Source organism: Streptomyces sp. NPDC007983, assembly GCF_042958345.1.
Classification (GTDB): Bacteria; Actinomycetota; Actinomycetes; order Streptomycetales; family Streptomycetaceae; genus Streptomyces.
On the sequence record NZ_JBIBJI010000027.1, the window covers coordinates 1 to 57,671 of the forward strand.

The window sequence follows — 57,671 nt, forward strand, 5'->3', positions numbered from 1 at the left end:
CGCCTGGGCGTTCCGCAGGTCACGCTGCTGTCGGAGGTTTCGGTCGAGGACGGCACGGTCAAGGGCCGCCGGGACGGTGACACGGCGACCGAGCAGCTGGAGGCGTCGCTTCCGGCGGTGGTGTCGGTGACCGACCAGTCGGGTGAGGCCCGCTACCCGTCCTTCAAGGGCATCATGGCGGCCAAGAAGAAGCCGGTGACCTCCTGGGATCTGTCCGACCTCGACATCGAGGCCGAGGAGGTGGGCCTTGAGGGCGCCTGGACCGCGGTCGACGGCGCCGAGGAGCGCCCGGCCCGCACGGCGGGCACGATCGTCAAGGACGAGGGTGAGGGCGGCAAGCAGCTCGCCGCATTCCTCGCGGAGCGCAAGTTCGTCTGATTGCGCAGCCCGGCGGGTCGGACGTTCACCCCGAGCCGCCTCACCGCCCCGACCCCCTCGCATTCGCAGGAGAGAAGAAGTCCCATGGCTGAAGTCCTTGTCTATGTCGACCACGTGGACGGTGCCGTCCGCAAGCCCACCCTGGAGCTGCTGACGCTGGCCCGCCGGGTCGGCGAGCCTGTCGCGGTGGCTTTGGGTGCCGGTGCCGCGGACACCGCCGCCACCCTCGCCGAGTACGGCGCGGTGCGGGTGCTGACCGCTGACGCGCCGGAGTTCGCCGACTACCTCGTCGTACCGAAGGTGGACGCGCTCCAGGCCGCGTACCAGGCCGTGAACCCGGCCGCCGTGCTGGTTCCGTCCTCCGCGGAGGGCAAGGAGATCGCGGCCCGGCTCGCGGTCCGTATCGGCTCGGGCATCATCACCGACGCCGTCGACCTGGAGGCCGGCGTGGAGGGTCCGGTGGCGACGCAGTCGGTGTTCGCGGCCGCGTACACCACCAAGTCCCGGGTCACCAGGGGCACGCCGGTCATCACCGTCAAGCCGAACTCGGCCGCGCCGGAGGCGGCTCCGGCCGCGGGTGCCGCCGAGAGGCTGGAGGTGTCCTTCTCCGGGACCGCCACCGGCACCAAGGTCGTCTCCCGTGCCGCGCGGGAGTCGACGGGGCGTCCGGACCTGACCGAGGCCGCGATCGTCGTCTCGGGTGGCCGGGGTGTCGGCGGGGCGGAGAACTTCCCCGTCGTCGAGGCCCTCGCCGACTCGCTCGGTGCCGCGGTCGGCGCCTCGCGCGCCGCGGTGGACGCGGGCTGGTACCCGCACACCAACCAGGTGGGCCAGACGGGTAAGACCGTGTCCCCGCAGCTGTACATCGCGGCCGGTATCTCGGGTGCGATCCAGCACCGGGCCGGTATGCAGACCTCGAAGACCATCGTGGCCGTCAACAAGGACGCCGAGGCCCCGATCTTCGACCTGGTCGACTACGGCGTGGTCGGCGACCTCTTCGAGGTCGTCCCGCAGCTCACCGAGGAGATCAGGACCCGCAAGGGCTGACGCCGGATGTGGCGGTCGGGCGTGACGCGTCTGACAGTGACGGCGGGGGAGCCGGACCGTCTTCGGTCCGATGCCTGTCCGCCCGTTCATCCTTCCCGTCCATGAATGCGTTCGTGTCGCCTCGTCGGCGGCCGTCTGGAGGACGTTTTGTCTGCTCCCGCCCCCGCTGAGTCCCTGTACCGGCCGAAGCGGCCGGTCCGGTTGGTCACGGCTTCGAGCCTCTTCGACGGGCACGACGCGGCGATCAACATCATGCGCCGCATCCTGCAGTCCCAGGGGGCCGAGGTGGTGCACCTCGGGCACAACCGCTCGGTCGACGAGGTGGTGACGGCGGCGCTGGAGGAGGACGTCCAGGGCGTGGCCGTGAGCTCCTACCAGGGCGGGCACATCGAGTACTTCGAGTACCTGGTGGAGTTGCTCCGCGGGCGTGGCGCCGGACACGTGAAGGTCTTCGGGGGAGGCGGCGGGGTCATCGTCGCGGAGGAGATCGCACGACTGGCCCGTGCCGGGGTGCGGATCTTCTCTCCGGAGGACGGTCAACGCCTCGGCCTGGCCAAGATGATCAACTCGATCGTCGAGGCGTGTGACACCGCCCTGTGGGATGCGGCCCCGGCCGCGCTGGACAAGGTGCTGGCAGGGGAGAGGCCGGCGCTGGCCCGGCTGCTCACCGGCCTGGAGGCCGGTGCGGTGGCCGACCCCGAACTGCGCCTCTTGCGTGAAGCCGCGGCGTCCCGTCGTATACCGGTCCTCGGTATCACCGGCACCGGAGGCTCGGGGAAGTCCTCGCTGACCGACGAGCTGGTGCGCCGGCTGCGCACCGACCAGGAGGGCAGGCTCAAGGTGGCGGTGCTGGCGGTCGACCCGACCCGGCGGCGCGGTGGCGGAGCCCTGCTGGGCGACCGGATCCGCATGAACTGCCTGGATGGCGACACGGTCTTCTTCCGCTCGCTCGCCACCCGCGCCGGACGCGAGGTTCCCGAGGGCCTGGCGGATGCCATTGCGGCCTGTCAGGCGGCCGGTTTCGACCTGGTGATCGTGGAGACGCCGGGCATCGGGCAGGGGGACGCCGCGATCGTCCCGTACGTGGATGTGTCGCTGTACGTGATGACGCCGGAGTTCGGCGCGGCCTCCCAACTGGAGAAGATCGACATGCTCGACTTCGCCGACGTGGTGGCCATCAACAAGTTCGAGCGGCGCGGAGCCAAGGACGCGCTCCGTGATGTGGGCCGGCAACTGGTCCGCAACCGCGAGGCGTTCGGGCAGCGGCCGGAGGACATGCCGGTCTTCGGAACCAGCGCGTCGACCTTCCACGACGACGGGGTCACCGCGCTCTACCAGCATCTGCGGGACCTGTTCGCCGAACGCGGCCTGCCGGTGGCGCCCGGAGCGCTTCCCGAGGTGGCGGTGCGCCACTCCAGCGGCGCCACCCAGATCGTGCCCCCGTCCCGGGTGCGCTACTTGGCGGAGATCGCCGACACGGTGCGCGGCTACCACCAGCGGACCGGCATCCTGGCCGGGCAGGCACGCCGGATCCAGCAACTGGCGGCCGTACGCGACGAGCTCGCGGCGGCCGGCGCGAACACCGGCGACGTCGAGAAGCTGCTCCAGGACGCGGAGGACGTCTTCGCGCCGGAAGCACGCAGGTCGCTGGCCGACTGGGCGCAGACCGTAGGCGACTATTCCGGCGACGAACTCGTCGTGACCGTACGCGACCGTGAGCTGCGCACCGCCCTGGTCCGCGAGTCGCTGTCCGGCAACCGCATCCCCCGGGTGGCGCTGCCGCGCTACACCGACCATGGGGAGCTGCTGCGGTTCCTGCGCTCCGAGAACCTCCCGGGGTTCTTCCCGTTCGCCGCCGGGGTGTTCCCGTTCAAGCGGGAGGGCGAGGACCCGGCGCGGATGTTCGCCGGTGAGGGTGATCCGTTCCGTACCAACCGGCGCTTCCACTACCTGTCCGAGGACAGCGAGGCCACCCGGCTGTCCACGGCCTTCGACTCGGTCACCCTCTACGGCCGCGATCCCGACCCGCGTCCCGACATCTACGGCAAGGTGGGCACCTCGGGTGTGTCGGTGGCAACCCTGGAGGACATGAAGGCGCTGTACGACGGCTTCGACCTGACCTCGCCCACCACGTCGGTATCCATGACGATCAACGGGCCGGCCCCGACCATCCTCGCCTTCTTCCTCAACACCGCGATCGACCAGCAGCTCGACGCCTACGTCGCCGAACACGAACACGAGCCGACCGCCGAGGAGGCGGAGCGGATCCGGGGGCATGTGCTGCGCAGTGTCCGGGGCACGGTGCAGGCCGACATCCTCAAGGAGGACCAGGGCCAGAACACCTGCCTGTTCTCCACCGAGTTCAGCCTGCGGATGATGGCCGACATCCAGGAGTGGTTCATCGAGAAGGGGGTGCGCAACTTCTACTCGGTGTCCATCTCCGGGTACCACATCGCCGAGGCCGGGGCCAACCCGATCAGCCAGCTCGCCTTCACCCTCGCCAATGGCTTCACCTACGTCGAGGCCTACCTCGCCCGTGGGATGCGCATCGACGACTTCGCCCCCAACCTGTCGTTCTTCTTCTCCAACGGCATGGACCCGGAGTACTCCGTGCTCGGCCGGGTGGCCCGCCGCATCTGGGCGGTGACCCTGCGGGACCGTTACGGCGCCGGCGAACGGGGCCAGAAGCTGAAGTACCACGTGCAGACCTCCGGACGCTCCCTGCACGCCCAGGAGATGGACTTCAACGACATCCGCACCACCCTGCAGGCGCTGATCGCCATCTATGACAACTGCAACAGCCTGCACACCAACGCCTACGACGAGGCCGTCACCACTCCCACCGAGGACTCGGTGCGCCGGGCGCTGGCCATCCAGTTGATCATCAACCGGGAGTGGGGCCTGGCGATGAACGAGAACCCGCTACAGGGCTCTTTCGTCATCGACGAGCTCACGGACCTGGTGGAGGAGGCCGTGCTGAGCGAGTTCGAGCGGATCAGCGAGCGCGGGGGTGTGCTCGGGGCCATGGAGACCGGCTACCAGCGCGGCCGCATCCAGGACGAGTCCATGCTGTACGAGCAGCGCAAGCACGACGGCACCCTGCCCGTCATCGGCGTCAACACCTTCCGCCACCCGGACGCCGACACCGAACAGGCCCAGGTGGCCGTGGAGCTGGCGCGTGCCACCGAGGACGAGAAGCAGTCCCAGTTGAAGCGCGTCCACGACTTCCAGGCCCGCCACCGCGACCGGGCACCCGCCGCCCTGGCCGCCCTCAAGGAAGCCGCCACCAGCGGCCGCAACGTCTTCGCGGCGCTGATGGACGCCGCCCGGGTCTGCTCCCTGCAGCAGATCACCGAGGCCTTCTTCGAGGTCGGCGGGGAATACCGGCGCAACGTCTGACCGCGGACACACCCGACCCGACCATCCCGACCACCCGGACTCCGGAGCGCACCGTGACCGAAGCCTTCATCGTCGACGCCGTCCGCACCCCCGTGGGCCGCCGCAAGGGCGCGCTGAGCGGCGTGCATCCCGCGGACCTCGGAGCGCACGTACTGCGTGCGCTCATCGACCGGACCGGTATCGATCCCGGCTCCGTGGACGACGTGTACTTCGGCTGCGTGAGCCAGATCGGCGCGCAGACCGCCAACGTCGCCCGCACCTCCTGGCTGGCCGGCGGTCTGCCCCAGCACGTGCCGGGCACGACCATCGACCGGCAGTGCGGCTCGTCCCAGCAGGCCGTGCACTTCGCGGCCCAGGCCGTGATGTCCGGCTCCGCCGATCTCGTCGTGGCGGGCGGGGTCGAGGCGATGAGCCTGGTGCCCATCGGCAGCCCGGCCACGCTCGGCGAGCGCGAGGGCATGGGTGTCCCGTACGACGGGGAAGGCTGGCGCAGCCACTTCGGTGATCAGGAGATCTCCCAGTTCCGCGGGGCGGAGCTGATCGCGGAGAAGTGGGGCATCTCCCGGCAGGACATGGAGCGCTACGCACTGGCCAGTCACCGGCGGGCCCTGGCGGCCCAGGCGGGCGGGGCCTTCGCGGACGAGATCGTGCCGGCGTTCGGCCTGGAGGCCGACGAGGGGCCCCGCGCGGACACCTCGCCGGAGAAGATGGCGGGGCTGAAGCCCCTCACCGCGGGCGGCCGGCTGACCGCCGCGGTGTCCAGCCAGATCTCCGACGGGGCCGCCGCCCTGCTGGTCGCCTCCGAGGACGCGGTGCGCCGGCTCGGGCTGGCACCGCTGGCACGGGTGCACACCATGGCCGTCGTCGGTTCCGACCCCGTCCTCATGCTCACCGGGCCCATCCCCGCCACCGAGAAGATCCTGGACCGATCGGGAGTGCCGCTCGACCGGATCGACCTGGTGGAGATCAACGAGGCGTTCGCACCGGTGGTGCAGGCGTGGCTCGCGGAGACCGGCGCCGACCCGGAACGCACCAACGCCTTCGGCGGCGCGATCGCCCTCGGCCATCCCTTGGGTGCCACCGGCGCCCGCCTGATGACAACGCTGGTCCACCAGCTCTGCCGGACCGGCGGCCGCTACGGGCTGCAGACCATGTGCGAGGGGGGTGGCATGGCCAACGCGACCGTGGTGGAACGCGTGTGATCCGTGGCGGGCTTCTTGCACCTCGCACAGTCGAAGCGAGATAATGTATCAAAGATATGCGCCAAGGGGCGGGGAGGGATCGATCGCGGATCTTTGATATTGTCAACAGCCTCGCGGGACACGTCGCGAACCATGGATGAGGGAGCGGGATGGCGCGGCCAAACCTCCAGGATGAAGTCGCACGCTGGGTCCGCCGGGCGATCTTTGCCGGAGAGCTCAAGCCCGGGGAGCGCATCAACCAGGATGAACTCGCCGAGCGGCTCGAGCTGAGTAGGCTGCCCATTCGCGAGGCCATGATCGCCCTTGAGCGGGAAGGTCTCATCAAGACCATTCCGCGGCGCGGATCCTTCGTCTGGGACTTCCGCCGTCAGGACATCCTCGATCAGTACGAGGTCTACGCGATGGTCTCCGGGCTGGCGACCGAGCGGGCGGCGGCCAATCTCTCCAAGGAGGAGGTCGCCTCACTGCGTGCCGCGGTGGACGAGATGGCCTCTCACAAGGACCCGGCCCAACGGGAAGCCGCCAACGACCACTTCCATGCCATCATCAACCGGGCCAGCCGGTCTCCCCGGCTGATGTGGCTGCTCGGGCTCCTGGCGAGCAGCGTTCCGGTCGGGTTCCACGACTCCGGATGGGAGATCGCGGTGCGCGACCACCTCACGATCATCGAACACCTCGAGCGTGGTGACGCCGAGGCCGCCGCCGAGGCCATGCGGGGTCACATCCGCCGCACGGGCACGCACGCGGTGAGTTTTCTGCCTCTTCCGGACGACGCCGACGGCGACGACCCTGCTGAGCTGCCCGCGGGCTGACCGGCCAGGGCGAACCGGCCGATCGGTCGCCACCATGAATCAGCGAGGGGTCCGCTCACGGCCGCGTTCACGGCGTTGAGCCGCGGGCCCCTGGCCCGGGCCGCGTAGCGGCCGCTGCCCTGCTCCATACCGAGCACACGCCCCAGCCGTCCGGTATGGGGCGTTTTCGTGTCTCGAATGTGTCGCGCCGTTCGAGCTTGCACACCTCTTGACCGCCCATCTCGCGCCGGTATCTAATGAGGCTCATCCTGATCTTTTATCAGAAATATTTGAAGGAGTGAGCCGTCTTGATGCTCCCAGGCACACGCTGGGGCGCGCGGGGGGCCGCGTCTCAACGACTCTCACACTTCCGTCCCGTCGTGATCGCCCTCGTGATGGGGCTCGCACTGACCGCATGCGGTTCCGGGAAGGCCTCGCCGCACTGGAAACTGTCCGACCGGACGGGACCCAAGGGTGACGCGACGTGGCAGAAGCTCGTCCGGAACGCGAAGGCGGAAGGCGAGGTGGTCATCTACACCGCCCACGCCGAGGACACCATGAGCCAACTGGCGGCGGCCTTCAAAAAGAAGTACGGCATCAAGGTGCGCGTTTTCCGGGCCGCCGACAGCGATCTCGAACCCAAGCTCGACGCCGAGGCCAAGACCGGAAACCGTATCGCCGACATGGTCGGTATGACCGATGAGAACTACCTCCAGAAGAAGGCCGCGAGCGGCACGTTCGTCGATCCGCAGGGGCCGGCACTCGATTCCCCCGGGTTCGACCGGAAGGCGAACACTCTCGCTCCCCATGTGCTGCGATCGATGACGACCACGATGAGCTACGCGTGGAACACCGAGCGCTGGAGCAAGGGCCTCAAAGGCTTCCGCGACCTGCTCGACCCGAAACTGCGCGGCGGCAAGATCGGCATACTGGCTCCGTTCACGCCGGCGGTCATGGACTTCTACACCTATCTGGAGAAACGATACGGCGCGGATTTCCTCGATAAGCTCGCCCAGCAGAAGCCACGCATCTACCAGGCGGGCGCCGCGATGTCCGAAGGGCTGGCGTCCGGCGAGATCTACGCGGCCACCCAGGTCGCCCAGGCCGCGCTCTACCAGGCCAAGGACTCCGGTGCTCCGGTCAACGGCGGCCTTGCGCGTCCGGCATGGGCGGCGCCGTTCTACGAAGGCGTCCTGAAGGGCGCCAAGCATCCGCACGCCGCACAACTGCTGATGAACTACATCTTCACGCCGGCGGGCCAGGAGATCATCGCGAACCACACGGCATCCGTGCTCCCCGGAATCCCCGGGGTCGCGACGACCGCCGACAAGACGACCACGGGTGGCGTGATGAGCGCGAGCCCGGAGCAGTTCAGGGCCTTCGTCGACAAGTTCAACAAGATGTTCCGGTAGCCGGTCCGGGACCGAGCCGTCATGGCGGTGACGTTCCCACCTGTCGGCCTGCTCAAGACCGCACCGCCTGCTCATCGCCGAGAGGAAAGACATGTCCCACGTGTCGGTCAGCGGACTCACCCGTCGCTTCGACGGGAACCCACCCACGGTCGCGGTCGCGGACCTCGATCTCGAGATCGAGGACGGCGAATTCCTGGTTCTGCTGGGCCCGAGTGGCTGTGGGAAAACCACGACGCTCCGTTGTCTCGCCGGCCTGGAGAGCCCCGGGGCGGGAACGATCCGGCTGGGTGACTCAGTCGTCTTCGATCACGCGAGCAAAATCGATCTCCCGCCCAACAGGCGTTTCATCGGGATGGTGTTCCAGTCGTATGCCCTGTGGCCGCATATGACCGTGCGCGAGAACATCGGTTATCCCCTCAAGGCGAGGAAGATGAAAGAGGCTCTCGCGTCCGGCCGGGTCGAGGAGACCGCCGGACTGGTCGACTGCAAGGATCTGCTCGACCGCTATCCGTCCCAGCTCAGCGGCGGCCAGCAGCAGCGCGTGGCGCTGTCGCGAGGGCTCGTCGCACGGCCCGACCTGGTGCTCTTCGACGAACCGCTGAGCAACCTCGACGCCCGGTTGCGTGACCAGGTACGGGCAGAACTCCACGAACTGCACCAGCGCAAGCCGTTCACCGCCGTGTTCGTCACGCACGACCAGAGCGAGGCCCTCGCTCTCGGGGACCGGATGGCCATCATGCGATCCGGGGCGATCGAGCAACTGGGCTCTCCCCGGGACGTGTTCGAGGCCCCCGCCACGGAATACGTCGCGGCGTTCACCGGCATGTCGAACCGGATCGTCGCCCACTTCGCCGACGGCGTCTGGAAGTCGGGCACGGACGAGATCCTCGGCGCGATGCTCCGGCCGTCACATGCCGCGAGCGACGCCGTGGTACGGGTGCGCCCGGACGACGCGCGCCTGGCCACCGGGCCCGACTCGTTGGCCCCTCATGAGGCGGGCCTTGCGGCCGTCGTCGCGAATGTCGAGTTCGGCGGCAGGCATCTCGATGTGACGGTCGAGACCGGCGGCGGCCTCCGGCTGAGCGTACGGGCCGACATCCGCCGGCCCGACGACTTCCTCGGCGTACTGGGGCGCGGGGACCGGGTCGTCTTCGCCTTCGACACCGAGGCCGCCCGGTACTTCGACGCCACCGAGGGCGCCCGCCACCTTGCCGAGCCGGCTTCCGTCGGGGTGATCGCATGATGAGGAGGCCGTCCACCGCTCCGACCGTGCCTGACGTCCTTCGCGCGGCACCCGGACGACTCGGGCTGACCGCGCTCGCGGTCGTGATCGGATATCTGGTCGTCGCGCCTTTGGTGAGCCTCCAGATCAGGGCGTTCAGCGACGGAGCACAGGGCTACCGGCAGGCCTTCTCGGCCCATGGCATCGGCCGTGCCGTCCTCAACACGGTCTGGCTCGCCGTCGGGTCCGTCGCGCTGGCACTCGTGGCCGGCACCGTGCTGGCATGGGCCGCCGGCAGGCTGCCCCGGAAGCTGCGGTTCCTGCGGATCTTCCCGATGCTCCCCCTGGTCCTTCCCGCGGTGGCATCGGTGGTGGGCTGGTCCTTCCTGGCGTCGCCCAGCGCCGGCTACCTGAACACCGTGCTGCGCCTCCTGCCTTTCTGGTCCGGCCGGTCCGAGGGCCCGCTCGACGTGACCTCGATCGAATGGATCATCTTCATCACCGGCGTCTCCCTCAGCGCCTTCGTCTACGTGTTCGTCTCGTCCGGACTGCGGAACATCGGTGAGGACCTCCAGGAGGCGGCCCGGGCGAGCGGGGCCGGGCGGCTGAAGGTGTTCTTCACCGTCACGCTTCCGCTGCTGCGTCCCTCCCTGGTCTACGCGGCCGGAGTCGTGCTGCTGCTGAGTCTCGGGCAGCTCACGGCGCCTCTGCTGCTGGGGACCAGTTCCGGGGTGGAGGTTCTCACCACCGAGATGTACCGGCATGTCTCGCAGACCCCCGTGGAATACGGCCCGGCCGCCGCACTCGGCTCGCCGCTGCTCATCGCCGGGATCCTCGTCGTCCTGGCACAGAAGCGGCTGCTGGGCGGCGAGTCGCGGTTCGTCACGCACACCGGGAAGGGCATGCGCACCCCGGGAGGGTCGTCGGCCCTCTCCGTCGTCGTCATCGTGCTCTACGCCGCGGTCTCGAGTGTGCTGCCGATCTGCGCCCTGGCCTTCGTCGCGCTGTCGCCGTACTGGACGGGAAGGCTGTCCTTCGCCAGGCTGTCGCTGGAGAACTTCAACGAGCTGTTCGCACAGCCGGAGGCGGCGTCGGCGATCGTCAACAGTGTCACCTACGCGGTGGCGGCCATGGCGATCACTCTGCCCCTCGGGTTCGCGGTGGCGTGCGTGCTGATCCGCGGACAGCGTTACCGGGTGATCCGCGTCGTCCTCGACTTCCTGGTGTCGATGCCGCTCGGGATACCTGCGGTGATCTTCGGTGCCGGTTTCCTGATCACCTACACCTCGCGCCCCTTCGTGCTGTACGGGACGCCGTGGGTGATGATCCTCGCCTACGTCACCCTGATGATCCCGTTCGCCACCCGGATGCAGCTCTCCACCCTCCTCGCACTGGGGCGCGGGTACATCGAGGCCGCCCGGGCGAGCGGGGCCGGTCTCGTCCGGACCTACGCGACCATCGTGCTGCCGCTCGTGCGCTCGAGCCTGGCCGGGTCGGCGGCCTTGCTGTTCGTGTTGCTGACCCATGAGTTCACGGCCTCGCTCCTCGTGCGGTCCTCGACCACCCGGGTCATGGGCACGCTGCTGTACGACTACTGGAACAACGGCAGCTATCCGATGGTGGCGGCCGTCGCCCTGGTGATGACCGCCGTGACGGCCGCCGGTGTCAGCCTGGCGATGCTACTCGGCGGCTCCGACACGCTGAGCAAGATGTGATGGCCCGTGAGGTGAACGGAGTAGCCATGTTGTTCCACGAAGCGACCGCGCGGGCGCTGTCCGAGCACGGCGTCACCACCGTGTTCGGGGTGCTGGGCGACGCCAACCTCTATGCGATGGACGCCTTTCAGCGCCAAGCGGGAGGGACCTTCGTCTCGATGGCGAACGAGGCCGGCGCCGTCCTCGCGGCGAACGGGTACGCGCGGACATCGGGCCATCTCGGTGTCGCCACCGTCACCCACGGCCCCGCGCTGACCAACACGGTGACCGCGCTGGTGGAGAGCGTCAGGGACCGCACACCGATCCTGCTGATCGCGGGGGACACCGCGGTCGCGGACCGGGAGAACTTCCAGAACATCTCCCAGCGGGACGTGGTGATGCCGACCGGCGCCGGTTTCGAACAGGTCCGCACCCCGCGGACGATCGCCGAGGACCTGACGACGGCGATCCGCCGGGCGCTCCTGGAGCGCCGTCCCGTGGTGCTCAACATGCCGGTGGACTTCCAGTGGGAGCAGGTGACGTACGCGCCGCTTTCCCCCACGTGGCCGGCTGCGCAGGCCGTGCGGCCGGATCCGGAGGTGATGGACCGGGCCGTGGGCATCGTGGCGTCCGCCGAGCGCCCCGTCGTCCTGGCCGGGCAGGGGGCCGTGACGCCCGATGCGCGCACGGCGCTGCTGCGCCTGGCGAGCCGGATCGGGGCGCCGGTCGCGACGACGCTGCGTGCGCGCGACCTCTTCCGGGGCGAGCCGTACGAACTCGGGATCTTCGGGACGCTCTCCGATCAGAGCGCCTTGGACACCATCACGCGGAGCGACTGCGTCGTGGCGTTCGGGGCGTCGCTGAACAAGTGGACGACGGTCGAAGGCTCGTTGCTGAAAGGCAAGAAGCTCGTCCACGTCGATGTCGACCTCCTCGCGCCGACGCGGCACTCGGCCGTGCAGGTGGAAGTCGTCGGCGATGCCACGGCGGTGGCCGACGCTTTGGTCGCGTGGCTCGACGAGGCCGAGGTCAAGCCCACGGGATTCGCCTCACCGAAGCTCGCCGAGCAACTGGCCGGCCGGACGCGTCATGGGTTCCCGGACCGTGGCACGGACTCCACGGTGGACCTGCGCACCGCGCTCATGCGGCTGGAGTCGACGTTCCCGGAGGAGCGCACGCTCGTCCTCGACGGCGGGCGGTTCATCCACCATGCCTTGAGGATCCTGCGGGTGCCGGAACCCCGCGCGTACGTGCACACCGTCAACTTCGGTTCCATCGGGCTGGGCATGGGAAACGCCGTCGGGGCCGCTTTCGGTATGCCCGGGCGGCCGACGCTGCTGGTGACCGGAGATGGTGGCTTCATGCTGGGCGGGCTCGCGGAGTTCGGCTCCGCGGTCCGGCACGGGCTGGACCTGGTGGTGGTGGTTCTCAACGACGGGGCCTACGGCGCGGAGCACATCCAGTTGCGCGACAAGGGCATGGACCCGGCGATCTCGACCTTCGCATGGCCGGATCTCGGGCCGGTGGCCACCGCTCTCGGCGGGCAGGGCCTCACCGTACGGAACCGGGCCGAACTCGATGAGGCGCTGGCGGCGATCGAGCACCGGGACCGGCCCGTTCTCGTCGACGTGAAGATCGATCCCGATGCCGTGCCGGCCCCGGACCACTGACCGAGGCGGTTGGGAGTATCGCGCCCTCATCCGAGGGCCATTGCGGCAATATCAATGATATTTAATCAGAAGCAGCGGAGGCTTGTGAGGAGTGGCGATGACACAGGCAGTGGCCGAGGACCGGAGCCTGGCCGACTGGCGCGCGGAACTGCGCGCCTGGCTCGGCGAACACGTGCCGCGGACTCTTCCCCCGCTCGACGGCCATGCCGCCGCGGCGGATTACCGGGCCTGGGAACGGAAGCTGGCCGACGCCGGGTACGCAGCCGTGCACTGGCCGGTGGAGCACGGCGGACGCGACGCGGGCGAACGGGAGCGCCTCGTCTTCCAGGAGGAGTACGAGCGGGCGCACGGCCCGGTGCGGATCAACATCCAGGGGCTGATGCTGGCGGGCCCGACCCTCATGGCGTTCGGCACGGAACGGCAGCGGCGCCGCTGGCTGCCGGCGATGCTGCGCGCGGACGAGGTGTGGTGCCAGGGGTTCAGCGAGCCGGACGCGGGGAGCGACCTGGCCTCCCTTCGCACCCGGGCCGTCCGCAGCGGTGACGAGCTGGTCGTCAACGGACAGAAGATCTGGACCACCGGAGCCCACTACTCCGACTGGATCTTCGCCCTGGTCCGCACGGACAACGCCGGGCCCAAGCACCGCGGTATCACGTGGGTGATGATCGACCTGCGGGCGCCCGGGGTGACTGTCCGTCCCATCATGCAGCTCAACGGCCGGCCCGAGTTCGCCGAGATCTTCTTCGAGGACGTACGGGTTCCCCTCGACAACGTCGTCGGGGGAATCGGCAACGGCTGGCGCGTCGCCATGACGGCGCTCGGCTTCGAGCGAGGAGTCGGACGGCGCAGTTACGTCCAGTACCTCAACCGTCTCGAACGGCTGCGCCGGGTCGTCGCCTCGGCGGGTGTGCGACTCGATCCGGCGGTCGAGCTGGAGTTCGGCGACGTGCTGGCCCAGGTGCTCATGTACCGGGACTACACGAACCGGGTGGCCGCCGAGGCCACCTCCGACCCTCCGACGTCGACCGCCGCCTACAACAAGCTCATCTGGTCCGAGCTGCAGGTGCGGCTGTTCCAGCTGGGGGAGAGCGTGCTGCGCGCCACGGGGGATCTGCGCGACGGGGCGCCGACGGAGCGCGCGGAGGAGTGGATGGCCGAGTACTGGTACTCACGCGCCGCCCGCATCTTCGCGGGGACCAACCAGATCCAGAAGAACATCATTGCCGAGCGCGTGCTCGGGATGCCGAGGTGAGCACCGTGATCGATGCGTTCAGCGACGAGCAGACCGAGTTCGCCCGGCTGGCGGCGAAGGCCTTCGCGTCCTCGTCGGGCGGCGCGGCGGCGCCGGGGGACGCGGAGGTGGCCGCGGCGCGCGCCACGTTCGCGGAGATCGGGCTGCCGCTGCTGGCGGTTCCGGAGGAGTTCGGCGGCGCGGGCATGACCGAGACCGATGTGGTGCTGATCATCGAGGAGGCCGGCTACGCCGATGTGCCGGTCCCCATCGCCGAGACGGTCGGTGTGGTGGCGCCGATGGTGGCCCGCTACGGAACGGCCGAGCAGCGGACACGCTGGCTGCCCGCGCTCGCGGCCGGGGACAGCCTCGGTACGACGATGTGCCCGAGCGGTGGGTTGGGCACCCGCCGGGGCGCCGACCTGGTGCTCGTGGAGCACGAAGGCCGGGTGTGCGTGGCCGAGGCCGGTGGGTCGGCCGCCGGTGGCGTCGCGCGGGCCGGGGGAGAGGTGTCCGCGATGGGGGCGGGGTCGGCCCTCGGGGAGCCCGGGGCGTCGGTGCCGGAGTTGCGTACCAGAGGCGCGTGGGTCACGGCGGCACTGCTGGGCGGCGTCGCCCGGCGTCTGCTGGAGCTGAGCGCGGAGCAGGCCCGTACACGAGAACAGTTCGGGGCTCCGATCGGGAGCTTCCAGGCGGTCAAGCACATGCTGGCGGACATGGCGGCCGCGGTCGAGTCGGCACGGCCGACCGCGTGGAGCGCCGCCCGTGCGCTCGCCGCCGGCGACCCCGGGAGCGGCTTGGCGGCCGCTGTGGCGAAGGCCGTGGCGAGCCGGGCCGGGGCGCTGGCCAATGACCACGCGCTGCAGATTCACGGGGGCATGGGGTTCACCAGGGAGCACCCGCTGCACCGGTGGCTGCTGTACGGCCATGAGCTCCAGAGCAGGTGGGGGAGTGCGGCCATGCACCAGGCGGCCCTCGGCAGGTTCGCCGCCGGGGACGCCTCCCTCGTCGAGACCTTCATCCCCTGACGGTTCCCTCTTGTGGGAAGCCCCGTCGGCCCGTATTTTGATATTAGATTTTTTATCAAAGATCCGAGAAGAGGAGAGTCCTGTGGTGACCTTCGAAACCCTCGAGTACGAGAAGTCGGACGACGGCAAGGTGGCGACCATCTGGCTGAACCGCCCCGAGTCGCTGAACGCGATCAACAACACCCTCGCGCGGGAGCGGGAGGAAGCGCTGAAGCTGGCGGACGCCGACGAGGAGGTCCGCGCGATCCTGATCCGCGGCCGTGGCCGGGCCTTCTGCGCGGGACGGGACCTCAAGGAACTGTCGGGCGAGGCGCTCGGCAACCAGGCGGAGAGCTGGCGCATCGTCCGCTCGTCGGGGCTGCTCGCGCTCAGCAACGACTGGCACATCTCCAAGCCGACGATTGCCATCGTGCACGGGTTCGCGGTCGCCGGCGGTTTCGAGATGATGATGTGGTGCGACCTGGCCATCGTCACCGACGACGCGCAGATCGGCGACTACCACCTCAACCGCGGCCTGCTCGGCGGAGCCGGCCCGTACTGGGCGGTCCCCCGGTCCATCGGCCTCCGGAAGACCAAGGAACTGTTCTGGAGCGGCAAGCTCCTCACCGGCAAGCAGGCCGAGGAATGGGGGCTGGTCAACCTGTCCGTTCCGGCGGACCAGCTCGAGGAAGCCATCGACGAGTTCGTCGCGCCGCTGATCAACAAGAGTCCCCTCGCGATGGAGTGGTGCAAGCTCGCGGTCGGCCGTGGACTGGAAGCGGACCGGGAGACGATCGCCCTGCTCGAGCACTTCATGGTGATGAGCAACCACCAGACGCAGGACGCGAAGGAAGGCGCCACGGCGTTCGTCCAGAAGCGCCAGCCGACATGGGAAGGGCGCTGACCCCCATCCGGCACGCGGGAGGAGTGCACGACATGTCCGCTGTGTTCGCGGTGGATCCGGAGTTCGAACGTGAGCTGAGCTGGGTCCGGCAGTTCATGAAGACCCATGTGTGGCCGCTGGAGGTCCTCGATGGGGAGGACAAGGAGTTCGAGGCCGTCCTCCGGGCGGTTCAGGCGGAGGTGAAATCGCGTGGTCTGTGGGCGGCGCACCTCCCCCCTGAGCTCGGTGGGCAAGGGCTCGGTCAGGTCAGGCTGGCACAGCTCAACGAGATCATCGGTACGTCGTTCTGGGGCCCGTACGCCTTCGGCTGTCAGGCCCCGGACTCCGGCAACGCCGAGATCCTCGCCCTCGTCGGCACGCCCGAGCAGAAGGAGACCTGGCTCCACCCGCTGCTCGACGGCCGGATGTGGTCGGCGTTCTCGATGACCGAGCCGGACAACGCCGGGTCGGACCCCACCCGGATGAACACCACGGCCACACGTGACGGAGACACGTGGGTGATCAACGGGCACAAGTGGTTCAGCTCCAACGCGATGGCCGCCGACTTCCTGATCGTGATGGCGGTCACCGACCCCGACGAACGACCGCACCGCCGGGCGTCGATGTTCATCGTTCCCAAGGACGCCCCGGGGCTCCACGTGGTCCGCAACGTCCCGACCATGATCGGCCCGGAGCGCCTGGGGTTCGGCCATCCCGAGGTGGCTTACGACAACTGCCGTATCGACGCGGCCAACATCCTCGGCGGCGTGGGCGAGGGTTTCAAGATCGCTCAGATGCGCCTCGGGCCCGGCCGGATCCATCACTGCATGCGATGGCTGGGACAGGCCCAGCGCGCTCTCGACATCATGTGTGAGCGCGTGCTGCAACGGGAGGTGCGTGGCCGTCCGCTCGCGGAATCCGACCTGGTGCGGTCGTGGATCGCCGACAGCACGGCGGAGATGGCAGCTGCCCGGCTGATGACCCTGAAGGCGGCCTGGGTCATCGACACCGAGGGAGCGGCGGCGGCGAAGACCGACATCGCCATGATCAAGTACTTCGGTGCCGAGGTGCTGAACCGCGTCATCGACCGGGCGATCCAGGCCAACGGAGCACTCGGGTTCTCCGGCGACCTTCCGCTGGAGCACATGTACCGCCGCGCCCGGGCGGCACGTTTCGTGGACGGTGCGGACGAGGTCCACAAAACCGCGGTCGCCCGGCAGGTCCTCAAGGGATACCGGGCTCCGGAGGGGCCGTGGCCGTCCGACCACGTGCCCACCCGCCGCGCGGCCGCGGTGGATTTCGCCGCCGGTGTACTGGCGCGGAGCGGCCATGATGACTGAACCGAGCACGAAGCCCCCGGGTCTTCCGGTGATCGCCGCGGCCCTCGAAGCCGCCTGGCCCGGAGCGCGGGACGTGTCGCTGCGGGCCATTCCGGAGAGCCATTCGGGCTTCACCTACTGGGTCGAGGCCGAACGGGAGGGCCGTCGTACGGAGGCCGTCCTGCGGTTGCCCCCGCCGGGGGCCCGGCCGGTGGGGCCCGCCGACGTGGTGCGGCAGGCCCGCATCATGGACGCGCTGGCCTCGACCTCCGTACCCGTGCCGGAGATCCTCGCCTTCTCCGCCGACCCGGTGGTCGACGGACGGCCGTTCGTGCTCATGGCCAAGGTCGAAGGAGACCGGCTGGACGCGGCCCTGGAGACCATGACTCCGCACGCTCTGATGCGGATCGCCTTCGAGACGATCGACCTGATCGGTGCCGTGCCACCCCCGGCCACCGGGATCGGCGACGAAGCGGTGACCGAGCCGGCGGCCGAGGTGCGACGCTGGGTGGCACTGCGCGAGCGCGCACCCGCCGAACTGGTGAGCCGCGCCCCGGCACTGGAGGCAAAGCTCCTGGGGAGCACACCCGCCACCGGCCGAGTGCGGCTCGTGCACGGTGACTACCACCCGGGCAACCTGGTGTTCCGCGAGGGCGGTGTGGCCGCGGTCCTCGACTGGGAGATCGCACACCTGGGGGTCACGGCGTCGGACAAGGCGGGGCTGTGCCTGCTCGCGATCCGTAAACGGTTCGGGGAGCGCTACAGCGGCGAGGCGGCCGCGATCCCCCTGGAAGACATGGTGGCCATGGCGGACGAGCCGCACTTCGAGTACGTCCTCGCCGCGACGTGTCACAAGTACGCGGCGATCCTCGGCTACAACCTGGGACTGCACCGACGCGGAAGGCGTATCGACCCCGTGTACGAGGGACTGACGAGAACCATTCCCGGACTCATCGACGTCGGGCTGGAGCTGATGGCGTGAGCATCGACGAGGCAACCGATCTCATCCACGACGGCCTGGCGCGAGGAGTCGGCCGGGGGGCCACCGTGTCCTGGGCGTTCTTCCCCGGCGCCGGTGGCGGCGCCACGCTGTGGCAGCCGATAGCGAAACGTTTCTCCGGAACGGTGACGGCCCTGCCGGACGTCGAGAGCGTCCCCGCGATGGCGGACTCCCTCGAGGCAGCGCTTCTGATGATGCCGGCCCCCCGCATCCTGGTCGGCAACTCCCTCGGCGCGCTGGTGGCACTGGAATGTGCTCAGCGCGTCCCCGTGGCCGGTCTGATGCTGCTCGCCGCCGGCTGGGAGTTTCCCGTGTCCGAGGAGCTGATCCACCGCGTGGACGCGAAGGGCGCGGCCATGTTCCCGGAGACAGCACGTCGCTGCGTCGGACCCGATGGGCCGCCCGAGCACCTCACGGCGGTGGTGGCCGACTTCGAGTCGCGCGAGGCGGGCACGATGGCCCGGCATCTGCGGGCGATCCGCGACCACCGGCCGCGGATCGATCCGGCCGTCGCCCAGCCGACGACGCTGGTGCTGCGCGGCGGTTTCGACCGGTCGGTCTCCCTGCGGGACCACATCGCGCTGACGGAGCGGACCGGGGGCGCGCTCGTACCCGTCGGACCGGCGGCGCACATGCCGTTCGTCGACCATGCCGAGGAGGTGGTCCGGTGGCTGGAACACCTGAGAGCGATCGTCGTGCGGGGCCGGGGATGAACGCCTCGGACGCGCCCTTCCGGCTGGCGGGCAAGGTGGTGCTGGTCACCGGCGCCAGCCGTGGCATCGGGCAGGCCATCGCGGTGGAGGCCGCCGAGGCGGGAGCCGAGGGGATCGTCCTGGCCGCGCGCCGCCCGGAAGCGCTCGAAGCGGCACGGGACGGCATCGCGGCCCTCGGACGCGCCGTCGAGTGCGTGGTGGCCGACATGACCGACGAGGCGGCCTCGGACGCCATGGTGGCGCGCGCCGTGGACCGGTTCGGCCGCGTCGACGTCCTCGTCAACAACGTGGGCGGGGCGCCGTTCAAGGTGCCGCTCTCCGACATCCGGGCCGACGGCTGGCGCAAGACCATCGAGCTGAACCTGACCAGTGTCTTCCTGGCGTCCCGGGCGGTCATGCGGACCTGGCGGTCCGCTCCCGGCGGCGTCGGCAGAAACATCGTCACCGTGGGATCGAGCGCGTCCTTCCACGGCCGGCCCGCGCTGTCGGCGTACGTGTCGGGCAAGCACGCGCTCGTGGGGCTCACCAAGACCCTGGCGCGTGAGCTGGCCCCGTCCGGCGCGCGCGCCAACCTGGTCGCCCCTCATCTCGTGGAAACCGATCTGACGGCGGCACAGCAGCAGCGGGAATTCCGCGACCGGTCGATCGCCCAGATCCCCCTGGGCCGCTGGGCGGAGGCCAAGGAGGTGGCCCGGGTGGTCAGATTCCTCGCCAGCGACGCGGCGTCCTACGTGACGGGTTCGTGTCTTCTCGTGGATGGTGGTCATGAGTCCTAGCGCACACCCGCTCCTGCCATCGGAACTCCAGGCGTCGTACCGCGCCTCGGGCCTGTGGCAGGACACCAGTCTGATGCGGATCCTCGCCGAGCGGGCCCGGCTGAGCCCGGACGCCCCCCTGTACGTGGGGGACGACCCCCGGACGTACGCCGAAGTCGCCACCGCGGCCCGCCGTTTCGCCACCTTTCTGCTCGACCGGGGCGTCGGCCCCGGGCACACGGTGGTGGCTCCCCTCGTCAGCGGCTGGGAGGCGACCGCGGTCGTGGCCGCCGCCTCGTGCATCGGCGCCACACTGGCCCCGTTGCCGAGCCGTGCCACCCGGTCCCAGCTCCTCGGACTGCTGGACGCGACCGGCGCGACCATCGTGGTCATCTCCGGACGGGTGCTGGCCAAGCGGGACTGGAAGGGCACGGCCGAGGACCTGGAGAGGGACGCGCCGGTTCGCACCCTGGTCCTCACGGACGCCGCGCACGCGCCGGCCTGGGCCACCGATCTGCCCGATGTGGCCTCCGCGTGCTCGGGCTTCGAGGCGGCCGACGTGAGACACACCGACACCGGCGCACCGTTCCTCCTGCTCTCCACCGGCGGTACCACGGGCCCGTCCAAGGTCGTGATGCACTCCGAGGACGCCGCCGTCTACGCGGCCACCCAGTACGCCGGGCGATGTGGGCTGTCGCCCTCGGACGTGGTCCTGTCGACCGGCCCCTTCGGGCATGCGAGCGGGACCATCTTCACCCTCTTCGCGCCGATCATCGCGGGTGCCTCCGTGCTGCCCGTCACCCGGTGGGAGGTGGGCGAGACCAGCCGCGCCGTCAGCCGGTACGGCGTGACCTGGTGCCTGATGTCCGGCACGCACATCTACGACATGCTGCAACTCGACGACGACCAGGTGCCGATGTGGTCCTCGGTGCGCGGCCTGAGCGCGGGGTCCGGTTCCGACGAGCGGTACGCGGCCGCCGAGCGGCGCTTCGGCTTCAGGATCCGGCGCATGTACGGCCTCACGGAATGCGTGGGCCACGCGGTGATGCCGGCCGACGTGGCCCAGGACGTCCGTATGGCGCGCGACGGCCTCCCCTTCGACGGTGTCGAGTGCTTCGTCGAAGGCGGCGGCGACGCGGGGGAGTACCTCGTGCGGGGACCCTCCCTGATGCTGGGCTACCTGCATCGCCCCGATCTCACAGCGGAGACGGTGACCCGCGACGGATACCTGCGCACCGGGGACATCGTGTCGATCGACGGCTCGGGGTTCGTGCGCTATGTGGGCCGGCTGAAGGACGTGATCCGGCGGGGCGGCATCAACATCGACCCCCTGGAACTCGAACGCCTCCTCGTCCAGCACCCCGACGTCACCGACATCACCGTCGTGGGCGTGCCCCACCCCCGGCTCGGGGAGCAGGCGGTCGCGGTCGTCGTACCGCGCCCCGGCACCGAACCGACCCTGGCCGACCTCACCGGGCTGCTGACGGAGCGCGACGTACCGCGCCAGTCCCACCCGGAGCGGATCGTGCTCGTGGCGGAGCTCCCGAAGACCGAGTTCGGCAAGCACAACAAGCCGATGGTCAAGCAGATGCTGGCAGACCTGGACACACACGGTGAGGTGAACGGATGACACGGGGAACGGGCGTGGGCCGGGTGGCGGTCGTCACCGGAGCGGCGACCGGAATAGGCCGGGAGCACGCCCTGGAGTTCGCCCGCCAGGGCGCCGCCGTGGTGGTGAACGACGTGGCCTCGCCGGAAGGAGTGGTCCAGGAGATCCGCGAACTGGGCGGTGAGGCGATCGGCCACCGGGGTGACGTCTCCGCGTGGGACGCGGCCCGGCAACTGGTCACGGCGGCGGTCGAGGAGTTCGGCGACCTGCACGCCGTGGTGAACAACGCGGGCATCCTGCGGGACAAGATGCTGGTCACGATGGATCCCGAGCAATGGGACGCGGTCATCAGAGTCCATCTGCGCGGAACGTTCTGCGTCGCCCGCCACGCCGCGGCGTACTGGCGGACGCGCAGCAAGGCCGGGACCCCGACATCGCATCCCCGGATCGTGAACACCTCTTCCCCCTCGGGCCTGTTCGGCAATGTGGGCCAGACGAACTACGCGGCCGCCAAGGCGGGCATCGCGGCGTTCACCGTCACCGCCGCGGACGAACTCGCCCGCCTGGGCGTCGGTGTGAACGCGGTCGCGCCGACCGCGCTGACCGGTATGACGGAGGACGTGGAGAGCTACACGGCCCAGGTGCGGGAGGAGAGCGCCCGGACCGGGTTCGACGTCGGATCGCCGGCCAACATCTCGCCCGTCGTCGTCTGGCTGGCGAGCCCGCACAGCGAGGGCATCACCGGCCGCGTGATCACCGTGAAGGGCGGCGAGATCAGCGTGGCCGAAACCTGGGTCAAGGGGCCCACCCTGGTCAAGCGGGCCCGCTGGGAGACCGAAGAGCTGGACGAAGCGCTGCCGGCGCTGGTGGCGAAGGCCCGTGCCAACAGCCGGATCGACGGGGCGCCGCGCTCATGACCGCCCCGACGCGCGTCTTCGACACCCTCGAGGAATTCCGTGCCGCGCGGGGGCAGACCCTCGGCGTCGGCGACTGGCTGGAGATCACCCAGGAGCGGATCGACGCCTTCGCGGACGTCACCGGGGACACGCAGTGGATCCACGTCGACCCGGTCAGGGCCGCGGACGGTCCCTACGGGGCGACGGTCGCGCACGGGTACCTCACGCTGTCGCTCATTCCGCTGCTGGGAGGCCGGATCTTCCGGGTCGACGGAGTGCGGATGGCGATCAACTACGGAACGAACAGGGTGCGGTTCCCCCACCCGGTCACGGCGGGTTCCCGCGTCCGGGCCGCCGCCGAGCTGGCGCGGGTCGAGGACACGGACGCCGGAGTACGGGCGGTGGTCCGGTACACCGTCGAGATCCAGGGCGAGTCCAAGCCCGCCTGCGTGGCCGAGACCGTACGGGTCCTCGTCCCCTGAACTCCCCCCTAACCCCGAGCCCTGAGCCCTGAGGAGTCACCATGCCCGAGGCAGTCGTCGTCGCGACCGCACGCTCCCCCATAGGCCGCGCCCGCAAAGGGGCGCTCCGGGACACGCGCCCGGACGACCTGGCCGCGCTGATGGTCAAGGAGGCGCTGGCCAAGGTCCCGGAGCTGGACCCGCACGATCTGGACGACCTGATGATCGGGTGTGCGCAGCCCGCCGGTGAGCAGGGCTACAACATCGCCCGGGTGGTCGGTGTGCTCGCCGGGATGGACCGGGTTCCGGGCACCACCGTGAACCGTTACTGCTCGTCCAGCCTGCAGACCGCCCGGATGGCCTTCCACGCGATCAGGGCGGGGGAGGGCGAGGCCTTCGTGGCCGCCGGCGTCGAGACCGTCAGCCGCTACGGCCAGGGCAAGGCGGACGGGCTGCCCGGCACCAAGAACGACGTCTTCGCCGAGGCGATGGCCCGTACCGAACAGGCCGACGCCCTTCCCTGGCGCGACCCGCGGGAGCAGGATGCCCTGCCGGACGTCTACCTCGCGATGGGACACACCGCCGAGAACGTGGCCGGGCTGCGGGGGGTGTCGAGGACGGAACAGGACGCGTTCGCCCTGCGCAGCCAGAACCGGGCCGAGGCGTCGATCGCCGACGGGTTCTGGAAACGCGACATCACCCCGGTCACGCTCCCGGACGGAACCGTCGTCTCCGAGGACGACGGCCCCCGGCCCGGCGTGACGATGGAGGGCCTGAGCGGACTGAAGCCGGTGTTCCGGCCCGATGGCACCGTCACGGCGGGCAACTGCTGCCCCCTCAACGACGGAGCGGCAGCCCTGGTGATCATGTCGGATCGCAAGGCCGCCGCACTCGGGGCAACTCCGTTGGCCCGCATCGTCTCCACCGGGGTGAGCGCCTTGTCCCCCGAGATCATGGGCCTCGGTCCGGTCGACGCCTGCCGCCAGGCCATGACGCGGGCCGGCATGTCCATCGGGGACATCGACCTGGTCGAGCTGAACGAGGCGTTCGCCGCGCAGGTCATCCCCTCCGCCCGGGACCTCGGAGTGGACCCCGACCGGCTGAACGTGCATGGCGGGGGCATCGCACTCGGCCACCCGTTCGGCATGACCGGCGCCCGCATGACCACCACGCTCATCAACGCCCTTCAGTGGAACGACAAGCAGACCGGGATGGTCAGCATGTGCGTCGGAGGCGGGCAGGGCATGGCCATGGTCCTGGAACGCCTCTCGTGACCGCCGCCCGGAACACGCCCCAGGAGCGACGATGAGCGACGACCCGGTCGTCACCTACGAACGCCGCGGAAACGTGGCGGTCGTCAGTCTCAACCGCCCGGAGTACCGCAACGCGCAGAACTCCGCCATGACCTACGCGCTCGACGCCGCGTACAAGCGCGCCGTCGACGACGAGCAGATCAAGGTCATCGTGCTCGGGGGAAACGGTCCGCACTTCTGCGCCGGGCACGACATCGGCACCCCCGGCCGCGACACGGACCGGACCTTCGACCGCAAGGCCGTGATGTGGTGGGACCACACGGACAAGCAGGGCGGCGACCAGCGCTTCGCCCGCGAGTCCGAGGTGTACCTCGGCATGTGCCGACGCTGGCGCGAGATTCCCAAACCGACGATCGCGATGGTGCACGGCGCCTGCATCGCGGGCGGGCTGATGCTGGCATGGGCGTGCGACTTCGTCATCGCCTCCGACGACGCCTTCTTCGCCGACCCCGTGGTCCGCATGGGAATCCCCGGTGTGGAGTACTTCGCACACCCATGGGTGATGAACCCGAGAGCCGCCAAGGAACTGCTGTTCACCGGCGACCGCATCAGCGCTCAACGCTCCTACGAGCTGGGCATGGTGAACCGTGTGGTGCCACGTGGGCGACTGCTCGACAGCACCCTGGAGATTGCCGAACGCATCGGCACGATGCCCCGGTTCGGCCTGGCGCTGGCCAAGAAGGCCGTCAACCAGGCGGAGGACCTGCAAGGCATGCGCGCGGGTATGGATTCCGTATTCGGTCTGCACCACTTCGCACACGCGCACAACGCCGAGGTGGCGGGCGACACGCTGGGCGGGATGGACACCCGCGGCATGAGCGACTCCGCCACCCGCTCCGCGACCGATGCCCGGAGCTGAAGAGAAAGCGAGCGTTCGACGATGTGGGCGTACGTGCTTACCGCGCCGAGGCGGTTCGAGAAGATCGATGTGCCCGCGCCGGAAGCCGGTGACCTGCGGGACGGACAGGTGCTGCTGCGTTCTCTCGCCGGCGGGATCTGCGGCAGTGACGCCCCGGACTTCCGGGGTCTGCGGGCACCGCTGGTCGCGCCGGGCCGGTGTCTCGGCGCTCCCGGCCTCCCGGGCTTCCCGATGCACGAAGTGGCCGGAGAGGTGGTGGCTTCGCGGGACGCGTCCCTGGCGCCCGGCACCCGGGTGGTCGGATGGGCGGACTCCGCCGACGCGATCGCGGAATACGTGGTCACCGCGGGAGCGGGACTGGCGGAGTGCGACGCGGCGCTGGAACCGACCGTGGCCGTCCTGCTGCAGCCCCTGGCCTGCGTGCTGTCCGCCGTCGACCGGCTGGGCCCCCTGGCCGGTGCCGACGTGGCCGTCCTCGGCCAGGGGCCGATCGGCGTCCTGTTCAGCCACGTCATCAAGGAGCGAGGGGCGCGACGGGTCACCGGGGTGGACGTCGTCGACCGCGGCGACGTCGCCGGGCTGTTCGGGGTGGACGACGCCGTTCACGGCGCGACCGGGCGCTGGGCCGTGCAACTGGCCGACGACCGGCGGCCGGGCGTGGTGGTGGAGGCGATCGGCCACCAGACCGCGACACTGGGCGACGCGATCGATGCCGTGGCCCCGTCCGGTCTGATCCACTACTTCGGGATCCCCGAGGAACACCCGTACGCGCTGGACATGTGGAAGTTCCTGCGCAAGCAACTGACGATGCAGGCCGGTACGACGCTGGAGCGGCGTCGCTACCTCCAAGCGGCCGGTCGGCACCTGGCCGAGCACCCGTTCCTCGCGGAACGCTATGTGACCCACACCTATGGGGTCGGCGACGTCCAGGCCGCCTACGAGTGCGCCGATGTGCCGGCGGAAGGCCGCCTGAAGGTCGCTGTGAGCCTGGCATGAGCGGACGGAAAACACCGGACGGCGGCTCGGCGGAGCGCCGCGAGCTGGCCCACGCGTTGCGCCGGGCCGGGCTGCCCGAGGTCGATGCCGGCACCCGCCGCAGGGCGGAGTACGCGACGGATGCCTCCAACTACCGTGTCCTTCCGGCGGTCGTCGCCTTTCCCCGGCACCCCGACGAGGTCGCCGCCGCGGTCGCGGTCGCGCGCTCCGCGGGGGTCCCGGTCACCAGCCGGGGCGCCGGGACCTCGACGGCCGGCAACGCGGTGGGCACCGGTGTCGTCCTGGACTTCTCCCGCCATCTCGGCCGGGTGCTCTCGGTGGACGCCGAGGCGCGGACGGCCACCGTCCAGCCGGGAGCGATCCTCGATCGCATCAGCGCCGCCGCGGCCCCGTACGGCTTGCGGTACGGGCCCGATCCCTCGACACATGCCCGGGCCACCATCGGCGGCTCGCTGGGCAACAACGCCTGCGGCGCCCGGGCGCTCCGGTACGGCCGCACCGCCGACAACGTCGTGTCCACCGAGGCCCTGACCGCGGACGGCGAGCGTCTGGACGCCCGCCGCCTCGGCCGGTCCGGCCTGCGCGCCGCGGGTCGCAAGGGCCGTGCGCTGGAGGACATCGTCAGCGAGCACCTGGCGGTGATCCGTACGGAGTTCGGGCGCTTCGGCCGGCAGGTGTCGGGCTATTCGCTGGAGCACCTGCTGCCGGAGAACGGCGCGGATCTGGCGAAGTTCCTCGTCGGCAGCGAGGGCACGCTCGGTGTGGTTCTCGGCGCGGTGGTGAGACTGGTCGAGCCTCCCCGCGCCGTGGCGCTGGCGGTGCTGGGCTATCCCGACATGCCCGCGGCCGCCGATGCCGTACCGGCCCTGCTGCCGCACCGCCCCGTGGCGATCGAGGGGATGGACGCCCGCCTGGTGGCGGTCGTGCGTTCCCGGCGCGGCAGCGGCGCGGTGCCCGATCTACCCCGAGGAGAGGGCTGGCTGTTCGTGGAAACGCCGGGCGACACCGAAGCCGAGGCCCGGGCGAACGCGGCGAAGCTCATCACGGATGCCGACTGCCTCGATTCCGCGATCGTCACCGGCCGGTCCGCGCGTGCGCTGTGGGCGATCCGTGAGGACGGCGTAGGGTTCGGTGGCCGCAGCCCGGCCGGCGAGCCGGCGTGGCCCGGCTGGGAGGACGCCGCGGTGCCCCCAGCCCGTCTCGGCGGCTATCTGCGCGAGTTCGGCCGGCTGATGCGGGAACATGACCTCGACGGCCTGATGTACGGCCACCTGGGCGAGGGGTGTGTGCACACCAGGATCGACTTCCCCCTCGCCACGGCCCCGGATCGCTACCGCGCGTTCGTGGTCGACGCCGCTCGGCTGGTCGGCCGGTACGGCGGCTCCCTGTCCGGCGAGCACGGCGACGGGCGGGCGCGCGGCGAGCTGCTGCCGCACATGTACTCCGCCGCGGCCATCGAGGCGTTCCGTCAGGTCAAGCGCGTATTCGACCCGGACAATCTGCTCAACCCCGGTGTCATCACCGACCCGGCGCCACTCGACGCGGACCTGCGGGTGCCCGCCGCCCGGACGCTGGACGGTGGTCTCGGCTTCGCCTACCCGCACGACAGAGGTGATCTGGCGAACGCGGTGCACCGCTGCGTCGGGGTCGGCAAGTGCCGGGCGGACACCACGGACGCCGGTGGTGTCATGTGCCCGTCCTATCTGGCCACGCGGGATGAGAAGGACTCCACCCGGGGCCGCGCCCGGGTGCTCCAGGAGGTCGCGAACGGCTCGCTGATCACAGGTTTTCGCTCGGACGAAGTGGCGCAGGCACTCGACCTGTGCCTGTCCTGCAAGGGCTGCTCGTCCGACTGCCCGGCAGGCGTGGACATGGCCACCTACAAGGCCGAGGCGCTCTACCAGCGCTACCGCCACCGCATCAGACCGGCCGCGCACTATTCCCTCGGTTGGCTGCCCCGATGGGCTCGCCTGGCCTCGCGCCTGCCCAACGTGGCCAACGCCGTGCTGGGCCGGTCGTGGCCGGCGGCGCTCGCCAAGCGGCTGGGAGGCATCGACGCCCGCCGCGAGTTGCCCTCGTTCGCCACCCCCACCTTCCGGCAGTGGTTCGCCACGCGACCCACCACCACCGGCAAACCGGTGCTCTTGTGGGTCGACACGTTCACCGATTACTTCAGCCCGGAGGTCGGGCGGGCGGCCGTGACGGTGCTCGAGGACGCCGGGTACGCAGTGCGGCTCGCCGACGGGCCTGTCTGCTGCGGACTCACCTGGATCTCCACCGGCCAGCTCGATGGTGCCCGCGCCCAGCTGCGGCGCAGCCTGGACGCTCTCGAACCCGCGCTGGAGGAAGGGATCCCCGTCGTCGGCCTGGAGCCGTCCTGCACCGCGGTCCTGCGCAAGGACGCGGCCGAACTGCTGCCCGGCGACGCCCGCGCGACAGCGGTACGAGGCGCCACCTACACGCTGGCCGAGCTGCTGACGGCCACCACCACATGGACACCACCGAGACTCGACGGTGTGCGCGGCATCGCGCAGCCGCATTGCCACCAGCACGCCGTCATGGGCTGGACCGCCGACGCCGAACTGCTCGCGGGCGCCGGCGCCACCGTGCGTACCGTCGGCGGCTGCTGCGGGCTGGCCGGGAACTTCGGCGTCGAGCGGGGCCACTACGAGATTTCCGTTGCGGTGGCGGAGACGGCGTTGCTGCCGGCTGTGCGGAAAGCGGAGGCGGGCGCGGTCGTCCTTGCCGACGGCTTCTCCTGCCGGACTCAACTCGATCAGCTCGCCGGTGTCCGCGGCACTCATATCGCGCAGCTGCTGGCTCACCGTGTCCGGCCCCCCGACGACAACCCCTTCGAGCGTGAGTGAGAGTGCGTTGACATGACAGACGAACTCGTCCGTTACACCTGCGGGGCAGGCGTGGCCCAGATCGTCCTGGCCAGACCGGCTCAGGCGAATGCCGTGGACCTGCCCACGGCGCATGCCTTCGCCGCGGCGGTGGACCGGGCGGCCGATCCCGAGGTGCGCGCGGTGCTCGTCCGCGGCGAGGGCCGGCGGTTCTGCGCGGGAGGCGATGTGACCGCGATGGCCGCCGCGCCGGACCGGGCGGCCTACCTGGAGGAACTGGCCGGCACCCTCGATCTCGCCCTGCAACGGCTCGCGGCACTGGACAAGCCGGTGGTCGCCGCGGTCCAGGGAGCCGTGGCGGGTGCCGGTCTGGCGCTGATGCTGAGCTGCGACGTGATCGTCTCGGCGGCGTCGACGAAGTTCCTCATGGCCTACGCCGAGGCCGGACTGACACCCGACTGCGGCGTCTCGTACCTTCTGCCCCGTGCGATCGGGCAACAGCGCGCGCTCGGACTCGCCCTCACGGGCCGGACACTGACCGCCGAGGAAGCCTCGGCCTGGGGGCTGATCAACGAGGTGGTCGACGACGCGGAACTCGGTGATCGAATACATCGGCTCGGCGAACGGCTCGCCGCGGGACCGGCGTTCGCCCTCGGGCGGACCAAACTCCTGATGCGCACGGGCTGGAGCACATCGCGCGAGCAGCGAGGCCGGGAAGAGGCCCATGTGATCGCCGCGGCGGTCAAGACACCGGAAGCCGCCACGATCATCGAGTCCTTCAGCCGCCCTTGAGGCCCCGGCGGCCGGACGTCCGCACGGTCGAGGACACCCTCCGCCCCGTCCAGCACAGGTCGGTTCGGTTTTCTTTCAGCTGGGCTACTGGCTTGGGGCGGTTGCGCGTTGGAGGCGAGCGGTGGCCAGTTCGATGAGGGTGTGGGTGGCTCGGCTGAGGGTGGTGTTGTGGCGGTGGACGATGGCGAAGTGGTCGTAGAGCTTGGGCCGTAGCGGGGCGGCGAACAACTCTTGGGGCAGTTGCCCGGCAAGGCTGCGGACGACGCCACGGGCGGCGATGGTGTCCGCGTGCCCGCGGGCGGCGATGTCGAGCGCGGTTTCGACGTTCTCCACTTCGATGCGCGGCCGTTCTGCTCGGACCCGGCCGAGCTCTAGGCATACGAGGTCGCGATCATCCGGGAGAAACTCACCGGGATCCGCCGGTTCATCACCGGTGTCGTCGCCCCGCACGCCGTCCTCCAGCCCAAGGGCCGGTGGATCAAGCACCTGAATACCCAGCTCAGTTCGGTCGAGTCCACGCTCGATGTGATCTCCGATTACATCGACGCCTGACTGGCGGGACCGGCCGCAGCGCGGCCGGTCCCGCCCCGTCTTCCAGGAGGGACGCATTGGCACGGCGCCGCTGCTATCCCTCGGACACCTTCGACGACGAGTGGGCCCTGATCGAACCGCTGCTTCCGCGGCCGGCCTGTGAAGGCCCGCGCGGCGGTCGCCCGGAGAAACATCCCCGCCGCGAGATCTTCGATGCGATCCGCTACGTCGTTGACACCGGCTGCAAGTGGCGGGCCCTGCCCAAGGACTTCCCGCCCTGGCGGACCTGTTACGGATTCATGGCCCGCTGGGCTGCCTGCGGCGTCGTCGGGCAGATCCGTGACCAGTCCCGCAAGTGCATCCGCCGCAAGATGGGCCGGGCCCCCGGCGCGGTCGCCACCGTCATCGACTCCCAGTCGGTGAAGGCCGCGGAGACCGTCGGGAAGGACTCGCGCGGTTACGACGCCGCGAAGAAGGTAAACGGCCGCAAACGGCACTTGGTCGTGGATACCAAGGGCCTGCCGCTGCCCGCAGGCAGTCCCGCCGCACCAGCCAGCCCGCATCCCGTGAGAAGGAAAGGGACTGACGGTCGCCCGGACCACCGTCGCCCAACTCAGGCCGGGTTCCGGTACTTCCACTCTCCCACGGCACGGTTCAGCGGGCCAGGATCCGCAGCACCGCGTCCCTGACCTCCGGCTTGCACACCACGTCGGCGGGCCAGAAGACGACGCACATACAGCCCCGATTCATGTGACACGCCTGCGGCGGATAGTGCGGCACACCCCGCTCAGGATCGGGTTTCTCATGAGACCCGAGGCCGTGACCGCACATGCCACACGTCCGCCGCAGCTTCGCCCGCACCCGCTCGATCTCCACACCCACATCGTCCCAACGAACCGTTCGCCGGCACGTCACGAACGCCGATATGGCATGGCCACACCACAAACAGGCACTCACCGGGAAAACAACGGAGTGTTCCTGCTGGAACCAGAACAAGGCCGCCCCACCCTATAGGCGATGCGTATGACCTCCATTGATCTGGTCGATCTGATCAAGAAGGACTGCATTCAGCTGTGCCCGCGCAGCCCTGACTTGCTCCAGAGCCTCCAGGACCTCACTGCGCACGGGACTCTCCCGCTGCAAAGGACGTCGCAGGACATCGGCACGGACTTCCCGGGTCGCCTCTCGCAAGCGGCCCAGGAGCTGGGAGAGTGCGATGAACCCTGATCCGCCCCCATCGTTTAGTCGCGCCCCGCCTGGGGCTGGGACCAGCGGAATTCCGTGTGGTGGTGTGTCCTGTGATTCGAGCCAGAGACCGTTGTGAGCCAGCGCATGTCCGGCTTCGGTGGCCTCTCGACTGAGTTGGACCATGATCTCATCGAATCGGTCGACCTCCACAGAATGGTGTGCCTGCAAATCTTGGACCACCCGCTCCAGTGCATCGATCCACGCCCGACCCGTGGTCCGCATCTTCAGCAGCCGAGCGGTCTCTATCTCACTTTGGCGAGCCTTCTCCTCCTTCGCCTTCTGCTCGGCTTGCCGCCGATGCAGACGCAGGGGGCCATAGACAGCCGCGAGGCCGGCAACGGCGGCTCCCCCCAGAGCCCCGAGCAGTCCGTACAGCGCGCCGGTGTCAGTCATACGCCCCCGCTTCTAAAAGCTGCCAATAGCCATACCCGTACGACCTGCTCCCAGACGCTTGGCCAGATGCAGGCTGCACCACCGCTTCCGGCCGGAGGGTGCAGTCCAAGCCTCTTGGTGCGAGGCACTCAGGGCGTCACGACAACGGGGGAGGACAGACGGCATCGACATGCACGGCCACAACACTCTCCCCTCCATCCCGCACGGTTCGCCGCTGATGTTCAGACGGAGGCACTTGATGCAGCAGGCCGTCCCGCGATCTCTGCCAGCAGTTCCCCTCGGCGTCCCTGAAAGCCAACGAGACGCCGGTCACCCGCGCCATGACGGCCGCCTCATGTTCACGTGCGCCCAGGAAGGAACTGACCTTCACGGGCTGAAGCGTCGGAGGAACCGCAGCACGGATCTGCCAGAGCAGGGGGCCGTCCTGAAAATCCACCCAGAGGTATAGCCGAAGGTCGTAGACGGGGAGCCTGGAACTGTTGATGAGATAGACGTCGGGATACGCGGCGTCCGGGGGAAGGGCCATGCTTGACAAAAGGTCCGTGTCCGGTTGGAAACCAGTCCACCCGGCGACGCCGGACGCTTGGGCAGAACGGCGATCTTGCTCCTGTTCCAGATCCCGTTGCTGCTCTACACGCAGCAAGTGAAAGGCAGCCCGCCCTGCGTAGATTGCCGCCCCCAGCGCAGCCCACGTCCCGGCCGAACCCACCCAAGTAGCGAGATCGCCGCTTATCGCCATGCCCCTCTTTTCCCTGCTCGGCGTCCTTGAGGTTCATCGCCTTGATACTGCCCGCACTCAGAGTGATCAGACCGCCCCAGCCCGGCCTGACGCCGGGTATCCGCAGGGGCGGCGTCGAACTGCAGGGTTCGAAAACAGGCACTATGCTTGTCGTTTAACGTCTCAGGCTGAACAGAGCCTCAGCCTTTCCGGTGATCATGCCGGTCAGGGTTCGCTGAGCCCTTTCCAACCTGGCTGCGCAGGGCGCCAGCCGGGCACATGCGATCAGATTCTGGTCATCGAACACGGGTGACACCGCCGAGGCGGCATGGGAGAGCCGCATCCCACGGGTGTTCTCTCACTCTGTGGATATGGAACCGCGGGAAGTCCCATCACCCCAGCTCACAGGGTATCCGCGCCTTCATGTCCAAGGCATGGACCGGCAGTTGTCCGGTGGATCAAGGCTTAGCCGCGACGGTCTACGGGTCACGGTCGGTCGGGGACACATCGAGGAGCCGCAGCATCGCGGGGAGCAAGTCGCTCGTCAACGGATCTGAGGTGTCTTCGTCGATCGCGCCCTCCAGCGCGAGGCTTGTATAGCCGTGCACGAGTGACCACACTGCGTAGCTCCGCACCAGCGCGGGGTCCGCACTGGCCGGCAGCTGCGCATCCTGGCCGCGCAGACCACGGTCCAGGGCGCGGAGCGCCCGGTGCTTCTGCTCGACCAGGTCTGGATCGTTGAAGTCGAACTGGGTCATGCGCCACATGAGGTCGAACAGCGCGCGGTTGTCCCGGGCGAACGCAACATATTCGGCCGAGAGCGCCGCGACCCGCTCCCGCACATCGCGCCCGACGACCTCCACCGCCTCCAGCCGGTCGCAGAGCTGACGGTAGGCGCGCGTGGCGAGCGCGCCGAGCAGCCCGCGCGCGTCGCCGAAGTGGTGCTTGGGAGCGGACTGCGACACTCCCGCCCGCCGCGCGGCCTCGCGCATGCTGAACCCGGCGACACCGCTCTCCGACAGCACTTGCAGTGCGCTGTCGAGCAGCGCCGCGCGCAGATTGCCGTGGTGGTAACGATCGCCGGGCCTCGGCTCTTCGGTCATCATCAAGTCCACATCTTGACAGTGAGTAGACCAACCGTAAACTGCTCACTGTCAAGATCGGGCGATCAATCGAGGTAGACATGACAGACACGGTCCTTGTCACGGGCGTCTCGGGGTTCATCGGCAGTCACATAGCGGCAGAGCTTCTGCGGCGCGGGTACGCGGTCCGCGGGTCGGTAAGGTCACCGGCCCGCGCCGCCGAGGTGCGCGCTGCGATGGCAGGGGCAGGCGCAGACGACACGTTGTTGGAGGTCCTGCAGCTCGATCTGCTGTCGGACGAGGGATGGGCGGCCGCGACCGCAGGCTGCCGTTTCGTACTGCACGTCGCTTCCCCCTTCGTCACGACGAAGCCGAAGGACCCGGAGGACTTGATCCGCCCCGCCGTACAGGGCACGACGCGGGCAATCGACGCAGCGCTCGACGCAGGCGTGGAGCGCGTGGTCGTCACCTCGTCGCTCGCGGCGGTGCAGTACGCCCCGGCACGCAGAGATCACCTCTTCGCGGCATCCGACTGGACCCCACACGACCGCCGCGGCCTCGGTGCCTACGTGGTTTCGAAGGTCCGGGCCGAGCGCGCGGCGTGGGACATCGCCGACCGACGCGGCGTGCGCGACCGGCTCGCCGTCATCAACCCGGGCGCGGTCATCGGGCCCCTCCTCTCCGACGACCCGGGCACCTCGGTCTCGGCGATCCAGCAGATCATGGCCGGCACGCTGCCGATGGTCCCAGACCTGCGGCTCCCATGGGTACACGTGCGAGACGTCGCCGACGCGCACATCGAGGCGATGACCTCCGAAACGGCGGGCGCGCATCGCACGATCGTCGCGACCGACCCGTCCTCGCTCATCGACGTCGCCGCGGTGCTCCGCGAGAGGCTTCCCGAGGCGAGCGGGAAGATCCCCAGGCGGGTGATGACGACATGGCTCACCTGGGTCGCGAGCGTGTTCGAGCCCCAATTGCGCGACAACCGGTGGCTCATCGGCTCGGCGCAGCGCTTCGACCACGACCCCGCCGAGGCGCTCCTGGCCCGCCCGCTCCACTCGATCCCCGACACGATCGAGGAAACCGGCCGCAGCCTCGCCGAGCGCGGACTCGTCTGAGGCCGCCCTGGAAACCACGACATGTGCAGAGCGCCCAGGCCAGGTGACGACCTCGCACCACCCCCAGGACGCCTTCGGGAACTGGAAGTTCCCCTCTCGAGCAGAGAAAGTGCAGGGCGGCAGTCAGCCGGGCCCACACGGCCCGATAGCCGCACTCCTCGATTCGCTGGATGCGGTAAACGCCGGCCTGGCCTTGAGGCCGGTCACCACCTGGACGTGACTTCCGACCTCAGCCTGACGTCGCCAGGTGCAGCGTGATGACGGACTTGACCAGGTTGGTGATGCGGGTTGTACTGCAGCGGAGCTTGCGCAGCAGCCGCCAGGTCTTGAGGGTGGCCATCGCTTGCTCGCCCAAAGCGCGGATCTTGGCATGGGAAACGTTGACCGCCTGCTGGCCCTCGGAGAGCTTGTCCCAGCGGCCCCGGTAGGGGACGCGAACCGTGCCGCCGGCCCCCTGGTACCCCTTGTCGGCCCAGCAGCGCACCCCGGCGTCCGCCAAGGCGCCGATGATGCCGTGGGCGCGGGCCGCCTTGATGTCGTGGACTGCGCCGGGCAGGGCGGGCGAGGCCCACAGCAGTCGGCCGAAAGGGCCGGCGATGACCTGCACGTTCATCCCGTGTTTCTTGTGTTTACCCGAGTAGAAGGGGCGGTCGGCGGCGATCCGGTCGATCGGGAGCAGTGTGCCGTCCAGGATCACGAACGCCTTGCGGGCGGCAGTCCGGAGCGCTGTGGTGAGGTCGGGGGCGAGGGCCGCCAGGACCTCGACTGCCTCGCCGATGTACGTTCTCGGCCATCTGCCGCATGACGTGGGAGAGGTCGCGGGATGCATGGGTGACTCGCTCGGCGACTTCCGCGAGGGAAGCCGGTCCTTCGATGGTCACGACTTCGGCAGCGCGGTGGACCTCGCGAGCCAGGGCGATGAAGTGGCGTATCTTCTCGTCGACATCGGGTAGGTCGGGGTCGTCCAAACGCAGCGCGTCGAGGATGGCGTCCATGGCGATGTCACGGTCATGGAGCGCGCTGAGGTAGCTGGCGTATGCGTCGCGGCGGTGCTGACGGCGCCACTGATCATGCTGTGCACGTGCCTGTGCCCGGCCGCTGACGATCGCGGCGCCAAGAGTGGTGACAGCGCCGACAGCGGCGCCCAGCAGCGCGGCGAGTCCTGGGTCCATGGGCCCAGTCTGCCGTTGTTGTCATTCATCCAAAGCGCCGGGGCTTTGTCCCCTTCTTGTGGTGCGCGGGACGGCGGTATGCCTCGCCGGTGGCCAGGACGCGCCCCACGTCGTGGCGTGTTGCCGGGCGGCGGTTCTTCGAACCAGTTGGTCGTCCGGGCCCGGGCCGGGTCGGTTTCGGTGCACCGGCCGGGGAGCCGGTCTTTGTGCGGAGGTTTCTGAACCCCCTCCGGACGCGGGCGGGTGTCAGTTTGTTCGGCTGCGCAGGCTTCTCCCAAGGCCGCCGGAGGTCGGCGGCCAGCGGGCGGGCGAGTCGGAGCTGGGCATAGGCGGCGATCACCAGCCAGGTCCACCGGTCGGCCGCTTCCGAGCTGCGAAGCCGGGGCTTGGTCCACCCGAGCGTCTGTTTGAATAGGCGAAACGTGTGCTCCAAGTCGAAACGTCGGAGGAACGACTGCCAGCAGCGGTCCACGTCGTCCGGGGTGGCACTGGTGCCGGACCACCACAGCCAGACCGGCTTGTTGACCCCGCCGCTGGGCAACGTCTCCACGGCCAGGCGGACGACGGTGCCCTCGATGATGGGCAGCGGTCCGTTGTGATCAAGCCATGCGGCCCGGCGGGTCAGCCGCGGGTGCAGCCGGTCCCACGCCTGCGCGGTCGCTTTCCCGTAGAGCCGGGTGTCCGTGGTCGTCACGGCCTGCTCGACGCCCCAGGTGCCGGGGTCGCCGAAGACGAACTCGCCGCCGTGCTTGGGCGGCCGACCGCCCTTGGGATCGTAGATCCGAGGCGGTGTCGGCCGTCGCATCACGCGGTCGGACCGGAGCCGGCCGAGGATCTCGACAGGCAGCCCAGCCAGCAGGTGGGCGATGCGGGGTGCGTCGTATCCGGCGTCCATCACGACCAGGACCTCCAGGTCGCCTTCCTGCCACTGGCCGGCGGCCACCAGCCGCTCGACGACCTCACGAATCTGCACCGTGGTCACCGCGGCGATATCGGCGCCGGGTTCCAGGCGGACCGCGTCCAGCACCGCCGTCCAGGAGGTGCGGCCCGTCTCCAGCGCGGCCACCACCGAATACGGCCACCCCGGCACCATCTGATGCTAGCCCTCGCCACGGCCGAACGTGTGGCGGAAGGCCCGGTCAGGGCAGGTGCTGGCGTCCGGCCGCAGCCACGGCGAGACATCCACTGCCAGCACCAGCCGACCGTCCGCCGCTCTCGGCAGCGGCAGTCCGACCAGGGCTCGACGCAGTCGGGCGACATTGATCCGCCCCTGGTTGAGCCCGCCGTACAGAGCTCCGTGACCGCGGCGGTGTTCGGGGGCGAGCGCGAGATCAACCAGCGTCCGCACCGGCCCGTCCGTGCACAACAACGCGTCGCATAACTCGAACAACGCGTCGCCCCGCGCGGTCATGCACGCGTACAACTCCGACCGGAAGTGTGACACTTCCGCGAACGCATCCCGCAGGACGCCCTGATGCACCAAACTCACGACCACGGCCTTCGCGCTGTTCCTATGCCTCTGTGACGGAGTACAGGATCAGACGGAGGCCGCCTTCACACCCGCTGAACTGCGAAAATGCCGATCAAGTTCGAGCCACGTTCGACGCCGGACCATAAATGACAAGCTATGCGTATCCACTTCGCGTGGAAGCTGCCCGGTCCTTCGTCGCAGCCCCCTGGCGCAGGGCCTCGTGACAGCAGTCGGCATCGGGCTGCCTCAGGTGACGGAGAAGTTCTGGAAACCGGCGATCCCGCGGGTGCCGGTCCAGCCGTTGGCGGCCGTCATGAACACCCCGATGTCCTGGGTGTCGGTGGCGCCGCCCGGGGTGGCCGTGCCGACCGTGGTCCATGAGACGCCGTCACCGCTGCACTCGCCGGTATAGGCGTCGCCGGAGCGCGTGAGCCGCAGATGCACCGGGGCGGTGAGGGAACCCGCCAGTTCGACGGAGTCGAATGTTCCGTTGCCGTCGGAGTCCCAGGACAGCGCGCACCCGTTGGACGGAGTCACCGCCAGGTTGACGTACCCGGCCGAGCCGTCGCCGTCCGCGGAGAGGTCGTTGCGGACGATCAGCCCGGCGCGGGCCCAGCCGCCGGTGCTGTCCTGCGAGGTGACCCGGACCGTGGCGGTCGAGGCGGAACGGAAGGCGGCGACCCGGTGGATCGTGGCGAACTCATTGGTGCCACCCCATAGATCGGCGCCCCCGCCCTCGATGGCGAGCGCGTCCCCGGACTGTCCGAAGAGCGCGTCGTTGAAGGAGGTGGTCCGGTAAGGCTCTTGGACACCGTTACCCGCCATCAGACGCACCGCCGCCGCGGCCGAGCCCCGCGAGCCGCCGGTCCGGTAGGACGCGCCCACCGGCACCCGGGAGACCAGCGCACCGGCGGCCGCGGTGAGGGTGACCCGGAAGCTCGCCGAGAAGGTCTCGCCCGGGGCGACGGACGCCGCGGTGGTCGTGCCGACCGGCTCCGCGGTCATCCCCTCCGGCGCGTCGACGGTCAGGTTCACATCCGTCGCCGGGCCGAATCCGTTGCGGTTGGTGAACGACACGGTGACCATGGCCGGACGGCCCTCGGCCACCGCTCCCCGGTCGGCGGACGCGGTCAGCGTCACCTGGTGGGGGTCCGCGGCCAGGGTCTGCCTCACCTGCCGGGCCAGCTTGTGGACGTCGCCCGACGTCCGTACCGGGTAGCTGTCGTGCCGGTGAGCCCAGCGGTCCTCCAGCGCGAACCAGTCGATCCCGGCCGGCTGCCCGCCGGCCGCGAGAGCCGCGGACAACGCGTCGAAGTACGTCTTCCAGCGAAGGTGGTAGAGGCCGCCGACCAGGCCGGACCATTCCCGGTTGGCGTAGTCGTGCAGCCCCTCGTCACTGCTGGCCCGGCCGCCCCAGGTGGTGATGAGCGACCGTGCGTCGTACTCCAGCTGGTCCTTCTCGGCCTTGGTGGCGCCCCAGGAACGGGCCTCGGCCAGCCACCGTCCGAGCAGGCGCTGACCGCTGGTGGCCAGCACCTTGTCCATCAGCTTCATCCAGCTGAGCCACGTCTCGGCGAGCCGGTCGAAGCGGCCGCGGTCCCCGGCCTCGTACGCCGCCTTGATCTGGGGCAGCAGCACCCGGCTGCGATTGGACAGCACCTGACGGGTCACGTCGGCCAGGTCGTACGCGTAGGCCGAACTGTCGCGCAGCCGGGGCGCGACCCGGAGCAGTTCGGTGAGGGCCGTGTCGAAGGCCGTGGTGTCGTAGCGGTCGGCCTCCGGGCCCCACGCGGCGGCCTTGTCGGCGGCCAGGCTCGGCCGGGCGCCGAACAGCCCGTCGGGCGCCTCGCTCCAGGAGTCGGCGCGGGTCATGTTGTATGCGGTGGCACGGATCGCCTTCCAGGCGGCGACGGCGTGCGGGTCCTCGCCGCTGTACCGGGATACGGCATACGAGGCGAACCACTCGTCGAGGTCGATGGTGCCGGGCGTCCAGGCCAGCTCGGTGAACAGGGCCATCGCGGCGGGGTTGTTGTCGGCGCCCTCGGGCATCATCGCGATCCCGGCGAGCGCGCTGTCCGCCTTGTCCCGCCACTTCGGGTACTGGTCCACCCAGTCGGGGGCGTTGGCACCGATCGGGGTGTGACCGCCGAAGTTCCAGATGGAGCCGAAGGCGTACGGGGTGCCGTACCAGTCGCTTTCCCGGTCGGTGACGGTGGTGTAGCGGTCGGACAGACCGTCGAGGACGAGCATCGTGCTCTTGTCGACCGCGCCGAGGATCTCCCGGCTCGGATTGGTCTGCCAGCCCAGGATCGCCCAGACCGCCCCGGGGTGGGCCTTCCGGAGCGCCGCCTCGACGGCCTTGGCGGCCTCGCCGACCGGCACGTCACCGGCGTTGCCGCCTTCGTGCAGCAGGTCCATCTTGTACATCGCGCTGTCGCCGAACCGCCTGCGCTGGTGCCGGTAGAAGGCGGCCGCGACCTCGGCGAAGAGGTCCGTGCGGGGATCGAGCCAGTCGGGGCGTTCGAAGGCGCCCCAGGTGCCCTGGGCGACCAGCGACGCGCTGGGGTTCTTCGCCAGGAAGTCGTCCGGCACGGTGCCGTAGTAGCCGGGCAGCACGGGCGTCATGCCGAGTTCCCGCACCCGGTTGATGATCTTCGCAGCGAGGGCCGCCCGCTGGTCGATGAGCCGCTTGGACACCGGACCGCCGAACCCCGACATGTTCTGCAGCAGCCACCAGGGCTGGTGGGACGGGGCGGGGATCCAGGCTCGCAGCTCGGCGTCGGAGTAGCCGAAGTCGCGGAAGGTGTCGTAGTAGACGGCGTCGGCACCGATGTACACGAGCACCTCGTTGATGCCGTGCAGCGCGAGCACGTCGATCTCGCGCTGCCACGCCGTCCAGCCCCGGTAGGCGCCGGTGTAGCCCTCGTTGGTGTCGTTGTACGCGAACCGGTGCGCGACGTTCGCCGCTCCCGTGATCTCCGTGCCGGGCGCGGGCAGCAGCCGGGGCAGGTTCAGTTGCTCGCCGTTCCAGGAGATGCCGGCCTTCGCGGCCTCGGTGAGGTACCGGTTGAACCCGGTGAGCAGTACGGCCGGGCTGGTGCCCTCCACCGTGATGCTCCCGGCCCGGCCGGTGACCCGGAAGTGGTCGCCGCCGGCCGCCACAGCGCGCAGCGTGACCTGCTGGTGGTGGGCGGGCACCAGCCGCCGGAGCGCGGCGGCGGCCGGTGCCGTGTCGAACGGGCGGGGGCCCCGGTCGGTGCCGGCCGCCCGGGCGGCCTGGGGCCCCGCCGGCAGCAGCGCGCCGCCAACGGCGGCCGCCCCGGTCAGCACCCGTCTGCGGCTGACGCCTTCGTCGCTGTTCATGAACGTCCTTTCAGGCAACCGACATCGCGAAGATGTGCAGGGCGGGGACGCCCGACTGCGCGCCGTCGCTGACCTTCGGCAGAACAACCGCGCGCAGCTCCTTGTCCCGCAGCTCGACACCGAACACGTAGAGACTGACCGGGGTGTCGTCCCGGCCGGTGGAGATGTGGCGGTACGGCACCACGACCGCGGCGGAGCCGTTCGCCCCGTACCAGTCCGGGACGGCGACGGAGAACGTCTGCCGTGTGCCGTCGGCGTACACGACGGTTCCCTCGCCCTTGCTCTCGCCCCAGGTGCTGGTGCCGAGGAAGGCCAGCCGGGAGCCCGCGCCGGACAGCAACACGGTCTGCCCGGAGGCGACGACGTTGTCCTTGTTCCCCGGCCGGGTGTCCGGCCAGGTGAAGGCCGTTCCGTCGTACGTGACCACCGCCCCCGGTGTCAGCCCGGCGGAGGACAGCGCCTGTGCGGACAGGCTGGACCGTGACCCGTCGATGTCGGCGACGGTGAGGGCGTCGTCGGAGGCGATGCCCGCGTTGTCGAAGGCTCCGGCGAGCGACAGGTTCGGCAGCCGCACCGAGGAGGTGGCGCGGGAGCAGTCCGAGCCGTCGCGGTGGACGTCGAAGAGCGCGTGGGCGGTGAACGAGACGAGGCCCTCGGCGTCGTCGGCGAGCCGGGTCCGCCATCCGCGGGTGACCGTGGCACCGGGCGCCACGCTGCCCAGACGGCACGGTCGCCCGCTGCCGTCCACGGCGAGGTAGAGCACCGTGTCACGCAGCGCGACCGGGGCGGTGTTGGTGAGGGTGGCGGTCAGGGTCACCGGCGAGCCCGCTTCCGGGCTTGTGGGCGACACGGTCAGCGCGACGGGTGGGCTGAGGAAGTCCTCCTCGGGACGGTAGGGACGGTAGGGCCGGCTGCTCGGGTTGCCGCTCACGTCGCCTCCACCGTGAAGTGGTCGAATATCGCCCGGACGGTCGTGCCGGGGTAGTTGAGGTTGGCCGCGCCGGCGACGACACCGGCGTCCCCGGCACCGTTCGCCGAAGGCACGGTCGCGGTGCCGACCCGCTGCCAGGCGGCGCCGTCGGCGCCGGCATACGCGGTGTACGTGGTGCCGTCGCGGACGAGCTTCAGCCAGGCGGGGTGGTAGGAGGTGCCGCCGCCGGCCCAGGTGTCCAGGCGGCCGTCGCCGTCGCTGTCGGTCATGAACTCCACGCCGTACCGCGCCGACATGGTCAGCACGGCGTAGCCGCCCTTCTCCGGCGCGGTCAGGTCGCCCGCGATCGCGATCCCCGACTTGGCGACGGGACTGTCGCCGCCGGTCAGGCCGACTGCCTTCACCTGGGCCACACAGGATGTGGCGGCGCCGCCGGGGAGGTAGATGATCCCCTTCTCGTCGATACCGCCCGACAGGTCCCGGCCGCCCGCCCAGATCACCAGCTCGGTGCCGTACTGGCCGTAGGCGGTGGATTCGGCGGTGGCGTACGTCGCGTAGGGCGCCCGCACCTCATTGGGGGTGTACGGGATGGTGAACGTCCGGGCGGCGCGGGCGCAGTCGGCGCTGTGCGCATCGACGTCGAAGACCACGTGCGCGGTGAACGCCACCTCCCCGGCCACGCCTGCGGGCATCCGCGTCCGCCACCTGCGGGTCACCTTCGCGCCGCGCCGCAGATCGCCGAGGGCGATGGTCCGGACGGCCGTCGTCGTGCGCGGGTCGATCAGGTGCAGGACGGTGTTGCGCAGAGGGAACGGGCAGTCGTTGGTGAGGACGGCGGTGGCCGTCACCGCGTCGCCGCCGGCCGGTTCCGCGGGCACCGTGGTCACCGTGAGGGCGGGCCCGAGGGTGTCGAACCGGGTCCCGTCGCGCCCGGTCATGAGGTTCCCCGGTCCCAGTCGACGGTGAAGGTGTTCGCGAGGTCACTGGGGAGGCCGGAGGGGACCGTGATGTGGATCCTGCCGTCCCGGCGGGTCCACCGCAGCGGGCCGTGGTGGCCGAGCAGCCGGATCCTGGAGGTGGCGCCCACGGGTATGTCCGCCGGTACCGACAGGGTTCCGCGGGGGGCGCCCAGCGCGATGATGTTGAACCTGCCGGGGGTGACCGTATAGCGGATGCCCAGTGGGCTCCCCTCCTCCTCCGCTCGCACCCACGGCGTCGACCCGTAGATCGCGGGTCCGTTGACGTCCAGCCAGGCGCCGATGTCGCGCAGCCGCTGTCGCATGATGCCGGGGATGGTGCCGTCCGGTTCGGGGCCGATGTTGAGCAGCAGGTTGCCGTTCTTGCTGACCACGTCGGCGAGCAGGTGGACCAGGAACTCCGAGGTCTTGTAGTCCTCGTCCAGTTCGTGCTTGTTGTAGCCCCAGGAATACCCCATGGTGATGCAGCACTCCCACTTCTGCGGGTCCATCGTGGGGTTGGTGCGCTGCTCGTAGGTGGCGAAGTCGTAGTGGGTGTCGAACCGGTCGTTGACCACGACGCCCTTGGGCTTCCGGCGGTTCTTGGCCTGGTTGTAGTAGTGCGCCATGGGTTCTTCGCTGCGCCACGGCGGTTCGCCGGACGGCCGGAACCACTGGCCGTCCGCCCACAGCAGATCGGGGTCGTAGCGGTCGATGATCTCGTGGAGCTGCTTCAGCTCGTAGTCGCCGACGTAGTCCTCGACCGGCTTGTAGCCGACCATCGGGATTTCCTCGTCGGTGTAGAAGTTCCTCATCGGTCGGCCGATCGCCGGGTTGAAGAACTCGCCGAGCGAATAGTAGAGGCCCGGCCGTACGGTGCCGCGCCTGCGGGCGGCGGTCATCAGCTCGCCGACCAGGTCGCGCTTCGGGCCGTACGCGACCGAGTGCCGGTCGGTGACCTGGCTGGGGAAGAGCGCGAAACCGTCGTGGTGCTTGCTGGTCAGTGCGAAGTACTGGGCGCCCGCCTGCTCGAAGAGCCTCACCCAGGAGTCCGGGTCGAAGTTCTCGGCCGTGAACCGCGGGATGAAGTCGTCGTAGACGACGTCCTCGCCGTAGGTGTCGCGGTGGTACTTCCACTCGGCGGTGTCCTTGTAGCTCGTGTACCACAGGTACCACTCGGCGGCGTTCTGCCGTCCCGTGCCGCCGGGTACCGAGTAGACGCCCCAGTGGACGAAGATGCCGAACTTGGCGTCCTTGTACCAGCGCGGCACCGGGTGGGTGTCGAGGGACGCCTTGGTGGCCGTGTAGTCGGGAATGCCGGTGCGCACGGTTGCGCTGAGCGCCTGGGCGACCCCGGGAGGGGAGAGCAATACGGCCCCGCCGAAAGCGGTCGCGCCGGTCAGGAGGTTTCTGCGGCTGACTGCCATGAAGGCCCCTCTCACTCGGTGATGGCGAAGGAATCGAAGACGGCGGTGGTGGTCCGGCCCGGATAGTCGAGGTTGACGGCGCTGGCGACCAGGCCCGCGTCGCCGCTGCCGCGGGCCGAGGCCACGGTCGCGGTGCCGATCTGTTGCCAGCGGGCGCCGTCGGCACTGGCGTACGCGGTGTATGTGGTGCCGTCGCGGACGAGCTTCAGCCAGGCGGGGTGGTAGGAGGTGCCGCCGCCGGCCCAGGTGTCCAGGCGGCCGTCGCCGTCGCTGTCGGTCATGAACTCCACGCCGTACTGCGCCGACATGGTCAGCACGGCGTAGCCGCCCTTCTCCGGGGCGACCAGGTCGCCCGCGACGGCGATCCCCGCCTTGGCCGACGGCCCGCCGCCCGTCTGGCCGACCACCCGGGTGCTGACGCTGCCGGAGCGCGGCGCGGCGCCGGGCAGGTAAACGGCCGCCTTCTCGTCCTTCCAGCCGGACAGGTCCCGGCCGCCCGCCCAGATGGCGAACTGGTCACCCTCGCGACCGCTGTTTTGGGCGTACTGGGCGTCGTCGGCGGTGGCGGTCGTCAGGTAGGGGGCCCGGACCTCCGACGGGACCGGGACGACGGTGGCGCCCACGCTGTCGGAGTCGTGCCGTGTCCGGCCGCCCTGGTGGTAGGAGGCGTCCACCCCGATCGGCTGGGCACCCCATGCCGCGTCGGCCGCGGGACTGAGCGTCCAGGTGACGGCGGCGCTGTCGCCCGGAGCGAGAGCACGGATCCGTGTACTGCCTGCCGGTTCGGCGGACCAGCCGTGCGGCAGCTTCAGGCGGGAGCCGACGTGGGTGACGGTGGTGGGGCCGGTGTTGGTGACGGTCGTCGTCATCTGCGTGGCCCGACCGCCCTGCAGGCTCGGCCGGTAGGGGGTCAGCCGGACGCGGGCGGCGGGGCAGTCGCGGACCACGCCGAGGGCGGCCGGGCCGATCGCGTCGGCGAACGCTTTCATCCCGGTGTCGTTGGGATGCAGATGGTCGCCCGAGTCGAACGCGGCGGCGTATCGGGTGGGGTCGTCCGGGTCGCGGACCGCCTTGTCGAAGTCGGCGTACCCGTCGAAGACGCCGCCGGAGTCGCGGACGAACGCGTTGACCCGCTGCCGGTCGGCCTCCTTGTCCTCGGTCCACCAGTCGCCCCACCCCCGGTACGGGACCACGGTCGCGCCGATCACCCGCAGCCCGCGGGCGTGGGCCCGCCGCGCGATCTGCCGCATACCGCCGATCACCTGGTCGCCGGTGGCGCCACCCCAGCTCAGGTCGTTCACGCCCTCGGCGAGGATCACCGTCCGGGCGTTCGGCTGGGAGAGCACGTCGCGCTCCAGCCGGTCCAGCGCCGACGGGTTGCCGTCGGTCCCGGTGAGGATCCGGTTGCCGCTGATGCCCTCGTTGAGCACCCCGCCGGTGGGCGAGCAGGCCGAGAGGCGGGCCGCCAGGTAGTCGGGCCAGCGCCGGTTGGCGTCCGCCGTGGACGACGCGCCGTCGGTGATGGAGTCGCCCAGCGCCACCACGGCGCCCGCCGTGTCACCGCCCCGGACGTCGACCCCGGTCAGGAACGGGAACGTGGAGTCGGTCGTGGTGAAGGCGCTCCCGTCGGCGTCCCGGGCGTGGTCACCGCCGCCGTCCTGGGTCCAGTAGACGGTCTGCAACCCCATCCAGTGCTGGCTTATGTGGGTGAGCCGGCCCGGGAAGTACAGGCTGACCACCAGGTCGGTACGGGTGGGCACGGCGAGCCGGACCGGGTCACTGGCCGCGTGCCCGGCTGCCGCCATCGTCAGCTCCCGCTTCCCACCGAACCGCAGGTCGTACGGGTGCGCCACGGCGGAACCGCTGTCGCGCAGCCCCACGGTGGCGTGACCGATCCGCACCGGCTGGTCGGTGAACCCGTTGGTCAGCCGGATCCGCACGCTTGACCCGCCCGCACTGACGCGCACCGGTATGCGTACGGTCACCTCCGAGGTGCCCGGGTCGTACGAGGCGTGCTGCGCGGTGGCCCACGTACCCGTCCAGGCCGTCCGGGCCGGCTGCCCGGCCTCGGCCGGCGCCGCCATGAGCAGCGCCGTCACGGCGGCCACCAGGGCCGCGAATCGGCGGCCCGGCATCAGGCTTCGCCGCCGCAGGTCAGCTTGGCGTCCGCCCAGTCGGCGTGGTCGGAGGAGACATCGCCGTCGCCGTCGACCAGCAGGTCGAGCCGGCGGGCGCCGGTCACGTCCACGTCGACGGCGACACCGTCGTCGGAGCCGTACAGCACCGGAGTGGTGAGGAGGGAGCGGCCGTCGGCGATGACCTGGAAGGAAACGCTGCCGTTGTCGCCGACCTCGTCGTCCACCCCGGCGGTGGCGGTGAACCGGGTGCAGCCGCCGCCCAGGTGGACCCGGACCCGGCTGTTCGCGTGTGCGCCGAGGCCCTTGGCGTACGTGGTGCCGCCGATGGCGAGCGGCCGGCCGTCGCCCGCCGCGGACTCGCCGTTGGAGGCGTCCTTCTCGACCGGGCCCCAGCCGTTGACAGCCTGGACCAGGGTCAGGTCGCTGACGTAGGCGTCGGCGGACAGCCCCGGCGGTGGCACCTGCACGGCCCGCTCACCGGAGACGGCGGCCGGGCGGCCGGTCTGCGTCAGCTTCGCGCTCGCGGACAGGACGGCGTAGGGAACCGGGTCGCGGGGCGGGGTGACGGTGTAGCCCGCGGTCACCGTGTCGCCGGGCCGGACCCGGCCGAAACGGGTGGTGTCGTCGGTGGTCGCGGTCCAGCCGTCCGGGACCTTCAGCGCCAGCTCGACGTTCCGGGCGATCGGCGCGTCCTCCGGCACGCTGACGGTGACGGGGACCTCGGTGGCCGTGCCGGTGCTCAGGAACGGCTCGGCGCCGACGGTGACATGGGCGCCCGGCGTCGGCATGGCGTAGGTCTCGGCGTCGTACGAGGGCGCGGCCACGGTACGGACCTCGGTCCCTCCCGCCGACGCGCCGAGGCCGACGAGGGCGGCGGAACCGGGACCCGCGGCCGCGTCGGTGGACCAGACGGCCAGGGCGATGGTGTTGCTGCCCTGCTCGCGCAGGATGCCCTTGGGGATGACGAACCGCGTCTGCGGCCCGGTGTCCGGCAGGTAACGGCCGATCAGCCAGCCGTTGACGAAGACCTGCGTGCGGTAGCCGGTGCCGCCGCCCTCGGGTTCGGTGAGGTCCAGTGCGATCGCGTTGTCCTGGCCACGCGGCAGGTCGAGCCTGGCGGTGGTGCGGTACCACCGCACGCCGGGCCCGGACTTCGCAGTCTGCCGGGACAAGGTGGTGCGCTTCCACCCCTCGTCGGGGTAGCCCGGCAGCGACCAGCCGGCCCGCTCCCCGTACAGCCCGCCGTTGTTGTACGGGCCCCGGGCGGCGTCGACCGGCTTCTCGCCGCCCCGGCTGCCCTGGATCTTCCAGGTGAGGGTGGTGGCCTCGCCGATCACCTCGGCCCCGAGCAGACCGCGCGGCTCCTTGGAGTAGTCGTGGCCCCATTCCTCGTTGTGGCCCGCGTTCTCGGCGAGCACGGCCAGGACGTTGTCCCCTTCCGCCCTCAGAGTCCTCGCGGGAATGTCGAAGGTGTGCGCGCCGTCGCCGGAGCTGCCGAGGTAGCTGCCGTTCAGCCACACCGCGTACTGACCGGTCGGGCCGGTGTCGGCGTTCAGCGCGAGCGCGGTCGCCTTGCCCGTGGTGGTGAACCGGCCGCGGTACCAGACGTCGCCGTGGTGGTATCCGTACTCGTCCATCGCGAGGACGGGCGTCGATCCGTCCAGTTCCGCGTTGTGGGCGGTGAGGTTGGCGGCGGTGGCCCAGGCGGAGTCGTCGAAGTCCGGGGCGGACTCCGGCGCTTCCTCCTTGTATTTCCACGTCGTCAGCTCGGGCAGCTCGATGGGGCGGGGCGCCGTGGTGACAGCGGTCCTGCGGCCGTTCCAGGTCACCCTGGTGGCGTCCGTGATGACCTCGATCTTCGCGGCTTCGGTGGAGTCGCCGGTCAACTCCAGTGTTCCGCGATCCAGTTCGGCGGTACGAACGAGGGACGGGCCGCGCACGAGGACCGGGCCCGCGGCGGTGTCCTGCCGCCACCAGTGAGCGGTTTCGGCGGTGTCGGCGATCAGTAGTTCCACCCCGTCCACCAGCACGCGGGCCAGCCCGTGGTGGGTGTAGTCCAGCCGCAGATCACCGCGTTCGGCGTCCCAGGCGGCGGTGACATCGCCGTCGAGGACGGTGACCTTCGGGCGTTTCGCATAGCGCAGTACGGTCTCTCCCGCCTCGCCCTCACGTCCGTACAGCAGCGCCACCTCACGGCCACCGACGCGGGCGTGCGTCATGATCTCCGAGGTGGAGTAGACGAGCCGCTGGTCGCCCAGGTCATAGCCCGCGACGAGGAGTTTGGCGTCCCGGCCGTCGACGGTGATCGCACCCTGCTGCGGTACGCGCGGGTAGTCGCCATCCTTGCCCGAGAGGGACAGGGTGGTCCGGTCCTTGTCCTTCACCCGGGTGTCGGCGTGCCGGACGGTGAAGAACTGGGTGCCGTCGTCGGGGTTGACCCGCCGGTCGACGCGCAGCGCGTCGTCGGACGGGACGGGCGGCTCGGCCTTGTCGGTACGCGCCAGCGAGGTCAGGGAATTGACCATGTACCCGAGGCGCTTGAACTCCTGGTATTTATCTGTGAGTTGACGGGATTCATTGATCGCGGCGCCGTAGTCGTACGAGGTGTAGACCGCGTTCGGGTCGGCGAGCCAGCCCCAGTTGGTCCCGCCGTACGTCATGTAGAAGGACTGGCCGCTCACTCCGGAGGCGATGTTCATCTTGCTGAACACCCGGGTGAAGTCGGTGCCGGTGAGCTTCGCGCAGTTCTGGTATCCGGTGCCGCCCCAGGGGTCGAAGGCGCCACCCTGCGCCTCCGGGATGATCAGCGGGGACCCGGGCTTCCACTCCTTGACGTATGAGTAGTCGGGCAGGTTCTTCCAGGTGCCGGGGTCCTTGCAGTCGAAGCCCTGTGGGTAGGCGTCGAAGCCGTAGATGTCGGGGGCGCCCTTGCCGCTGACCCAGTTCTTGTTGGCGCCACCGTCGTTGACGAAGGTGGGGACGTCGATGCCGTCCCGGCGCGCCCAGTCGATGAGGGTCTGCATGTAGTCGGCGTCCTGGCGGCCGCCCTGGTACTCGTTCTCGACCTGGTAGAGGATCACCGTCCCGGTGCCCCGGGTGAGCTGGTGCCGGGCGATGATCGGGTTGATCCTGCTCATCCACTCCCGGGCCGCCTCCAGGTACTCCGGCTCGGAGGTGCGGTTCACACCGGCCTGGGTCTTGCGCCAGGCGGGCAGGCCGCCGCCGGAGACCTCGGCGTTGATGTACGGGCCGGGGCGGGCGATCACATACAGCCCCGCACGCTCGGCCTCGTCCAGCAGCCGTTCCACATCACGGATGCCGGTGAAGTCGTACCTGCCCGGCTTGGCGGAGTGGTACCCCCAGTCGAAGTACAGCGAGACCGCGTTGAAGCCGCCCGCCTTGATCTTCTGGAGCACGTCACGCCACGCGTCGGGGCTGGGCAGCCGGAAGTAGTGGAACTCGGCGCCCCAGAGGTACAGGGGTTCGCCGTCGACCTTCACGGAGTACTGGTCGTAGGTGACGGTGTGCCGCGCCTGGCCTCGCGGCTCGGCCTTGGCCGGTGCCGCCGCGTGCACGTCGGTCAGGGGCATGACAGCCAGGAGCGCGGCGAGCAGCAGGGAGCCCCATCGCCCCCTCATGACGTCAGCGCCTTCACCACTGCCGCCCGCGCGGTCTCGATGTCGGTGACATCCTTCGTACGGCCGTCGAGGTTCCGGGTCGCCGTGGCCAGGGCCCCGGTCAGCGCGTCGCTGTCGGCGGCGCCGGGCTCCTTCTCCCTCAGCTCGGCGATGAGCTCGTAGTCCTCGATGCCTTCCTTCAACTGCTCCCAGCGGATGCTGGACATCGGCCCCTCCTTGCCCGGGTAGACCAGGTACTCATCGCCCTGGGTGAAGATGTGCACCGGCTGACGGAAGGGGTCGCGGGTCCAGCTGTTGTAGGACCAGCGCAGGAACCCGTCCAGATTCCGCTGGGCGGAGATCCACGGCAGCATCCGTGACTCGACGGCGGGGGAGTAGGACAGCGTGTTCGGATGGGCCGGTGAGCCGTACACGTAGAAGGTGGTGGTCTTTCCGGCCGCGCGCCGCTGGGCCACCTTCTCCTTCGTCATCGCGTCGATGCCGCCCCAGTCGACGGACAGGTTCGACGCGACGCTCTCCGTGCTGATCGACCCGGCGACGGAGATGCGGTGGTCGAAGGCCGGCGCGACCTCGTGGACGAAGTCCTTGACGACGGTCATGGTGCTCATGGGGCGCTCGTCGAAGGACAGCCAGGTGTTCTCCAGCCAGCCTTTCGCCTTCAGATGCTTCTCGAAGGCCGGCAGAAACGCCCCCCACGCCTCCCGCCAGCGGTCCCCGCCCAGATCGACGTTCTCATAGACGGTCTTGCCGGTGCGGGTGTCCACGTAGGTGAGGTGCTCCTCGTCCTGGAACGCCAGCATGGAGAAGGCGCCGATGTCCGGTCCGAGTCCAGCGCGCCTGGCGGTCCGGACGTACGTGTCCCAGCGGGCGAAGTCGAAGGAGAATGTGTCCCCGTCCCAGGCCCAGCCGATCATGCTGGAGTACGGCGTGGCCGTCTGCGACTCCCGGGTGCCCAGCGACCACTGATGGTGCCAGGGATTGTCGACGACGGTGGTGTTGATGACCTTCTGGCCCCGTGAAGCCAGGTCGCGGCTGTAGGTCTCGATCAGTTTCCAGTGCTTGTCGGACCAGAGCTTCACGTGGTGCGCCTGGGCGATGGTTTCCGGCTGGGCCCATACATCGAGGAAGAAGCGGTAGTCCTCAGGATCCGGCACGGTCGCGTCCGCGACCTCGATGGTCAGCGGGTAGGTGGCCTGGGTACGGCCGTCGGCGGCGACCCTCACCGCGCCCCGGTAGATGCCGGGCCTGGCCTTCTCGGGAACACGGAAGGTGAACCACAGCGGCTGCGCCGCGTACGCGGGCACGTCCACGGAGGATCGCTCTTCGAGCGCGTCGCCGACCACGTCGGGGTTGCGGTCGCCGGAGACCTCCTTGCCGGAGCTGACCTGGTCGATGGTGGCGGACCAGTCGACCTCGCTCTTGGAACGCTGTACGGGTACGTACTTCACGAACCGGACCTGGGTGTCGACGCCGGACAGCTTCGCCCCGGCGGGTCCGGTGAGATCGCCGACCACGGCCTCGACGTTGTCGAGGTCGTGGCCGGACGCGATCGCCAGCTGCGCCGAGACCTGCTCGTTGCGGACGGCGGTGAGGGCCAGCTCCTTGGTGTCCCTGCCCTGGATGGCGGTCATCGGATAACGCGGTACCCGCTCCTCCGCGGAGCTCGCGAAGGACCCGGTGGGCACCCAGGTGATCGTGTCCCTGGTGCCCATGGCATCGGCGACCTTGACGGTCAGCCAGGTGGTGGTGGTCTTGGAATCGAGGTCGGTGCCAGTCGCTGTGCCGGTAACGGCGATCGCGGTGGTGCTCGCGGCCACCACCACACCCGCGACGAATCCGGTGACGAACGTGGACGTACGTGCCATGGGCTTGTGTTCCCCTCTCTCACGGACGTGCACGGGCTTCGGTCCCCGGAGGGCCTGGGGCGATGTGGCCGCGGGTGGCCGGGAAGCGGCGGATGTGCTCGGCCACGGGGGTGGCGTCAGGAGGTGACGGAGAAGCCGCGGAAGACGGCCTCGATGTCCTCGCCGGGATAGCTCGCGTTGGCCGCGCCGGCCACCATCCCGGCGTCAGCGGTGCCGGCAGCCGACGGCACCTCGGCGGCGCCGACCTGCGACCAGGTCTCGCCGTCCTTACTGGCGTACGCGGTGTAGGCGGTGCCGTCCCGGGCCAGTCTCAGATACGCCGGGTGGTAGGTGGTGCCCCCGCCCGCCCAGGTGTCGAGCGCGCCGTCACCATTGCTGTCGGTCATGAACTCCAGTCCGTACCGTTCGGTCATGACCAGCACCGCGTAGCCTCCCTTGCCGGGGGCGGTCAGATCGTTGGCGAGGGCGATCCCTGCCTTTCCGAAGGGTGAGGCGCTGTCCTGGGAGACCAGCTCGGTCTGCACGGTGGCCTTCTCGCCGGCCGCGTCGTCGAGGTAGATGACGCCCTTCTCGTCCTTCCAGCCCGACAGGTCCTGACCGCCGGCCCAGATGGCGAACTGGTCCCCGCTCCGGGCGTACCGGGCGTCATCGGTGGTGGCGGTCGTCCTGTACGGGGCCGCCACACCGCCCGGGGCCGGCTTGACCCGCACCCGCACGGTGTCGGAGACCTTCTGGTCGCGGTCGTACGTCACCGTCCCGGCGAGATCGTGACCGCCCCAGCGCGCGTCGGCGGCCGGGGTCACCGTCCAGGTGGTGGTGAGCCTGCCGCCTGCCGTGAGGGACCTCTGGGTGGTGGGGCCGCCCGCCGTGGCGGTCCAGCCATCGGGGAGGTCCAGTGCCACCCTCGCGTTCCTCATGGTCCGGGTGGACCAGTTGGTCGCCTCGGTGGTCACCTCGAAGGGTGTGCCGGAGTTGGTGGCCGGGGCATCCGGGCTGATCAGGACGGAGGCGGCCGGGACGCCGTCGCGCTTCAGCGCCTTGATGGCCTTGGCGGCGCCCCTGGCCTCGAGGTCGACGAACGCCGGGGTGACGCCGAGTGGCGCCGTGTACCCCTTGAGGGTCCTGGGGCCGTGGATCACCGTTCCCTGGTTGACGTCGTACCAGGCGCCGGGCGGCAGATGGACGTCCCGGGTGGCGCGTGAGGTGAGGTTGGGCGCGGCCAGTACGGCCGGGCCGAGCATCCACTCGTCGGTGACGGTGTAACTTTCCTTGTCCTTCGGGAAGTCGAAGAACAGGGGCCGCATGATGGGGTCGCCGGTCTTCAGGGTGTTCCGGACCTGGTCCCAGATGTACGGGGCGAGCTTCTCGTGCGTCTCGATCGCCCGCCGGTAGAGGTCGACCGTCTCCTGGTCGTAGTCCACCTTCTGCCCGGTGGTGGTGTCGTTGGTGTCCACCGGTGACGTCGAGCCGTACATCAGCGGCATCAGCGAGGCGGACTGAGCCCATCGCACCAGCACGTTCTTGGACGGTGCGGGCTGGCCGCCGGAGCCGCCGATCATGTCGGACTCGACGAACGGGTAGCCGATGGTGGAGATGGCCAGGTTCTGGGTGACGGAGGCGCGCAGGGACTCCCAGCCGGTGCCCTTGTCGACCTGGCGGGTGACGAAACCGGCCTCGTGGGCCGTTTCGTTCCAGTGCACCCGGATGCCCGCGCCCTGCAGGTCGAACTCGTCGGCGAGCCGCGTGCCGAGCTCCTGGTAATCGGTGGCCTGATGGCCTTCGCGTGGCGCGCACTTCTCGTCGAAGAAGCGGGTGTCGAACTTCAGCCCGTCGACGTCATAGGTGTCCATGAGCTTCTTGAGGTTGCCCTCGTACCAGGCCCTGGCGTCGGGGTTCGCCAGGTCGATGATTCCGGCGTTGCCGTTCCACCAGGTCACCTCGCAAGGCTTGCTGGTGTCCTTGGCGTCCATGAGGAGATAGCCGTTGTCCACGGCGTGCTGGTAGTTGTCCGAATCCAAGTTGATCCACAGGGTGACCCAGAGGCCGAAGTCGAACCCCATGTCGTGGATCTTGTCGGACATCCCCTTGGGGTCGGGGAAGGTCTTCGGGTCCCACGTCAGATTGCCGTAATCGGACTCCCACTTGTCGTCGAGCTGGATGGTGTGCCCGTCGAGACCGTTGGCGTGCAGGTCGGTGGCGTAGTCGAGCAGTTTTTCCTGGTCGACCTTGGTGTAGAACTGCGCCCAGGAATTCCACAGCGGCTTGGCGTACTGCTCGTACGTGGCATCGCTCTTGGCCGGTTTGCCGACGATGCCGATGTAGTCGCGGTAGACCTCCAGCGGAGTCGACTCGACGAACACGGTGGCCTTGTAGGTGTCGGGCGACTCGACGGTGAAGGTGCCGAGACCCTTGTCTAATGTCACGTCCATGACATTTCCGGTGTCGACCCGGAGACCGGTCGCGGTGGAGGAGTACCAGAACGGGTCGATCATGTTGTACGAGGCCGGGCCGAAGGCCCCGTGTTTCACCTCGCCGGCGTCGAGCGGCCAGGGCTGGTCGACACCGGGGCCGCCCTGCGGGGTCTCCGCCTCGCCGTGACCGTACCAGTGGCCGGCCGACGACAGGTCGTAGGCGAGGCCGAGTTGGTCGGGGCTGCCGCCCTTGACATCCCAGTCGAGCTGATAGCGGTCGGATGCCGGCGTCAGCCGCACCGCGACGGTGGCTCCGTCGAGCGTGGTGTCGGCGGAGAGGGTGAGGACGCCGCCTCGCCACGTCCAGTCGGTGACCTCGGTCGCGTGCTGCCACTGGCCACCGGACCGGAAGCGCAGGCCCCCCGTGTCGCCGTCCGCGGTACTGAGCACGGCTTTACCGGCGCGTTCCGTGGTGACGGCGAGCTCGTCGGTGGCGATGTCGACGACGTAGCCGGGCGTCTTCCTGGTGGCCGGCACGGTCACGGTGAGGGTGTCGGCGCGATGGCTCACCTTCGGCCGGGCCGTGGTGTTTGCCTCGGCCGGAGTGGCGAGAGGTCCGGCAACGGACGGTAAGAGCATCAGGGCCAGCGCTGCGGCCAGGAGCGTGCCGAGTGTGCGGGACTTGCGCGGCCTGAACGGGTGGGTGCGCACTCACGTCCTCCTGCGGGGCGGGGCATGGCGTCGTTGAGCAGCGCTGCAAGAATTTGCGTATTTGTGTTTATGTTCTGGCGACAAACAACAACTGTCAACACCTCCATCCATGGTTTCTCGGCTTCCCCCAACTGGCCCGTCACCGCTGGTGACGAGGGTCTCGGGTCCGCGCCGCGGGCCCTGATGCCGCAGACCTGGGAGGGAAACGGTGGTTAATGCTGCGTGAACCAGGCCCGATTCGGGCCGTTCCGCCCTCTCGGGCGCTATCCGATCAGCGGTCCGGCGGTGGTCGGTGCCGAGTGAGTCCGCACATGATCCGACGCGGCGCTCAGGCCCGGACGATCTCCACACCAGCGGCGGCGAACGGCTCGGTCAGCTCGGGGCCCGCCGCCTTACCGGTCACCAGCACATCGACATCCTTTACCGGACAGATCCGGGCGAAGGCCCGCCGGCCCAGCTTGGAGGAGTCCGCGACCACGACCACCTGCTCGGCGCGCAGGGCCAACGCCCGGTTGATGCCGGCCTCGCCCTCGTCCTGGGCCGTCGCACCGTGCCTGACGTCGATGGCGTCCACACCGATGAAGACGTGGTCGAGGGTGATCTGCGCGAGCACCTCCGTGGCGAGCGGTCCGGTGAGCTCGTACGAGGCGGGGCGGGCCACGCCCCCGGTGACGACGAGCTTCACATGGCGGCGTACGACCAGTTCGTTGGCGATGTTCAGGGCGTTGGTGACCACCGTCAGCGAGGGCCCGGCGCTCTCTGTGCCCAACTCCGGCCGGATGGCCAGCGCCCGGGCGACCGCGGTGGTCGTGGTGCCGCCGTTCAGACCCACCACGGCGCCCGCCTTCACCAGACCCGCCGCCGCGTCGGCGATCCGATCCTTCTCCGGGGCGTTGCGCGCGGCCTTGTAGCGGAGCGGCAGGTCGTACGCGATGGCGTTGATCACGGCGCCTCCATGGGTGCGGGTGACCATCTGCTGGCGCGCCAGTTCGTCCAGATCACGCCGGGTCGTGGCGGCGGAGACCCCCAACTCGGCGGCGGCGGCCTCGACCTCGATCCGCCCGTCGCCGCGCGTCAGCATCTCCAGCAACGCGCTCCACCTGGCCTGCGGCGCCACCATGCGTCATCCCCCTGTTCCGTGGTGTGCGGCCCATGACATCACAGGCCAAAGCCGGAGTCTCTGAAAGCTGATGCCTGTTTGAGTATGTAATCTCGCCAGAACAATCATTTTCATGCACGTGTCGCCTTCGATCCTGGGACCGTCGGCCGGAACCGCCGCGACGGGCGGCTCGTACCAGATCCCGGAGGACAGCACGCCTCACCGGCCCGGGAGAGCAGGCCTCCACGAGGTGAAGGCCGCCCTGGCGGCAGATGACTGGCCTCAGGTCAGACGGTCACAGTTGCCCCTTGGAGGCGTCGCCAGAGGGCAACGGCGTCATGGTCGCAACGCCGGTGCATCCTCAAGGAGACCGTCGACGGCGCGGTTGAGCCGCGCGACCGGTTCTCCAGAGGCATGGGCGTCGAGATGTTCCCGCGAAGCCCATTTTTCAATGAGGACCAACGACCCGTCCGCTGCGTCGTGCAACGCGTAGAGCAGGCACCCCTCCTCTGCGTGGACGTCGGGAAGGGCGGCTTGAAGGGCAGATCGCGCCGTGTCCCGGGAACCGGGCAGAGGGGTGAAGACGGCAGTGACGACGACTGCTTGTTCCATGAGGGCTCCGTAGGTTTCGTTCTTGGCTGACGGAGAGCTTCGACGAGTCACCCGTCGTGGAGATCAACTCGCGAAGTGCTGGCACGCTCCTCGAACTCGGCAGCGACGCGCACGTGACGGGGCGTCGGGGGAAGCTTCTGCCGCATCCGTGCATGGATCAATTCCACGGAGTGGAGAGCGAGCATGTCGATCGGTTGGCGGACGGCGGTCAGGGGAGGCTGGATCAGTTCCGTCCACGGATTGTCGTCGAAGACCACGACCGACAGATCATCGGGAATGGACACCCGGGCTTGGGAGAGCATGCGCAGCGTCACCCGTACCTGAGCGGTATTGGCGATGACGACCCCGGTGGGCGGGTCGTCAAGTGAGAGCATCTGTGCCATCGCGGTGGCGCCGCGGTCGCCCCGGAAGGGGGCCGGACACACCAAACTGTCGTCGCGCACCAGACCGTATTCGTGCAACGCCTGTTCGTAACCCCGTACTCGGTCGAGCCCGGTGGTGGTGTCCAGCGGTCCGGAGATGATGCCGATGCGTCGGTGCCCGCGCGCGAGCAGGTGTCTGGTCGCGGTGGCGGCGGATTCGATGTTCTCGATGCTCACCACGTCCATTTGCTGGAACTGGTTGATGGACCGGTCGACGAAGACCACGGGGATGTCGAGCGCCGCGAGCTTTTCCCAGCGTTCGGTGTTGTGGCCGGTCGGTGTTCCGATCATGCCGCCCACGGAACGGTCCAGGAGGGTGTCGAGTGCCTGCGCCTCCAGATGAGGGTCTTCCTGCGTGGTCATGAGCAAGATCTGCAGTTGACGCGCTCGCGCTTCCGCGACGACCCGGTCGGCGAGCCGGGCGAAGAACGGGTTGGTCAGGTCTGCGAGCAGGAGACCGATGGTGTCGCTTTGGCCGTGACTCAGCTGTTGCGCTGCCCTGCGGGGGCGGTAGTTGAGAGCTTCGATCGCCCCGAGAACCTGGGCACGCTTCGCAGGAGCGACCGGGCCTGTGTCGTTGAGGACGCGCGACACCACGGAGACGGACACACCCGCCTGGGCAGCGACATCTCGAATGGTGGCCGCCTTCTTCATGGCTCTCCTCTCTGAACAGCGACGAACAGTAAAGCACCGGTGCCGCCCTGTGTGCCGGGCGTGTGCGTACCGCCGGTGGGCCTGCCATGGGCGGGCAACCGAGACCTCCGAGACCTCTGAACGTGACCGTTGACCCTCTTGAAACACGCGTGGTACAAAACTGGAACCGGTACCACACGTTACCAGTCACAGGGAGACTCGGGTGAACTTGCA

42 protein-coding genes and 3 pseudogenes (1 of these 45 running past the window's edge) are annotated in these 57,671 nt (G+C 69.7%); 28 read left to right on the plus strand and 17 right to left on the minus strand.

What is annotated here, in order from left to right:
- From ACFZCY_RS40905 to ACFZCY_RS41020, 24 genes are all read left to right on the plus strand, one after another.
- Positions 1-378 (plus strand): electron transfer flavoprotein subunit beta/FixA family protein (locus tag ACFZCY_RS40905; RefSeq protein WP_391185660.1); only part of this gene is annotated, 378 nt, incomplete at its 5' end.
- 84 nt (positions 379-462) lie between these two features.
- Positions 463-1,425, plus strand: a complete 963-nt coding sequence (locus tag ACFZCY_RS40910; protein WP_391185663.1) for an FAD-binding protein — start codon at positions 463-465, stop codon at positions 1,423-1,425.
- Positions 1,426-1,572: 147 nt separating this feature from the next.
- Positions 1,573-4,824 (plus strand): fused isobutyryl-CoA mutase/GTPase IcmF, encoded by a 3,252-nt coding sequence (gene icmF, locus ACFZCY_RS40915; RefSeq protein ID WP_391185666.1) that lies wholly within the window; start codon positions 1,573-1,575, stop codon positions 4,822-4,824.
- 53 nt (positions 4,825-4,877) lie between these two features.
- The gene (locus ACFZCY_RS40920) at positions 4,878-6,026 is read left to right on the plus strand and encodes an acetyl-CoA C-acetyltransferase (protein ID WP_391185669.1); all 1,149 of its coding nucleotides are present in this window, start codon (positions 4,878-4,880) and stop codon (positions 6,024-6,026) included.
- A gap of 149 nt (positions 6,027-6,175) precedes the next feature.
- Positions 6,176-6,838: an FCD domain-containing protein gene (locus ACFZCY_RS40925; RefSeq protein WP_391185672.1), complete on the plus strand. Its 663-nt coding sequence runs from the start codon at positions 6,176-6,178 to the stop codon at positions 6,836-6,838.
- Between the two features lie 359 nt (positions 6,839-7,197).
- On the plus strand, positions 7,198-8,229 hold the full coding sequence (locus ACFZCY_RS40930) for an extracellular solute-binding protein (protein ID WP_391185675.1): 1,032 nt from the start codon (positions 7,198-7,200) through the stop codon (positions 8,227-8,229).
- A 91-nt stretch (positions 8,230-8,320) separates the two neighbouring features.
- Entirely contained in the window at positions 8,321-9,472 is a 1,152-nt protein-coding gene (locus ACFZCY_RS40935) for an ATP-binding cassette domain-containing protein (RefSeq protein WP_391185678.1), read from the plus strand.
- Between the two features lie 26 nt (positions 9,473-9,498).
- Entirely contained in the window at positions 9,499-11,166 is a 1,668-nt protein-coding gene (locus ACFZCY_RS40940) for an ABC transporter permease subunit (protein ID WP_391185681.1), read from the plus strand.
- A gap of 26 nt (positions 11,167-11,192) precedes the next feature.
- Positions 11,193-12,815 (plus strand): thiamine pyrophosphate-binding protein, encoded by a 1,623-nt coding sequence (locus ACFZCY_RS40945; RefSeq protein WP_391185687.1) that lies wholly within the window; start codon positions 11,193-11,195, stop codon positions 12,813-12,815.
- 97 nt (positions 12,816-12,912) lie between these two features.
- A complete protein-coding gene (locus ACFZCY_RS40950) occupies positions 12,913-14,067 on the plus strand; it encodes an acyl-CoA dehydrogenase family protein (RefSeq protein WP_391185690.1) in 1,155 nt (384 codons plus the stop codon).
- A gap of 5 nt (positions 14,068-14,072) precedes the next feature.
- On the plus strand, positions 14,073-15,074 hold the full coding sequence (locus ACFZCY_RS40955; protein WP_391185692.1) for an acyl-CoA dehydrogenase family protein: 1,002 nt from the start codon (positions 14,073-14,075) through the stop codon (positions 15,072-15,074).
- Between the two features lie 85 nt (positions 15,075-15,159).
- A complete protein-coding gene (locus ACFZCY_RS40960) occupies positions 15,160-15,957 on the plus strand; it encodes an enoyl-CoA hydratase-related protein (protein WP_391185694.1) in 798 nt (265 codons plus the stop codon).
- A gap of 32 nt (positions 15,958-15,989) precedes the next feature.
- Positions 15,990-17,276, plus strand: coding sequence for an acyl-CoA dehydrogenase family protein (locus tag ACFZCY_RS40965; protein WP_391185697.1), 1,287 nt, complete (start codon positions 15,990-15,992; stop codon positions 17,274-17,276).
- Positions 17,269-18,237: a phosphotransferase gene (locus tag ACFZCY_RS40970; protein ID WP_391185700.1), complete on the plus strand. Its 969-nt coding sequence runs from the start codon at positions 17,269-17,271 to the stop codon at positions 18,235-18,237. The genes ACFZCY_RS40965 and ACFZCY_RS40970 overlap by 8 nt, the downstream gene beginning before the upstream one ends.
- A complete protein-coding gene (locus tag ACFZCY_RS40975) occupies positions 18,234-18,968 on the plus strand; it encodes an alpha/beta fold hydrolase (RefSeq protein ID WP_391185702.1) in 735 nt (244 codons plus the stop codon). Before ACFZCY_RS40970 ends, ACFZCY_RS40975 begins: the two co-directional genes overlap by 4 nt.
- Entirely contained in the window at positions 18,923-19,744 is an 822-nt protein-coding gene (locus tag ACFZCY_RS40980; RefSeq protein ID WP_391185706.1) for a glucose 1-dehydrogenase, read from the plus strand. Before ACFZCY_RS40975 ends, ACFZCY_RS40980 begins: the two co-directional genes overlap by 46 nt.
- Positions 19,734-21,353 (plus strand): AMP-binding protein, encoded by a 1,620-nt coding sequence (locus ACFZCY_RS40985; protein WP_391185709.1) that lies wholly within the window; start codon positions 19,734-19,736, stop codon positions 21,351-21,353. The genes ACFZCY_RS40980 and ACFZCY_RS40985 overlap by 11 nt, the downstream gene beginning before the upstream one ends.
- Entirely contained in the window at positions 21,350-22,249 is a 900-nt protein-coding gene (locus ACFZCY_RS40990) for an SDR family NAD(P)-dependent oxidoreductase (RefSeq protein WP_391185712.1), read from the plus strand. Before ACFZCY_RS40985 ends, ACFZCY_RS40990 begins: the two co-directional genes overlap by 4 nt.
- Positions 22,246-22,710 (plus strand): MaoC/PaaZ C-terminal domain-containing protein, encoded by a 465-nt coding sequence (locus ACFZCY_RS40995; RefSeq protein WP_391185715.1) that lies wholly within the window; start codon positions 22,246-22,248, stop codon positions 22,708-22,710. The genes ACFZCY_RS40990 and ACFZCY_RS40995 overlap by 4 nt, the downstream gene beginning before the upstream one ends.
- 41 nt (positions 22,711-22,751) lie before the next feature.
- On the plus strand, positions 22,752-23,963 hold the full coding sequence (locus ACFZCY_RS41000; RefSeq protein WP_391185718.1) for an acetyl-CoA C-acetyltransferase: 1,212 nt from the start codon (positions 22,752-22,754) through the stop codon (positions 23,961-23,963).
- 31 nt (positions 23,964-23,994) lie between these two features.
- On the plus strand, positions 23,995-24,861 hold the full coding sequence (locus ACFZCY_RS41005) for an enoyl-CoA hydratase (RefSeq protein WP_391185721.1): 867 nt from the start codon (positions 23,995-23,997) through the stop codon (positions 24,859-24,861).
- Between the two features lie 69 nt (positions 24,862-24,930).
- A complete protein-coding gene (locus ACFZCY_RS41010) occupies positions 24,931-25,857 on the plus strand; it encodes a zinc-binding dehydrogenase (RefSeq protein ID WP_391185724.1) in 927 nt (308 codons plus the stop codon).
- Positions 25,854-28,724 carry an FAD-linked oxidase C-terminal domain-containing protein gene (locus ACFZCY_RS41015; RefSeq protein WP_391185727.1) on the plus strand — a complete coding sequence of 957 codons (2,871 nt, stop codon included), beginning with the start codon at positions 25,854-25,856 and terminating at the stop codon, positions 28,722-28,724. Before ACFZCY_RS41010 ends, ACFZCY_RS41015 begins: the two co-directional genes overlap by 4 nt.
- A 12-nt stretch (positions 28,725-28,736) precedes the next feature.
- Positions 28,737-29,495 (plus strand): enoyl-CoA hydratase-related protein, encoded by a 759-nt coding sequence (locus tag ACFZCY_RS41020; protein ID WP_391185730.1) that lies wholly within the window; start codon positions 28,737-28,739, stop codon positions 29,493-29,495.
- 84 nt (positions 29,496-29,579) lie between these two features.
- Here the strand turns inward: ACFZCY_RS41020 and ACFZCY_RS41025 are convergent, their stop codons facing one another.
- Positions 29,580-29,945 carry a hypothetical protein gene (locus ACFZCY_RS41025; RefSeq protein WP_391185732.1) on the minus strand — a complete coding sequence of 122 codons (366 nt, stop codon included), beginning with the start codon at positions 29,943-29,945 and terminating at the stop codon, positions 29,580-29,582.
- A 158-nt stretch (positions 29,946-30,103) separates the two neighbouring features.
- On the opposite strand from ACFZCY_RS41025, the pseudogene ACFZCY_RS41030 reads away from it, so the two are divergent.
- Positions 30,104-30,553 (plus strand): annotated as a pseudogene (locus ACFZCY_RS41030) (IS5 family transposase); the annotation flags it as partial.
- 481 nt (positions 30,554-31,034) lie between these two features.
- On the opposite strand, the gene ACFZCY_RS41035 reads toward ACFZCY_RS41030, so the two are convergent.
- The 3 genes from ACFZCY_RS41035 to ACFZCY_RS41045 form a co-directional block, all read right to left on the minus strand.
- Positions 31,035-31,667: a hypothetical protein gene (locus ACFZCY_RS41035; protein ID WP_391185734.1), complete on the minus strand. Its 633-nt coding sequence runs from the start codon at positions 31,665-31,667 to the stop codon at positions 31,035-31,037.
- Between the two features lie 136 nt (positions 31,668-31,803).
- On the minus strand, positions 31,804-32,406 hold the full coding sequence (locus tag ACFZCY_RS41040) for a hypothetical protein (protein ID WP_391185737.1): 603 nt from the start codon (positions 32,404-32,406) through the stop codon (positions 31,804-31,806).
- Positions 32,407-32,864: 458 nt separating this feature from the next.
- A complete protein-coding gene (locus tag ACFZCY_RS41045; protein ID WP_391185838.1) occupies positions 32,865-33,491 on the minus strand; it encodes a WHG domain-containing protein in 627 nt (208 codons plus the stop codon).
- A 77-nt stretch (positions 33,492-33,568) separates the two neighbouring features.
- Between ACFZCY_RS41045 and ACFZCY_RS41050 the strand changes: the two genes are divergently transcribed.
- Positions 33,569-34,588 carry an NAD-dependent epimerase/dehydratase family protein gene (locus tag ACFZCY_RS41050; protein WP_391185739.1) on the plus strand — a complete coding sequence of 340 codons (1,020 nt, stop codon included), beginning with the start codon at positions 33,569-33,571 and terminating at the stop codon, positions 34,586-34,588.
- Positions 34,589-34,817: 229 nt separating this feature from the next.
- Here the strand turns inward: ACFZCY_RS41050 and ACFZCY_RS41055 are convergent.
- Positions 34,818-35,369: pseudogene (locus ACFZCY_RS41055) on the minus strand (transposase family protein); the annotation flags it as partial.
- A gap of 46 nt (positions 35,370-35,415) precedes the next feature.
- On the opposite strand from ACFZCY_RS41055, the gene ACFZCY_RS41060 reads away from it, so the two are divergent.
- Positions 35,416-35,541 carry a hypothetical protein gene (locus ACFZCY_RS41060; RefSeq protein WP_391185742.1) on the plus strand — a complete coding sequence of 42 codons (126 nt, stop codon included), beginning with the start codon at positions 35,416-35,418 and terminating at the stop codon, positions 35,539-35,541.
- 244 nt (positions 35,542-35,785) lie between these two features.
- Here the strand turns inward: ACFZCY_RS41060 and ACFZCY_RS41065 are convergent.
- The 12 genes and pseudogenes from ACFZCY_RS41065 to ACFZCY_RS41120 all read right to left on the minus strand — a co-directional run bounded on the left by ACFZCY_RS41065 (position 35,786) and on the right by ACFZCY_RS41120 (position 57,458).
- Positions 35,786-37,249, minus strand: a pseudogene (locus ACFZCY_RS41065) (NF041680 family putative transposase).
- Positions 37,250-37,477: 228 nt separating this feature from the next.
- Positions 37,478-40,594, minus strand: coding sequence for an alpha-N-acetylglucosaminidase TIM-barrel domain-containing protein (locus ACFZCY_RS41070; RefSeq protein ID WP_391185745.1), 3,117 nt, complete (start codon positions 40,592-40,594; stop codon positions 37,478-37,480).
- A gap of 10 nt (positions 40,595-40,604) precedes the next feature.
- On the minus strand, positions 40,605-41,525 hold the full coding sequence (locus ACFZCY_RS41075) for a beta-glucosidase (RefSeq protein ID WP_391185748.1): 921 nt from the start codon (positions 41,523-41,525) through the stop codon (positions 40,605-40,607).
- Entirely contained in the window at positions 41,522-42,463 is a 942-nt protein-coding gene (locus ACFZCY_RS41080; RefSeq protein ID WP_391185751.1) for a hypothetical protein, read from the minus strand. Before ACFZCY_RS41080 ends, ACFZCY_RS41075 begins: the two co-directional genes overlap by 4 nt.
- On the minus strand, positions 42,460-43,908 hold the full coding sequence (locus ACFZCY_RS41085) for an alpha-L-fucosidase (RefSeq protein ID WP_391185754.1): 1,449 nt from the start codon (positions 43,906-43,908) through the stop codon (positions 42,460-42,462). The genes ACFZCY_RS41080 and ACFZCY_RS41085 overlap by 4 nt, the downstream gene beginning before the upstream one ends.
- An 11-nt stretch (positions 43,909-43,919) precedes the next feature.
- A complete protein-coding gene (locus tag ACFZCY_RS41090; protein WP_391185757.1) occupies positions 43,920-46,043 on the minus strand; it encodes a GDSL-type esterase/lipase family protein in 2,124 nt (707 codons plus the stop codon).
- Positions 46,043-49,684 (minus strand): beta-galactosidase, encoded by a 3,642-nt coding sequence (locus ACFZCY_RS41095; protein WP_391185760.1) that lies wholly within the window; start codon positions 49,682-49,684, stop codon positions 46,043-46,045. The genes ACFZCY_RS41090 and ACFZCY_RS41095 overlap by 1 nt, the downstream gene beginning before the upstream one ends.
- Positions 49,681-51,549 carry a glycoside hydrolase domain-containing protein gene (locus ACFZCY_RS41100; RefSeq protein ID WP_391185763.1) on the minus strand — a complete coding sequence of 623 codons (1,869 nt, stop codon included), beginning with the start codon at positions 51,547-51,549 and terminating at the stop codon, positions 49,681-49,683. Before ACFZCY_RS41100 ends, ACFZCY_RS41095 begins: the two co-directional genes overlap by 4 nt.
- A 116-nt stretch (positions 51,550-51,665) precedes the next feature.
- On the minus strand, positions 51,666-54,671 hold the full coding sequence (locus tag ACFZCY_RS41105; RefSeq protein WP_391185766.1) for a TIM-barrel domain-containing protein: 3,006 nt from the start codon (positions 54,669-54,671) through the stop codon (positions 51,666-51,668).
- 328 nt (positions 54,672-54,999) lie between these two features.
- Positions 55,000-55,791 carry a DeoR family transcriptional regulator gene (locus ACFZCY_RS41110; protein ID WP_391185768.1) on the minus strand — a complete coding sequence of 264 codons (792 nt, stop codon included), beginning with the start codon at positions 55,789-55,791 and terminating at the stop codon, positions 55,000-55,002.
- 315 nt (positions 55,792-56,106) lie between these two features.
- Complete coding sequence (locus ACFZCY_RS41115; RefSeq protein WP_391185770.1) at positions 56,107-56,382, minus strand: antibiotic biosynthesis monooxygenase; 276 nt, start codon at positions 56,380-56,382, stop codon at positions 56,107-56,109.
- Positions 56,383-56,429: 47 nt separating this feature from the next.
- Positions 56,430-57,458 carry a substrate-binding domain-containing protein gene (locus tag ACFZCY_RS41120; RefSeq protein ID WP_391185773.1) on the minus strand — a complete coding sequence of 343 codons (1,029 nt, stop codon included), beginning with the start codon at positions 57,456-57,458 and terminating at the stop codon, positions 56,430-56,432.
- Between the two features lie 202 nt (positions 57,459-57,660).
- Here ACFZCY_RS41120 and ACFZCY_RS41125 point away from each other — a divergent pair, with 202 nt between their 5' ends.
- Positions 57,661-57,671 carry the 5' portion of a Gfo/Idh/MocA family oxidoreductase gene (locus ACFZCY_RS41125; RefSeq protein WP_391185776.1) on the plus strand. The gene runs 1,381 nt beyond the window's last position, so the window shows 11 of its 1,392 coding nt (coding positions 1-11); its start codon is at positions 57,661-57,663; its stop codon lies off the right edge, out of view.

What these genes read in the sequence shown, in the direction of transcription:
- ACFZCY_RS40910 (WP_391185663.1), top strand. Translation starts at nt 463, where the DNA reads ATGGCTGAAGTCCTTGTCTATGTCGACCACGTGGACGGTGCCGTCCGC.
- ACFZCY_RS40925 (WP_391185672.1), top strand. Translation starts at nt 6,176, where the DNA reads ATGGCGCGGCCAAACCTCCAGGATGAAGTCGCACGCTGGGTCCGCCGG.
- ACFZCY_RS40935 (WP_391185678.1), top strand. Translation starts at nt 8,321, where the DNA reads ATGTCCCACGTGTCGGTCAGCGGACTCACCCGTCGCTTCGACGGGAAC.
- ACFZCY_RS40945 (WP_391185687.1), top strand. Translation starts at nt 11,193, where the DNA reads ATGTTGTTCCACGAAGCGACCGCGCGGGCGCTGTCCGAGCACGGCGTC.
- ACFZCY_RS40950 (WP_391185690.1), top strand. Translation starts at nt 12,913, where the DNA reads ATGACACAGGCAGTGGCCGAGGACCGGAGCCTGGCCGACTGGCGCGCG.
- ACFZCY_RS40965 (WP_391185697.1), top strand. Translation starts at nt 15,990, where the DNA reads ATGTCCGCTGTGTTCGCGGTGGATCCGGAGTTCGAACGTGAGCTGAGC.
- ACFZCY_RS40970 (WP_391185700.1), top strand. Translation starts at nt 17,269, where the DNA reads ATGACTGAACCGAGCACGAAGCCCCCGGGTCTTCCGGTGATCGCCGCG.
- ACFZCY_RS40985 (WP_391185709.1), top strand. Translation starts at nt 19,734, where the DNA reads ATGAGTCCTAGCGCACACCCGCTCCTGCCATCGGAACTCCAGGCGTCG.
- ACFZCY_RS40990 (WP_391185712.1), top strand. Translation starts at nt 21,350, where the DNA reads ATGACACGGGGAACGGGCGTGGGCCGGGTGGCGGTCGTCACCGGAGCG.
- ACFZCY_RS40995 (WP_391185715.1), top strand. Translation starts at nt 22,246, where the DNA reads ATGACCGCCCCGACGCGCGTCTTCGACACCCTCGAGGAATTCCGTGCC.
- ACFZCY_RS41000 (WP_391185718.1), top strand. Translation starts at nt 22,752, where the DNA reads ATGCCCGAGGCAGTCGTCGTCGCGACCGCACGCTCCCCCATAGGCCGC.
- ACFZCY_RS41005 (WP_391185721.1), top strand. Translation starts at nt 23,995, where the DNA reads ATGAGCGACGACCCGGTCGTCACCTACGAACGCCGCGGAAACGTGGCG.
- ACFZCY_RS41015 (WP_391185727.1), top strand. Translation starts at nt 25,854, where the DNA reads ATGAGCGGACGGAAAACACCGGACGGCGGCTCGGCGGAGCGCCGCGAG.
- ACFZCY_RS41020 (WP_391185730.1), top strand. Translation starts at nt 28,737, where the DNA reads ATGACAGACGAACTCGTCCGTTACACCTGCGGGGCAGGCGTGGCCCAG.
- ACFZCY_RS41035 (WP_391185734.1), bottom strand. Translation starts at nt 31,667, where the DNA reads ATGACTGACACCGGCGCGCTGTACGGACTGCTCGGGGCTCTGGGGGGA.
- ACFZCY_RS41040 (WP_391185737.1), bottom strand. Translation starts at nt 32,406, where the DNA reads ATGGCGATAAGCGGCGATCTCGCTACTTGGGTGGGTTCGGCCGGGACG.
- ACFZCY_RS41045 (WP_391185838.1), bottom strand. Translation starts at nt 33,491, where the DNA reads ATGATGACCGAAGAGCCGAGGCCCGGCGATCGTTACCACCACGGCAAT.
- ACFZCY_RS41050 (WP_391185739.1), top strand. Translation starts at nt 33,569, where the DNA reads ATGACAGACACGGTCCTTGTCACGGGCGTCTCGGGGTTCATCGGCAGT.
- ACFZCY_RS41060 (WP_391185742.1), top strand. Translation starts at nt 35,416, where the DNA reads ATGGGTGACTCGCTCGGCGACTTCCGCGAGGGAAGCCGGTCCTTCGAT.
- ACFZCY_RS41070 (WP_391185745.1), bottom strand. Translation starts at nt 40,594, where the DNA reads ATGAACAGCGACGAAGGCGTCAGCCGCAGACGGGTGCTGACCGGGGCG.
- ACFZCY_RS41080 (WP_391185751.1), bottom strand. Translation starts at nt 42,463, where the DNA reads ATGACCGGGCGCGACGGGACCCGGTTCGACACCCTCGGGCCCGCCCTC.
- ACFZCY_RS41085 (WP_391185754.1), bottom strand. Translation starts at nt 43,908, where the DNA reads ATGGCAGTCAGCCGCAGAAACCTCCTGACCGGCGCGACCGCTTTCGGC.
- ACFZCY_RS41090 (WP_391185757.1), bottom strand. Translation starts at nt 46,043, where the DNA reads ATGCCGGGCCGCCGATTCGCGGCCCTGGTGGCCGCCGTGACGGCGCTG.
- ACFZCY_RS41095 (WP_391185760.1), bottom strand. Translation starts at nt 49,684, where the DNA reads ATGAGGGGGCGATGGGGCTCCCTGCTGCTCGCCGCGCTCCTGGCTGTC.
- ACFZCY_RS41100 (WP_391185763.1), bottom strand. Translation starts at nt 51,549, where the DNA reads ATGGCACGTACGTCCACGTTCGTCACCGGATTCGTCGCGGGTGTGGTG.
- ACFZCY_RS41110 (WP_391185768.1), bottom strand. Translation starts at nt 55,791, where the DNA reads ATGGTGGCGCCGCAGGCCAGGTGGAGCGCGTTGCTGGAGATGCTGACG.
- ACFZCY_RS41115 (WP_391185770.1), bottom strand. Translation starts at nt 56,382, where the DNA reads ATGGAACAAGCAGTCGTCGTCACTGCCGTCTTCACCCCTCTGCCCGGT.
- ACFZCY_RS41120 (WP_391185773.1), bottom strand. Translation starts at nt 57,458, where the DNA reads ATGAAGAAGGCGGCCACCATTCGAGATGTCGCTGCCCAGGCGGGTGTG.